Annotated in this window: 49 protein-coding genes and 2 tRNA genes (1 of these 51 running past the window's edge); 29 read left to right on the forward strand and 22 right to left on the reverse strand. The window is 69.8% G+C overall.

All coding sequences use genetic code 11. The annotated features are described in order from the left end of the window. Together ACF08F_RS01000 and dnaB are read right to left on the reverse strand one after the other, a co-directional pair. Positions 1-749, reverse strand: partial view of a serine hydrolase domain-containing protein gene (locus tag ACF08F_RS01000; RefSeq protein WP_392296390.1) — the 5' portion only. Its footprint begins 634 nt before the window's first position; 749 of the gene's 1,383 nt are visible here — the first part of the coding sequence; it begins with the start codon at positions 747-749; its stop codon lies off the left edge, out of view. A 32-nt stretch (positions 750-781) separates the two neighbouring features. Then, positions 782-2,263: a replicative DNA helicase gene (dnaB, locus tag ACF08F_RS01005; RefSeq protein ID WP_392296391.1), complete on the reverse strand. Its 1,482-nt coding sequence runs from the start codon at positions 2,261-2,263 to the stop codon at positions 782-784. Between the two features lie 424 nt (positions 2,264-2,687). Between dnaB and ACF08F_RS01010 the strand changes: the two genes are divergently transcribed. After that, positions 2,688-4,025 (forward strand): MATE family efflux transporter, encoded by a 1,338-nt coding sequence (locus ACF08F_RS01010; protein ID WP_392296392.1) that lies wholly within the window; start codon positions 2,688-2,690, stop codon positions 4,023-4,025. 85 nt (positions 4,026-4,110) lie between these two features. On the opposite strand, the gene rplI is transcribed toward ACF08F_RS01010, so the two are convergent. The 4 genes from rplI to rpsF all read right to left on the reverse strand — a co-directional run bounded on the left by rplI (position 4,111) and on the right by rpsF (position 5,829). Next, positions 4,111-4,557 (reverse strand): 50S ribosomal protein L9, encoded by a 447-nt coding sequence (gene rplI / locus ACF08F_RS01015; protein ID WP_056565090.1) that lies wholly within the window; start codon positions 4,555-4,557, stop codon positions 4,111-4,113. 18 nt (positions 4,558-4,575) lie between these two features. Next, entirely contained in the window at positions 4,576-4,812 is a 237-nt protein-coding gene (gene rpsR, locus ACF08F_RS01020; RefSeq protein ID WP_005315025.1) for a 30S ribosomal protein S18, read from the reverse strand. A 58-nt stretch (positions 4,813-4,870) separates the two neighbouring features. After that, complete coding sequence (locus ACF08F_RS01025) at positions 4,871-5,464, reverse strand: single-stranded DNA-binding protein (protein WP_392296393.1); 594 nt, start codon at positions 5,462-5,464, stop codon at positions 4,871-4,873. Positions 5,465-5,538: 74 nt separating this feature from the next. Next, a complete protein-coding gene (gene rpsF / locus ACF08F_RS01030; RefSeq protein ID WP_005482942.1) occupies positions 5,539-5,829 on the reverse strand; it encodes a 30S ribosomal protein S6 in 291 nt (96 codons plus the stop codon). Positions 5,830-6,113: 284 nt separating this feature from the next. Between rpsF and ACF08F_RS01035 the strand changes: the two genes are divergently transcribed. From ACF08F_RS01035 to ACF08F_RS01045, 3 genes are all read left to right on the forward strand, one after another. Next, on the forward strand, positions 6,114-6,428 hold the full coding sequence (locus tag ACF08F_RS01035) for a hypothetical protein (protein ID WP_150268224.1): 315 nt from the start codon (positions 6,114-6,116) through the stop codon (positions 6,426-6,428). Between the two features lie 141 nt (positions 6,429-6,569). Beyond that, positions 6,570-7,688 (forward strand): peptidoglycan bridge formation glycyltransferase FemA/FemB family protein, encoded by a 1,119-nt coding sequence (locus tag ACF08F_RS01040; protein ID WP_055642437.1) that lies wholly within the window; start codon positions 6,570-6,572, stop codon positions 7,686-7,688. Between the two features lie 82 nt (positions 7,689-7,770). Further along, positions 7,771-8,802, forward strand: a complete 1,032-nt coding sequence (locus tag ACF08F_RS01045; protein WP_317597222.1) for an alanine racemase — start codon at positions 7,771-7,773, stop codon at positions 8,800-8,802. A gap of 15 nt (positions 8,803-8,817) precedes the next feature. Here the strand turns inward: ACF08F_RS01045 and ACF08F_RS01050 are convergent, their stop codons facing one another. Together ACF08F_RS01050 and ACF08F_RS01055 are read right to left on the reverse strand one after the other, a co-directional pair. Then, entirely contained in the window at positions 8,818-10,332 is a 1,515-nt protein-coding gene (locus tag ACF08F_RS01050) for a glycosyltransferase family 87 protein (RefSeq protein WP_392296394.1), read from the reverse strand. Between the two features lie 147 nt (positions 10,333-10,479). Further along, positions 10,480-13,281, reverse strand: a complete 2,802-nt coding sequence (locus tag ACF08F_RS01055; RefSeq protein WP_392296395.1) for a transglycosylase domain-containing protein — start codon at positions 13,279-13,281, stop codon at positions 10,480-10,482. Between the two features lie 370 nt (positions 13,282-13,651). On the opposite strand from ACF08F_RS01055, the gene ACF08F_RS01060 reads away from it, so the two are divergent. From ACF08F_RS01060 to ACF08F_RS01070, 3 genes are all read left to right on the forward strand, one after another. Next, positions 13,652-14,332: a PadR family transcriptional regulator gene (locus ACF08F_RS01060; protein WP_024760413.1), complete on the forward strand. Its 681-nt coding sequence runs from the start codon at positions 13,652-13,654 to the stop codon at positions 14,330-14,332. Positions 14,333-14,382: 50 nt separating this feature from the next. Continuing rightward, positions 14,383-15,465, forward strand: coding sequence for an inositol-3-phosphate synthase (locus tag ACF08F_RS01065; RefSeq protein WP_392296396.1), 1,083 nt, complete (start codon positions 14,383-14,385; stop codon positions 15,463-15,465). 72 nt (positions 15,466-15,537) lie between these two features. Then, positions 15,538-16,797: an MFS transporter gene (locus ACF08F_RS01070; RefSeq protein ID WP_392296397.1), complete on the forward strand. Its 1,260-nt coding sequence runs from the start codon at positions 15,538-15,540 to the stop codon at positions 16,795-16,797. 124 nt (positions 16,798-16,921) lie between these two features. On the opposite strand, the gene ACF08F_RS01075 is transcribed toward ACF08F_RS01070, so the two are convergent. Beyond that, a complete protein-coding gene (locus ACF08F_RS01075; protein ID WP_392296398.1) occupies positions 16,922-18,364 on the reverse strand; it encodes a CCA tRNA nucleotidyltransferase in 1,443 nt (480 codons plus the stop codon). A gap of 190 nt (positions 18,365-18,554) precedes the next feature. Between ACF08F_RS01075 and ACF08F_RS01080 the strand changes: the two genes are divergently transcribed. The 7 genes from ACF08F_RS01080 (at position 18,555) to trxA (ending at position 28,156) form a co-directional block, all read left to right on the forward strand. Next, positions 18,555-20,906: a DUF6049 family protein gene (locus tag ACF08F_RS01080; protein WP_392296399.1), complete on the forward strand. Its 2,352-nt coding sequence runs from the start codon at positions 18,555-18,557 to the stop codon at positions 20,904-20,906. Between the two features lie 45 nt (positions 20,907-20,951). Beyond that, the gene (gene murJ, locus ACF08F_RS01085; protein ID WP_392296400.1) at positions 20,952-23,183 is read left to right on the forward strand and encodes a murein biosynthesis integral membrane protein MurJ; all 2,232 of its coding nucleotides are present in this window, start codon (positions 20,952-20,954) and stop codon (positions 23,181-23,183) included. Positions 23,184-23,299: 116 nt separating this feature from the next. Next, entirely contained in the window at positions 23,300-24,991 is a 1,692-nt protein-coding gene (locus ACF08F_RS01090) for a serine/threonine protein kinase (RefSeq protein ID WP_392296401.1), read from the forward strand. Positions 24,992-25,016: 25 nt separating this feature from the next. Further along, positions 25,017-25,721: an RNA polymerase sigma factor SigM gene (sigM, locus tag ACF08F_RS01095; protein WP_392296402.1), complete on the forward strand. Its 705-nt coding sequence runs from the start codon at positions 25,017-25,019 to the stop codon at positions 25,719-25,721. Beyond that, the gene (locus tag ACF08F_RS01100; protein WP_392296403.1) at positions 25,718-26,671 is read left to right on the forward strand and encodes a hypothetical protein; all 954 of its coding nucleotides are present in this window, start codon (positions 25,718-25,720) and stop codon (positions 26,669-26,671) included. Before sigM ends, ACF08F_RS01100 begins: the two co-directional genes overlap by 4 nt. 139 nt (positions 26,672-26,810) lie before the next feature. Further along, the gene (gene trxB, locus ACF08F_RS01105; protein ID WP_392296404.1) at positions 26,811-27,776 is read left to right on the forward strand and encodes a thioredoxin-disulfide reductase; all 966 of its coding nucleotides are present in this window, start codon (positions 26,811-26,813) and stop codon (positions 27,774-27,776) included. 47 nt (positions 27,777-27,823) lie between these two features. After that, positions 27,824-28,156 carry a thioredoxin gene (trxA, locus tag ACF08F_RS01110; RefSeq protein ID WP_306432408.1) on the forward strand — a complete coding sequence of 111 codons (333 nt, stop codon included), beginning with the start codon at positions 27,824-27,826 and terminating at the stop codon, positions 28,154-28,156. A 77-nt stretch (positions 28,157-28,233) separates the two neighbouring features. Here trxA and ACF08F_RS01115 read toward each other — a convergent pair whose 3' ends face one another. From ACF08F_RS01115 to rpmH, 9 genes are all read right to left on the reverse strand, one after another. After that, positions 28,234-28,851 (reverse strand): GNAT family N-acetyltransferase, encoded by a 618-nt coding sequence (locus ACF08F_RS01115; RefSeq protein WP_392296405.1) that lies wholly within the window; start codon positions 28,849-28,851, stop codon positions 28,234-28,236. A gap of 160 nt (positions 28,852-29,011) precedes the next feature. After that, positions 29,012-30,109, reverse strand: coding sequence for a ParB/RepB/Spo0J family partition protein (locus tag ACF08F_RS01120; RefSeq protein WP_392296406.1), 1,098 nt, complete (start codon positions 30,107-30,109; stop codon positions 29,012-29,014). Further along, the gene (locus ACF08F_RS01125) at positions 30,106-31,185 is read right to left on the reverse strand and encodes a ParA family protein (RefSeq protein ID WP_392296407.1); all 1,080 of its coding nucleotides are present in this window, start codon (positions 31,183-31,185) and stop codon (positions 30,106-30,108) included. Before ACF08F_RS01125 ends, ACF08F_RS01120 begins: the two co-directional genes overlap by 4 nt. A 236-nt stretch (positions 31,186-31,421) precedes the next feature. Beyond that, positions 31,422-32,138: a 16S rRNA (guanine(527)-N(7))-methyltransferase RsmG gene (gene rsmG / locus ACF08F_RS01130; protein ID WP_358472049.1), complete on the reverse strand. Its 717-nt coding sequence runs from the start codon at positions 32,136-32,138 to the stop codon at positions 31,422-31,424. A 117-nt stretch (positions 32,139-32,255) separates the two neighbouring features. After that, entirely contained in the window at positions 32,256-32,768 is a 513-nt protein-coding gene (locus ACF08F_RS01135) for a protein jag (RefSeq protein WP_392296408.1), read from the reverse strand. Positions 32,769-32,782: 14 nt separating this feature from the next. Further along, positions 32,783-34,114: a membrane protein insertase YidC gene (yidC, locus tag ACF08F_RS01140; protein ID WP_392296409.1), complete on the reverse strand. Its 1,332-nt coding sequence runs from the start codon at positions 34,112-34,114 to the stop codon at positions 32,783-32,785. A gap of 3 nt (positions 34,115-34,117) precedes the next feature. Continuing rightward, on the reverse strand, positions 34,118-34,444 hold the full coding sequence (yidD, locus tag ACF08F_RS01145; protein ID WP_189508749.1) for a membrane protein insertion efficiency factor YidD: 327 nt from the start codon (positions 34,442-34,444) through the stop codon (positions 34,118-34,120). After that, positions 34,441-34,812 (reverse strand): ribonuclease P protein component, encoded by a 372-nt coding sequence (gene rnpA / locus ACF08F_RS01150; protein WP_079037505.1) that lies wholly within the window; start codon positions 34,810-34,812, stop codon positions 34,441-34,443. Before rnpA ends, yidD begins: the two co-directional genes overlap by 4 nt. A gap of 21 nt (positions 34,813-34,833) precedes the next feature. Then, positions 34,834-34,971 carry a 50S ribosomal protein L34 gene (rpmH, locus tag ACF08F_RS01155; protein ID WP_006381191.1) on the reverse strand — a complete coding sequence of 46 codons (138 nt, stop codon included), beginning with the start codon at positions 34,969-34,971 and terminating at the stop codon, positions 34,834-34,836. 340 nt (positions 34,972-35,311) lie between these two features. Here rpmH and dnaA point away from each other — a divergent pair, with 340 nt between their 5' ends. The 11 genes from dnaA (at position 35,312) to ACF08F_RS01210 (ending at position 49,677) form a co-directional block, all read left to right on the forward strand. Further along, the gene (dnaA, locus tag ACF08F_RS01160; RefSeq protein ID WP_392296410.1) at positions 35,312-37,069 is read left to right on the forward strand and encodes a chromosomal replication initiator protein DnaA; all 1,758 of its coding nucleotides are present in this window, start codon (positions 35,312-35,314) and stop codon (positions 37,067-37,069) included. A gap of 887 nt (positions 37,070-37,956) precedes the next feature. Further along, positions 37,957-39,087 (forward strand): DNA polymerase III subunit beta, encoded by a 1,131-nt coding sequence (dnaN, locus tag ACF08F_RS01165; protein WP_015034855.1) that lies wholly within the window; start codon positions 37,957-37,959, stop codon positions 39,085-39,087. Between the two features lie 144 nt (positions 39,088-39,231). Beyond that, entirely contained in the window at positions 39,232-40,110 is an 879-nt protein-coding gene (gnd, locus tag ACF08F_RS01170) for a phosphogluconate dehydrogenase (NAD(+)-dependent, decarboxylating) (RefSeq protein WP_392296411.1), read from the forward strand. Between the two features lie 59 nt (positions 40,111-40,169). After that, the gene (gene recF / locus ACF08F_RS01175; RefSeq protein WP_392296412.1) at positions 40,170-41,291 is read left to right on the forward strand and encodes a DNA replication/repair protein RecF; all 1,122 of its coding nucleotides are present in this window, start codon (positions 40,170-40,172) and stop codon (positions 41,289-41,291) included. Further along, positions 41,288-41,851, forward strand: coding sequence for a DUF721 domain-containing protein (locus ACF08F_RS01180; protein ID WP_392296413.1), 564 nt, complete (start codon positions 41,288-41,290; stop codon positions 41,849-41,851). Before recF ends, ACF08F_RS01180 begins: the two co-directional genes overlap by 4 nt. 467 nt (positions 41,852-42,318) lie before the next feature. Continuing rightward, positions 42,319-44,349, forward strand: a complete 2,031-nt coding sequence (gyrB, locus tag ACF08F_RS01185; RefSeq protein WP_392296414.1) for a DNA topoisomerase (ATP-hydrolyzing) subunit B — start codon at positions 42,319-42,321, stop codon at positions 44,347-44,349. Between the two features lie 41 nt (positions 44,350-44,390). Next, complete coding sequence (gene gyrA / locus ACF08F_RS01190) at positions 44,391-47,036, forward strand: DNA gyrase subunit A (protein ID WP_392296415.1); 2,646 nt, start codon at positions 44,391-44,393, stop codon at positions 47,034-47,036. Positions 47,037-47,142: 106 nt separating this feature from the next. Beyond that, complete coding sequence (locus ACF08F_RS01195) at positions 47,143-47,739, forward strand: DUF3566 domain-containing protein (RefSeq protein ID WP_392296416.1); 597 nt, start codon at positions 47,143-47,145, stop codon at positions 47,737-47,739. Between the two features lie 155 nt (positions 47,740-47,894). Then, positions 47,895-47,968 (forward strand) — tRNA-Ile (locus tag ACF08F_RS01200). Positions 47,969-48,136: 168 nt separating this feature from the next. Further along, a complete protein-coding gene (locus ACF08F_RS01205; protein WP_003958712.1) occupies positions 48,137-48,271 on the forward strand; it encodes a DLW-39 family protein in 135 nt (44 codons plus the stop codon). A 104-nt stretch (positions 48,272-48,375) separates the two neighbouring features. Next, on the forward strand, positions 48,376-49,677 hold the full coding sequence (locus tag ACF08F_RS01210; protein WP_392296417.1) for a hypothetical protein: 1,302 nt from the start codon (positions 48,376-48,378) through the stop codon (positions 49,675-49,677). A gap of 170 nt (positions 49,678-49,847) precedes the next feature. Here ACF08F_RS01210 and ACF08F_RS01215 read toward each other — a convergent pair whose 3' ends face one another. After that, positions 49,848-51,218 (reverse strand): protein kinase, encoded by a 1,371-nt coding sequence (locus tag ACF08F_RS01215; RefSeq protein WP_392296792.1) that lies wholly within the window; start codon positions 51,216-51,218, stop codon positions 49,848-49,850. Positions 51,219-51,281: 63 nt separating this feature from the next. Then, positions 51,282-51,830 carry a DNA-binding protein gene (locus ACF08F_RS01220; protein ID WP_055642465.1) on the reverse strand — a complete coding sequence of 183 codons (549 nt, stop codon included), beginning with the start codon at positions 51,828-51,830 and terminating at the stop codon, positions 51,282-51,284. Positions 51,831-51,959: 129 nt separating this feature from the next. Here ACF08F_RS01220 and ACF08F_RS01225 point away from each other — a divergent pair. Beyond that, a tRNA-Ala gene (locus tag ACF08F_RS01225) sits at positions 51,960-52,032 on the forward strand. A gap of 96 nt (positions 52,033-52,128) precedes the next feature. Here the strand turns inward: ACF08F_RS01225 and ACF08F_RS01230 are convergent. After that, on the reverse strand, positions 52,129-54,639 hold the full coding sequence (locus ACF08F_RS01230) for an ATP-binding protein (protein ID WP_392296418.1): 2,511 nt from the start codon (positions 54,637-54,639) through the stop codon (positions 52,129-52,131). A 258-nt stretch (positions 54,640-54,897) separates the two neighbouring features. Here ACF08F_RS01230 and ACF08F_RS01235 point away from each other — a divergent pair, with 258 nt between their 5' ends. The 3 genes from ACF08F_RS01235 (at position 54,898) to ACF08F_RS01245 (ending at position 56,482) form a co-directional block, all read left to right on the forward strand. Next, positions 54,898-55,341, forward strand: a complete 444-nt coding sequence (locus tag ACF08F_RS01235; RefSeq protein WP_392296793.1) for a carboxymuconolactone decarboxylase family protein — start codon at positions 54,898-54,900, stop codon at positions 55,339-55,341. A 183-nt stretch (positions 55,342-55,524) separates the two neighbouring features. Further along, on the forward strand, positions 55,525-55,920 hold the full coding sequence (locus ACF08F_RS01240) for an iron chaperone (protein WP_392296794.1): 396 nt from the start codon (positions 55,525-55,527) through the stop codon (positions 55,918-55,920). A gap of 178 nt (positions 55,921-56,098) precedes the next feature. Beyond that, on the forward strand, positions 56,099-56,482 hold the full coding sequence (locus ACF08F_RS01245) for a DUF6344 domain-containing protein (protein ID WP_392296419.1): 384 nt from the start codon (positions 56,099-56,101) through the stop codon (positions 56,480-56,482). Positions 56,483-56,803: 321 nt separating this feature from the next. Here the strand turns inward: ACF08F_RS01245 and ACF08F_RS01250 are convergent, their stop codons facing one another. After that, positions 56,804-57,556: a DUF5324 family protein gene (locus ACF08F_RS01250; protein WP_392296420.1), complete on the reverse strand. Its 753-nt coding sequence runs from the start codon at positions 57,554-57,556 to the stop codon at positions 56,804-56,806. Between the last annotated feature and the right edge of the window lie 115 nt (positions 57,557-57,671).

Genomic DNA, 57,671 nt, shown 5'->3' on the forward strand with positions numbered 1-57,671 from the left:
ACCCGCTCGTCGCCTGCCGCGAGGAACACGGCGAACCGGGCGAGGTCCGCCGCCGTCGACCACAGTTGACCGGCCGGCGCCATCAGCCCCAGGTCCTCGGACGGTTCGGGAAGCATCACGTCGGCCCAGGGGTGCACCGCCCAGCCGCCCGCGTGCGGGGCGACCGGGTCGAGCGTCGTACGGCCCATCCCCAGGGGCTCCAGGATCTCCGTCCGCAGCGCCTCCGCCCACGAGACCCCCCGCACCTCCTCGACGAGCGAACCGAGCAGCGTGTAGCCGGGGTTGGAGTAGTGGAAACCGCGCCCCGGGGTCCGGAGGGAAGGCCGCTCCCCCAGCACGTCGGAGAGCTCCGGCCGCAGCGCGGCGGAGGACCTCTCCCACCACTGTCCGGGCGTCTCCGCCGCGAGCCCCCCGCTGTGGCCGAGGAGCTGAGCGATCGTCACCTCGCCGACGCCCGTCCCCTTGAGGTGGCGCTCCAGCGGATCGTCGAGGTCGAGCAGCCCCTCATCCCTCAGGCGCACCACCAGCACCGCGGTGAACACCTTCGTGAGGGAGCCGATCCTGAACTGCGTGTCGGCGTCCGGCGCGTGCCCGTCCACACAGCTGCGCGAACCGCTCCACACCATCGCTCCGTCACGGACCACCGCCCCCACGAACGAGGGCGCGCGGCCCTCGGCCTGGGCGACCGCCACGCGGTGCAGCAGGGAACGCTCGGTACCGGGCAACAAGGCTTCGAAGGATGTCGTCATGGACTCCATCCAACGCGATGTCCCGCCTCGGGTCAGGTCTGGGCCATGTCCACGAAGCGCGAGTAGTGGCCCTGGAAGGCGACGGTGATCGTGGCCGTCGGACCGTTTCGGTGCTTGCCGACGATGATGTCCGCCTCGCCGGCCCGCGGGGACTCCTTCTCGTAGGCGTCCTCTCGGTGCAGCAGGATCACCATGTCGGCGTCCTGCTCGATCGAGCCGGACTCACGCAGGTCGGAGACCATCGGCTTCTTGTCGGTGCGCTGTTCGGGACCACGGTTCAGCTGGGAGAGCGCGATCACGGGCAGCTCCAGCTCCTTGGCGAGGAGCTTGAGGTTTCGCGACATGTCGGAGACCTCCTGCTGACGGCTCTCCTGCCGCTTGGAGCCGCCCGACTGCATCAGCTGGAGGTAGTCGATGATCACGAGCTTGAGGCCGTTGCGCTGCTTGAGCCGACGGCACTTGGCCCGGATCTCCATCATCGACAGGTTCGGGGAGTCGTCGATGTACAGCGGCGCCTGGGAGACGTCGGGCATACGGCGGGCGAGCCGCGTCCAGTCCTCGTCGGTCATCGTGCCGGAGCGCATGTGGTGGAGCGCGACCCGGGCCTCCGCCGAGAGCAGACGCATCGCGATCTCGTTGCGGCCCATTTCGAGGGAGAAGATGACGCTGGGCAGGTTGTGCTTGATGGAGGCCGCCCGGGCGAAGTCCAGGGCGAGGGTCGACTTACCCATGGCGGGACGGGCCGCGATGATGATCATCTGGCCGGGGTGCAGTCCGTTGGTGAGCGAGTCGAGGTCGGTGAAGCCGGTCGGCACACCCGTCATCTCGCCGCTGCGGGAGCCGATCGCCTCGATCTCGTCGAGGGCCCCCTCCATGATGTCGCCGAGCGGCAGGTAGTCCTCGGTGGTGCGCTGCTCGGTGACCGCGTAGATCTCGGCCTGGGCCGAGTTCACGATCTCGTCGACGTCCCCGTCGGCCGCGTAGCCCATCTGCGTGATCTTGGTGCCGGCCTCCACGAGGCGGCGCAGGACGGCACGCTCGTGGACGATCTCGGCGTAGTACGAGGCGTTGGCCGCGGTCGGGACCGACTGGACCAGGGTGTGGAGGTAGGAGGCGCCGCCGACGCGGGTGATCTCGCCACGCTTGGTGAGTTCGGCGCCGACCGTGATGGGGTCGGCCGGCTCACCCTTGGCGTAGAGGTCGAGGATCGCGGCGTAGACGGTCTCGTGGGCCGGCTTGTAGAAGTCGTGGCCCTTGATGATCTCCACGACGTCCGCGATGGCGTCCTTGGAGAGCAGCATGCCGCCGAGGACGGACTGCTCGGCGTCGAGGTCCTGCGGGGGGACGCGCTCGAAACCGGAGAGTCCGCCGTCCCACGGGCCGTCGTCGCCGCGCTCGTGCTGGTCGTCGCGCCCGCGGCCCCGGCCGCGTCCTTCTCCTCGAGTACGGGTGGGCAGCCGGTCGCTCGGTCCGCTGTCGGCCCAGGGGTCGTCCATGGGCTCGGGAACGCTCACCAAGCCACCTCCTCCCGTCCGCTCCGCGGACCTCGCCGTGCCACTCTTTCTTACGCCACGGCCTTGATCAACGAGTGGCTTTGCGACCGCTGCTGGCGCGTCGGGCGCCGGACCACGGTAGGCCCGCGAGGAGCGTCAGCCAATCTGGTTATCCACAGGGCCTGTGGGTGAACGGCCAGATGCTGTGGAGAACTCCCCGGATCCTGTGCACGGAGCGGGGGACAGCTATGTGGACAAACTCATAGCACCCCCATGCTCACCCATTTGACCTGCGGTTTTTCCATCCACGGCCTGTGGGGGAGAAAAAGTTCTCCACCTGGCCCAAGATCAGAACAAACGGCCCACACCCGAAGCCCCACACCATCAAAAAGTAATAGTCCCTAAGGCGTTGCATCACTTACCTGTGGAAGATTAGATTGACCGCATGATCCAGGCCCCCGCGACCTCCAAGGCCGTCCGCCGACAGCACGACCGCGAGATCGTCTCCCTCGCCCTGCCGGCCTTCGGTGCGCTCGTCGCCGAGCCGCTCTTCCTGATGGTCGACAGCGCCATCGTCGGCCACCTCGGTACCCCCCAGCTCGCGGGGCTCGCGATCGCCGCCGCCCTGCTCTCCACCGCCGTCAGCGTCTTCGTCTTCCTCGCCTACGCGACCACGGCGGCCGTCGCCCGACGCGTCGGCGCGGGCGACCTCCAGGCCGCCATCCGGCAGGGCATGGACGGCATCTGGCTCGCCCTTCTCCTCGGCGCCGCCGTCGTGGCCCTGACGCTGCCCACAGCCCCGTGGCTCGTCGACGTCTTCGGCGCCTCCGACACGGCCGCTCCCTACGCCGTGACCTACCTCCGGATCTCCAGCCTCGGCATCCCCGCCATGCTCGTCGTTTTGGCCGCCACCGGCGTGCTGCGCGGCCTCCAGGACACCCGTACCCCGCTCTACGTGGCCATCGGGGGCTTCGCAGTGAACGGGGCGCTCAACGTCGGACTGGTCTACGGCGCGGGTCTGGGGATCGCAGGCTCGGCCTGGGGCACGGTCATCGCCCAGTGCGGAATGGCCGTCGCCTACCTCGTCGTGGTCGTACGGGGCGCCCGGCGCCACGGCGCCTCCCTCCGCCCCGACGCCGCCGGCATCCGCGCCTCCGCCCAGGCCGGCGTCCCCCTCCTGGTCCGTACGCTGTCGCTCCGTGCCGTCCTGATGATCGCCACCGCCGTCGCGGCCCGGATGGGTGACGCCGAGGTCGCCGCCCACCAGATCATCCTGTCCCTGTGGAGCCTGATGGCCTTCGCCCTCGACGCGATCGCCATCGCGGGCCAAGCCATCATCGGCCGCTATCTCGGCGCGAACGACGCCGAGGGCGCACGTCAGGTCTGCCGCCGCATGGTCCAGTGGGGCGTGGCCTCCGGAGTGGTGCTCGGCGCGCTCCTCATCGTCGCCCGTCCCCTGTTCATCCCGCTCTTCACCAGTGACACCACCGTCCAGGACACTCTGCTCCCCGCCCTGCTGGTGGTCGCGCTGTCCCAGCCGATCTCCGGTGTCGTCTTCGTCCTCGACGGAGTCCTCATGGGCGCGGGCGACGGACCCTACCTGGCCTGGGCCATGCTGCTGACCCTCGCGGTCTTCGCCCCGGTCGCCCTGCTCGTTCCGGTGCTCGGTGGCGGGCTGACCGCCCTCTGGTGGGCGATGACCCTGATGATGACCGTCCGGATGGTGACGCTCTGGCTGCGCTCGCGCTCCGGCCGCTGGATCGTCACGGGCGCCACACGCTGACCGTTTCACGTGAAACGGCGGAAGGGCCGCACCCCGAGGGGTGCGGCCCTTCCTCACTGCTGAGCGCAGAGCGCCAGCGGCAGCGTTACGCGGCGACGATCTCGACGCCGAGCTTCGCGGCAACGTCGGCGTGCAGACGCACGGACACCTGGTGCGAGCCCAGGGTCTTGATCGGCGAACCGAGCTCGACGCGACGCTTGTCGACGTCGGGGCCACCCGCGGACTTGATCGCCGAGGCGATGTCGGCCGGGGTCACGGAGCCGAAGAGACGGCCGGCGTCGCCGGAGCGAACGGCCAGGCGCACCTTCGTGCCCTCGAGCTGGGCCTTGATCTCGTTGGCCTGCTCGATGGTCGCGATCTCGTGGATCTTGCGGGCGCGGCGGATCTGCGCCACGTCCTTCTCGCCACCCTTGGTCCAGCGGATCGCGAAACCACGCGGGACCAGGTAGTTGCGAGCGTAGCCGTCCTTGACGTCGACGACGTCGCCAGCGGCGCCGAGGCCGGAAACCTCGTGGGTCAGGATGATCTTCATTTTTCGGTCACCCTTTCCTTATCGCGCGGTGGACGTGTAGGGCAGCAGCGCCATCTCACGGCTGTTCTTGACGGCCGTGGCGACGTCACGCTGGTGCTGCGTGCAGTTGCCGGTGACGCGGCGGGCACGGATCTTGCCGCGGTCGGAAATGAACTTCCGCAGCATGTTCGTGTCCTTGTAGTCCACGTACGCGGTCTTGTCCTTGCAGAACGCGCAGACCTTCTTCTTAGGCTTGCGCACAGGCGGCTTCGCCATGGTGTTTCTCCTGTGTGATCAAGAAGTGGGGATACGAGCTGCTTCGAGGGCGCGTGCCCTAGAAGGGAGGCTCGTCCGAGTAGCCGCCGCCGGAGTTCCCACCCCAGCCGCCGCCTCCGCCGCCCTGCTGGCCGCCGGAACCGCCGGAAGGAGCACCGGTCGCCCACGGGTCGTCGGCGGGAGCACCGCCGCCACCCTGCTGCTGGCCACCGCCGCCGGAGTTTCCACCCCAAGCGCCGCCACCCTGCTGCTGGCCACCGCCGCCGTAGCCGCCCTGACCACCGCGACCGGTGGTCTTGGTGACCTTGGCCGTGGCGTTCTTGAGGCTGGGGCCGACTTCCTCGACATCCAGCTCGTAGACCGTGCGCTTGACGCCCTCACGGTCCTCGTAGGACCGCTGCTTCAGCCGGCCCTGCACGACGACGCGCATGCCTCGCTGAAGCGACTCGGCGACGTTCTCCGCCGCCTGACGCCAGACCGAGCACGTGAGGAAGAGGCTCTCGCCGTCCTTCCACTCGTTGGTCTGACGGTCGAAGGTGCGGGGGGTGGACGCGATACGGAACTTCGCGACCGCCGCACCGGACGGGGTGAAGCGCAGCTCGGGGTCGTCGACAAGATTGCCGACGACCGTGATGACGGTCTCGCCTGCCATGGGGGAACCTCTCGGCGGGATTGCTTCTGGCTGCTTTGTAGCTACTCGAACCCGATGACCTCTGAGCTAGAAGCTCAGTGGGTCTCGGGGCGGAGGACCTTGGTCCGGAGGACCGACTCGTTCAGGTTCATCTGGCGGTCGAGCTCCTTGACGACCGCAGGCTCGGCCTGCAGGTCGATGACCGAGTAGATGCCCTCGGGCTTCTTCTTGATCTCGTACGAGAGACGACGACGGCCCCAGGTGTCGACCTTCTCAACCTTTCCGTTGCCCTCACGGACGACGGAGAGGAAGTTCTCGATCAGGGGGGCGACAGCGCGCTCCTCCAGATCGGGGTCGAGGATGACCATCACCTCGTAGTGACGCATGTGGAACCCACCTCCTTTGGACTCAGCGGCCACGGTCGTTCCGTGGCAGGAGGGTCGTGATGCGTAAGCAACGGTATCCGCCACCACTGACAATCACCCTCGGTGAACGAGAGGACCGTCGGGGGTCCCGGAGGGACCTGGGCAGACACCGGCGCAGCTGTACAGAGTACCCGTACATCGGCCTGCGGTTGAAATTCCCCGGTGAGGGGACGCAATCTGTACACAACGGATGTCGGCGGCGCCTCGACGCGCCGCCCTCGCGCAGCAACGCCAGGAGGTGCCCCATGGCACAGGCAATGCGACCCGACCCCGGCCATTCCCTCTTCGCGACCGACGGCAAGCCCCACCCCCTCCAGGACACGCTGGTAGGCGTGACGCTGGTGCTGGGTGTCCTCGCCTTCGTCACCGCGCAGTTCGACAACCTGCACCTGCTGAGCTCCTGGTCGGGCCTGATCGGCATCCTGACCGGTGCCTACGGACAGTTCATCTCCGTGACGACCCGCGAACGCTTCCTGCTGATCCTCGGACTCGGCGCCTCGGCGTTCGGCTTCTACCTCGGCATGGCCCACGGAGGCCTCTTCGGCGGCGTCATCAGCTGAGCCGGCGGCACCTGGGCGGCGCGTCCGGCGGCACGTCGGGGCGCACACGCCCATTCGGGGCGCTCCCCGGTCACAGTAGGCTTCGGCGCGAGAGCCGGAGCCCCTGACCGATGGGGACACACCTGCCGAGGAGCGCCCCGCATGAGCCTGACCCTGAGGACCATCAGCCGTGAGCAGCATCTGGGATTCATCCAGAGCCAGCCCGCGGCGAGCCACTGCCAGGTCCCGGCGTGGGCTGATGTGAAGACCGAGTGGCGCTCGGAGAACCTCGGTTGGTTCGACAAGAACGGCGAGCTCGTCGGCGTCGGCCTGGTGCTCTACCGCCAGCTCCCGAAGATCAAGCGCTACCTGGCCTACCTGCCCGAGGGCCCGGTCATCAACTGGCACGCGCCCAACCTCGACGACTGGCTGCAGCCGATGCTGGCGCACCTCAAGCAGCAGGGCGCGTTCTCGGTGAAGATGGGCCCGCCGGTCGTCATCCGCCGCTGGGACGCCGCCGCGATCAAGTCCGGCATCCAGGACCCGGACGTGAAGCGCCTCAAGGACGTCGAGGCCACCCACATCGAGCCGCGCGCCTTCGAGGTCGCCGACCGGCTGCGGAAGATGGGCTGGCAGCAGGCCGAGGACGGCGGCGCCGGCTTCGGCGACGTCCAGCCCCGCTACGTCTTCCAGGTCCCGCTCGCCAACCGCTCGCTCGACGACGTCCTCAAGGGCTTCAACCAGCTGTGGCGCCGCAACATCAAGAAGGCCGAGAAGGCCGGCGTCGAGGTCGTCCAGGGCGGCTACGAGGACCTGGCCGAGTGGCAGCGCCTCTACGAGATCACGGCCGTCCGCGACCACTTCCGGCCGCGCCCGCTCTCGTACTTCCAGCGCATGTGGACCGTCCTCAACAACGAGGACCCCAACCGCATGCGGCTCTACTTCGCGCGTCACAACGGCGTGAACCTGTCGGCCGCGACCATGCTCGTCGTCGGCGGCCACGTCTGGTACTCCTACGGCGCCTCCGACAACATCGGCCGCGAGGTCCGGCCCTCGAACGCGATGCAGTGGCGGATGCTGCGCGACGCCTACGCGATGGGCGCGACCGTCTACGACCTGCGGGGCATCTCCGACTCGCTCGACGAGACCGACCACCTCTTCGGGCTCATCCAGTTCAAGGTGGGCACCGGCGGCGAGGCCGTCGAGTACGTCGGCGAGTGGGACTTCCCGCTGAACAAGCTGCTGCACAAGGCGCTCGACATCTACATGTCCCGCCGCTGAGCCGCGTCGCTTCGGCGACGGTTCCGTAGTCTCGTACATATCTTTGATACACCGCTGCCACCAGAAAGGTTCCGGGCCGGCCATGGCGCTCTCCCTCTACGTCGACACCGCTCGCTGGCGCGCGCACCAGAAGACGGTCATCGACCAGTTCCCCGGTCTGATCCCGGTCTGCAAGGGCAACGGCTACGGCTTCGGGCACGAGCGCCTCGCCGACGAGGCCGCCCGCTTCGGTGCCGACATGCTCGCGGTCGGCACCACCTACGAAGCCGCGCGGATCAAGGACTGGTTCAGCGGCGACCTGCTGGTCCTCACCCCCTTCCGACGGGGTGAGGAACCGGTTCCGCTGCCCGACCGGGTCATCCGCTCCGTGTCCTCCGTGGACGGCGTCCACGCCCTGGTGGGCGCCCGGGTCGTGATCGAGTGCATGAGCTCGATGAAGCGCCACGGCGTCCACGAAGGGGAGCTCCAGCAGCTCCACGCCGCCATCGAGGACGTACGGCTGGAGGGCTTCGCCCTCCACCTCCCGCTGGACCGCCCGGACGGCACCGACGCGGTCGAGGAGGTCATCGCCTGGATGGACCGGCTGCGGGCCGCCCGCCTGCCGCTGCACACCATGTTCGTGAGCCACCTGCGGGCCGAGGAACAGGCCCGACTCCAGCAGCAGTTCCCGCAGACCCGCTTCCGCGCGCGGATCGGCACCCGGCTCTGGCTGGGCGACCACGAGGCCACCGAGTACCGGGGCGCCGTCCTCGACGTGACCCGGGTCGCCAAGGGGGACCGTTTCGGCTACCGCCAGCAGAAGGCCGCGTCGGACGGCTGGCTGGTCGTCGTCGCCGGCGGCACCTCGCACGGCGTCGGTCTGGAGGCCCCCAAGGCCATGCACGGCGTCATGCCGCGCGCCAAGGGCGTCGCACGGGCCGGGCTGGCCACGGTCAACCGGAACCTGTCGCCCTTCGTCTGGGCGGGCAAGCAGCGCTGGTTCGCCGAGCCGCCGCACATGCAGGTGTCGATCCTGTTCGTGCCCTCCGACGCCCAGGAGCCCCGCGTCGGCGACGAGCTGGTGGCGCACCTGCGCCACACCACGACGCAGTTCGACCGGCTCGTGGAGCGCTGAGCCGGTCGAACACGTTCACCCCCGGGAGTCCGGTTCCGTCTTCGGTTCCGGATCCCCGGGGGTGCCCCATTCCACCCTCGGCCCCTCCACCGCCGGCGCCGCGTGCCGGGCCGGATGGGCCGCCCTGCCCGTGACGAAGACGTCCTCCGCGCCGTCCAGAACGCCCCCGGAGGGGTCGTCCGAGCCGTCCTGCCGGACCGGGTCCTTCTCGGGCCGGAGGATGTCGCGTACGACCATGACGCACAGGTACAGCGTGCCGAGCAGGTGCAGGACGATCGCGAACTGGTAGCCGTCGACCGGCAGTCCCTGCTTGTTGCCGCTGTTCATGAAGGCCAGGTACATCCAGATGCTCAGGAAGTACATGACCTCGCACGCCTGCCAGATCAGGAAGTCGCGCCAGCGCGGCCTCGCGAGGGCCGCGAGCGGGACGAGCCACAGCACGTACTGCGGCGAGTAGACCTTGTTGGTCAGGACGAAGGCGGCGACGACCAGGAAGGCCAGCTGGACGAAGCGGGGCCTGCGCGGAGCGCTGAACGCCAGGAAGCCGAGCGCGGCCACCGCGACGACCATGAGCAGCAAGGCGTACATGTTGGCCTTGTCCGGCGTGATCGACGTGCCCGTCCGCTGGCTGACCAGCAGCCAGACCGAACCGAAGTCGACGTTCCGGTCACGGCTGAAGAGGTAGAACTGCTTCCACCCCTCGGGCGCCATCAGCATCACGGGCAGGTTCACGACCAGCCACGCACCGGCCGCGCCGAGCACGGCCGTCCCGTACTCGCGCCACTTCCCCGCGCGCCAGCAGAGCAGCAGCAGCGGGACCAGCAGCAGTATCGGGTAGAACTTCGCGGCGGTGGCGAGACCGAGCAGGATGCCGAAGCCGAGCGGCCGGCCGCGCGACCACAGGAGGACCGCCGCGGAGGTCAGCGCGACGGCCAGTATGTCCCAGTTGATCGTGGCGGTGAGCGCGACGGAGGGCGCCAGGGCGACCAGCAGGCCGTCCCAGGGGCGGTTCCGGTGCGTCCGCGAGACACAGACCGCGAGGACGGCCGCGCAGACCATCAGCATGCCCGCGTTGACCATCCAGAACGTCTGCTCGCGGTGGTCCATGGTGCCGCCGCCGGGCGTCAGCCAGGACGCGACCTCCATGAAGAGGCCCGTCAGGACCGGGTACTCCAGGAACGGTATGTCGCCGGTCAGCCGGTCGAAGTAGGGCACCAGGCCGTCGGCGAACCCACGCCCGGAGAAGAGGTGCGGGATGTCCGAGTAACAGGCGTGGGTGTACTGGGAGGTGGTCCCCCGGAACCACGCCCAGTTGTAGCAGGGCAGCTTCTGCACCATGCCGAGGGCGAACATCCCGATGGCCACGAGGGCGATCACCCGCACCGGTGTGAACTGACCGCGGCCGGTCAGTGCGCGGCGGCCGAGAGGACCGCCGATCAGCTCGCTGCCCGCGGCGGCCACCTCGTCCCGGTGGGTGGGGATGACCGTCCGCGGGGCCCGCGGCTCGCGCGTCTTCTGGAGGCTCGGCATGGGGGACATCCTGCCGTACGTCCCCGGCGAAACGGCGAGGGCCGCCGCGTCCGGTCCGTACGAGAGGTACGGACGGACGCGACGGCCCTCACTGCGTGCCCTGGACGGTGCGCCCCGGGAGGTCCGGCCCGGGGGGCTGGGTCCGGATCAGGGAGTCCAGACGCCTTCCTCGCCGCCGTTGCCGGGCTTGCCGGTCCCGTTGCCCGTGTCCTCCGTCGTCGGCGTATCGGTCGGTTCCGGCGCCTCCGTCGTGGTCGGCGGCGTGGTCGTCGGCTCACCGGTGTTGCCGCCCGGGTCACCGCCCGGGTTGTTGCAGTCCCAGTCCCAGACGTTGCAGGTCGTCTTGCCCGGCTTCGGCGACTTCGTCGGCCGCGTCGGGGGAGTCGTCGTCGGGGTGGCCGGGGGAGTCGTCGTCGGCGCCTCCGTCGTCGGCGTCGCCGTGGTCTCGGTGGGCGTCGGGGTGGCCGTCGGCGACGGGGTCGGGCTGGTGGCGCCTCCGCCGAAGACCGGCTTGGCGTCCTCCAGGTCCTCGGGCTCGGGGAACTTCACGTCCGGCATGCCCTCGACGGCATCCGTCATGTAGTCGTTCCAGATCTGCGACGGGAAGGACGAACCGTGGATCGTGTCCCGGTCACCCGTGCCGTACATCTCCTCGAACTCGCGGTTCTTCTTCGACTCGTCGTCGTCGAAGCGGTACATGTCGATGGCGGTCGACAGCTGCGGGGTGTAGCCCACGAACCAGGCCGACTTGTTGCCGTCGGTCGTACCGGTCTTGCCGGCCACGGCGCGACCCGGGATGGCCGCGTTGTTACCCGTGCCCTCCGGGTCCTCCACGACGTCCCGGAGGACGTCGGTGACGTTGCTGGCGATGGCCGTCGTGAAGGCCTGCTGGGTCTTGACCTCGTGCTTGTAGATGGTCTTGCCGCCCTTGACCACCTTGGTCACCGAGAACGGGTCCTTCTGCTGGCCGTTGTCCGCGAAGGTCGCGTAGGCGCCGGCCATCCGGATCGCGCTCGGGCTGGAGATACCGAGGGAGAAGGAGGGCACCTCGCCCTTGACGAGCGAGTCCTCGCGCAGACCGGCCTTGACCGCGGCCGCTCGGACCTTGTCGATGCCGACGTCCATGCCGAGCTGCACGTACGGGGAGTTGGCCGACTTGATCATGGCCCGGCGCAGGGTCATCGGCCCGTAGCTCGCGTCACCGTCGTTGGTCTGGAACCACTCCTCCCCCTTCTCGTTCTCCCAGATCTCGCCGTTGTACTTCCGGATCTTCAGCTTGTTCTTGCCGGAGTAACGGCTCTTGTCCGGGTCCACGATCGTGCGGGAGGACGCGTCCTGTACCTCACCGAGCTCCTTGTCCCGGACGCCGTCCTGCATCGCGGCGGCCAGCACGAAGGGCTTGAAGGTCGATCCGACCTGGGCACCGGTCGTGTCGGCGTTGTTGGTGAAGTGCTTGGTGGCGTCGGTACCGCCGTAGAGCGCGACCAGCGCGCCGGTCTGCACGTTCACCGAGGCGCCGCCGAACTGGACGTGGGTGTCCGTCTTCGGCCGCTTCTTCGGGTCGATGTGCTCGTCGTAGACCTTCTTGACCGACTTCTCGAGCGCATTCACCTTCTTCTTCTCGAAGGTGGTGTAGATCTCGTAGCCGCCGCGCTCCAGCTCCTTGGCGCCGATGCCCTCGGTGTTGTTGTTGATGAAGTTCGCCTTGGCCGTGCTCACGAGGTAGCCGATCTGGCCGGTCAGCTGCGCGTCCTGCTTGCGCTTCTGGACCTTGGGGAACGACGTGTACTTCGCCCGCTCCTCGGCCGTGATCTTCTTGTCCTTGACCATCTCGTCGAGGATCCAGCTCCACCGCTTGGTGGCGCGGTCGAGGTTCTTCTCGGGCGTGGCCTCGGCGTCGATCTCCGGGTAGCCGGCGGGGTCGTAGTACGTCGCGCCCTTCAGCACCGCGGTGAGCAGCGCCGACTCACTGGCGTTGAGGTGCTTCGCGTCCTTGTTGAAGTACGCGCGGGAAGCCGCCTGGATGCCGTAGGCACCGCGCCCGTAGTACGAGGTGTTCAGGTAGCCGGCCATGATCGCGGGCTTGCCCAGCTCGTTGCCGACCTTCATGGAGATGAAGAGTTCCTTCACCTTCCGGCTGAGGGTCTGCGACTGGTCGTTGAGCCGGTTGTTCTTCACGTACTGCTGGGTGATGGTCGAACCACCCTGGGTGTCGCCACCCTTGGCCATGTTCCACACGGCGCGGCCCATGCCCATCGGGTCGACACCCGAGTCCGTCCAGAAGGTCTTGTTCTCGGCCGAGACCACGGCCTCCTGCATGACCCTCGGGATCTGCTCGATCCCGACGATCTGACGGTTCGTACCACTGCCGGTCGCGACCATGCGCGAGCCGTCGGCCCAGTAGTAGATGTTGTTCTGCGAGACCGCGGTCTCGTCCGTCTCGGGGATGGTGACCTGCGAGTACGCGAAGACCGCGCCGCCCATCGCCATGCCCAGGAACACCAGGAACGTGCCCGTCACGAGCCTCCACGACGGCAGCCAGCGACGCCAGCCGTACTTGTCGTGGCGCGGGTAGTCGATGAACCGCTTCTTGCCCGGCGGACGACCACCGGAGCCACGCCCCGGACCGCTGCCGTGACCGCCACCGCCGCCACCGCGTCGGCCGCCACCGGGACCGGCCGGTCCACCAGGGCCACCGGGGCCGGCTTCGGCACCCCTGCGACGCCCGCCGCGCTGAGCGGCCCGGCGGGCCTCCGCGCGCCCGCCGTAGGGACGCGGCTCCTCCTCATGGGAAGCATGCGGTCCGTACGAGGCCGATGGGCCCCCCCTACCGACATCCTGGGCCGGGGCCGACCTGCGGCCCACCGGCTGCTGGGCAGCGCGCCGTGTCGCCGCGCGGCCACCTGTCGGCGGCTCCTGCGGTGACATTTTGCGACGGTGCTCGCTCATCGAACGACTACTCCTCGGGCAGGCGCATACGCCTGGAAGCGGCAGTTGAGTTCCGGTCCCCCCGAAATGCGCACGGGCGGAACCCCATCGGAGGCCCCTCCGTAACGCAGCCGGTCACCCGCAGCACTGACGCCCCGCGGCATCGCTTGGTTCCCGGTGGTCTGCATGCCGCACAGACTACGCAGGGCCAAAACCCACGTAGAGCCGGAGTTCACCCCAAATCAGGCAAGTCGATCGCTGTGAATTGACGATGTGACGCCGGTCACGGCGGTCCCACTTGTCGAGACAGGGGGGCCGTTCTATCGTGCTGATGTATCGAGTCGATACATCAGCACGGCATAAGGGTCCCGAGAAGCGGAGGAGGCGACGGATGAGCAGGCGCTCAGGCATCCTCGAGTTCGCCGTTCTCGGCCTGCTCCGCGAGGCCCCGATGCACGGGTACGAGCTGCGGAAGCGCCTCAACACCTCGCTGGGGGTCTTCCGGGCCTTCAGCTACGGGACGCTGTATCCCTGCCTCAAGACGCTGGTCGCCAACGGCTGGTTGATCGAGGAACCGGGCAGCGCCCCCGAGGAGGCCCTCGCCGCTTCACTCGCAGGACGCCGGGCCAAGATCGTCTACCGGTTGACACCGGAAGGTAAGGAGCACTTCGAGGAGCTCCTGACCCACACGGGTCCCGACGCCTGGGAGGACGAGCACTTCGCCGCCCGCTTCGCCTTCTTCGGCCAGACCGAGCGCGAAGTACGGATGCGGGTGCTCGAAGGCCGCCGCAGCCGGCTGGAGGAGCGTCTGGAGAAGATGCGCGCCTCCCTGGCCCGGACCCGCGAGCGACTCGACGACTACACGCTTGAGCTGCAGCGCCACGGTATGGAGTCCGTGGAGCGCGAAGTGCGCTGGCTGAACGAGCTCATCGAGAGCGAGCGGGCGGGACGGGATCAGCGATCCGGTCCGGACGCCCCCGCTCTGCACGACAACGATTCTGGAGAAACGGGCGGCCTGCCCCGGCACGGGGGCAGTACCCGGCCGGATCCGTCCGACGACACCGCCAAGTGAAACCCTGCGCACAGCAGGGCTTCCACGATCACAACAGGGAGCAACCGGAAATGGGTTCGGTTCGCGTAGCCATCGTCGGCGTGGGCAACTGCGCCGCCTCGCTGGTCCAGGGCGTCGAGTACTACAAGGACGCCGACCCGGCGACCAAGGTGCCCGGCCTGATGCACGTCCAGTTCGGCGACTACCACGTCGGTGACGTCGAGTTCGTCGCCGCGTTCGACGTCGACGCGAAGAAGGTCGGCCTCGACCTCTCGGACGCCATCGGCGCCAGCGAGAACAACACCATCAAGATCTGCGACGTCCCGAACGCGGGCGTCACGGTCCAGCGTGGTCACACCCTCGACGGTCTCGGTAAGTACTACCGCATGACCATCGAGGAGTCCGCCGAGGAGCCGGTCGACGTCGTCCAGGTCCTCAAGGACCGCCAGGTCGACGTTCTCGTCTGCTACCTGCCCGTGGGTTCCGAGGACGCCGCGAAGTTCTACGCGCAGTGCGCCATCGACGCCAAGGTCGCGTTCGTCAACGCTCTCCCGGTCTTCATCGCCGGCACCAAGGAGTGGGCGGACAAGTTCACCGAGGCGGGCGTCCCGATCGTCGGCGACGACATCAAGTCGCAGGTCGGCGCGACCATCACGCACCGCGTGATGGCGAAGCTGTTCGAGGACCGCGGTGTCCGTCTTGAGCGCACCATGCAGCTCAACGTCGGCGGCAACATGGACTTCAAGAACATGCTCGAGCGCGACCGCCTCGAGTCCAAGAAGATCTCCAAGACGCAGGCCGTCACCTCGCAGATCCCGGACCGCGAGCTGGGCGAGAAGAACGTCCACATCGGCCCGTCGGACTACGTGGCCTGGCTGGACGACCGCAAGTGGGCGTACGTCCGCCTCGAGGGCCGTGCCTTCGGTGACGTTCCGCTGAACCTCGAGTACAAGCTCGAGGTGTGGGACTCCCCGAACTCCGCGGGTGTCATCATCGACGCCCTGCGCGCCGCGAAGATCGCCAAGGACCGCGGCATCGGCGGCCCCATCCTCTCCGCGTCGAGCTACTTCATGAAGAGCCCGCCGGTCCAGTACTTCGACGACGAGGCCCTGGCCAACGTCGAGAAGTTCATCAAGGGCGAGGTCGAGCGCTAAGCGTCACACGCTTGTCGAAGAGGGTCCCCGGGTGCTGCCCGGGGGCCCTCTTCGTATGTGAGTCTTGCTGCCATGTCCGTCGTACGTGATCTGCGCGTACTCCTGCGCCTGACGAACTTCCGCCGCCTGCTCACCGTCCGGCTGCTCTCCCAGGGCGCCGACGGTGTCTACCAGGTGGCCCTGGCCACGTACGTCGTCTTCTCCCCCGAGAAGCAGACCTCAGCCGCCGCCATCGCCTCTGCCATGGCCGTGCTCCTGCTCCCGTACTCGCTCGTCGGGCCCTTCGCCGGCGTCTTCCTCGACCGCTGGCAGCGCAGGCAGGTCTTTCTCTACGGGAACCTCCTGCGGGCCCTGCTCGCCTGCGGGACCGCCGTGCTCATCGTCGCCTCCGTGCCCGACTGGCTCTTCTACGCCTCCGCGCTCTCCGTCACGGCGGTCAACCGCTTCGTCCTCGCCGGACTCTCGGCCGCGCTTCCCCGCGTCGTCGACGAGGAACGACTGGTCGTGGCGAACTCGCTCTCCCCCACGGCCGGCACCCTCGCCGCGACACTCGGGGGAGGTCTGGCCTTCGGTGTCCGGCTGCTGACCGACGGGTCCGACGCCGCGGTGGTGGCCTTCGGTGCCGCCCTCTACCTCGTGTCCGCCCTCGCCTCCCTGCGCATCCCCCGGGAACTCCTCGGACCCGATCAGGAGCTCCCCCCTCGACGACTCGCTTCGGCCCTGGCCTCCACGGCCCGGGGTCTGGCCGAGGGGCTACGGCACCTGGCCGAACGACGGCCCGCCGCCAGGGCGCTGGCCGCGGTGGCCCTGATGCGCTTCTGCTACGGCGCCCTGCTCGTCACCGTGCTGATGCTCAGCCGCTATTCCTGGAGCACCACGGAGTCCGACGGACTCGGCCTCCTCGGGATCGCCGTCGCGGCCTCGGGCGCCGGGTTCTTCGCGGCGGCCGTCCTCTCCCCATGGGCGGTGGGAAGGCTGGGGCCCTTCGGCTGGATGACCCTGTGCGCCGGGATCGCCGCCGTTCTGGAGCCGACCCTCGGCCTGTTCTTCGACCCCGTCCCCTTCCTCGTCGCCGCCTTCGTCCTCGGGCTCATCACCCAGGGAGCCAAGATCGCGACGGACACGGTGGTGCAGACGGCCGTGGACGACGCCTACCGAGGCCGGGTCTTCGCCCTCTACGACGTGCTGTTCAACGTCGCCTTCGTCGCCGCGGCGGGCATCGCGGCGCTGATGCTGCCGCCGGACGGCCGCTCGCCCTTGCTGGTCGTCCTGGTGGCGGCGCTCTACGCGGTGATCGCGCTGGCCCTGCACAGGGAACGCGTGGAGGGGTGATGTTTCACGTGAAACACCACCCCTCCACGGCGTCACCGCCCCGGTCTCGACCGGGCGGATGTTTCACGTGAAACGCGGGTGTTTCACGTGAAACATCGACTCGATCAGCCCGGTTCTGCCTGCCTCAGCCGCGCGCGGCCCACCACTCCTTGAGTGCCGCGACGGCCTGCTCGTGCTCCATCGGCCCATTCTCCAGCCGGAGCTCCAGCAGGAACTTGTAGGCCTGACCGATGGCCGGGCCGGGCCCGATGGCGAGGATCTCCTGGATCTGGTTGCCGTCCAGGTCAGGACGGATCGCGTCCAGTTCCTCCTGCTCCTGGAGCTGGGCGATGCGCACCTCCAGGCCGTCATAGGTACGGGAGAGCGCCGCCGCCTTGCGCTTGTTGCGCGTGGTGCAGTCCGAACGGGTCAGCTTGTGCAGCCGCGAGAGCAGCGGTCCCCCGTCGCGGACATAGCGACGCACGGCCGAGTCGGTCCACTCGCCGTCCCCGTATCCGTGGAAACGGAGGTGCAGCTCGACCAGCCGCGAGACGTCCTTGATCATCTCGTTGGAGTACTTCAGCGCGGTCATGCGCTTCTTGGTCATCTTCGCGCCCACCACCTCGTGGTGGTGGAACGAGACCCGGCCGTCCTTCTCGAAGCGACGGGTGCGCGGCTTGCCGATGTCATGGAGCAGGGCCGCGAGGCGCAGCACCAGGTCGGGGCCGTCCTCCTCCAGGTCGATGGCCTGGTCGAGCACGGTCAGCGAGTGCTCGTAGACGTCCTTGTGCCGGTGGTGCTCGTCGCTCTCCAGGCGCAGCGCGGGCAGCTCGGGGATGACGTGGTCGGCGAGACCGGTGTCCACGAGCAGGCCGAGGCCCTTCCGGGGGTGCGCGGAGAGCAGCAGCTTGTTGAGCTCTTCCCGGACCCGCTCGGCGGAGACGATCTCGATCCGGCCGGACATCTCACGCATCGCCGTGACGACCTCGGGTGCCACCTCGAAGTCCAGCTGGGCGGCGAAGCGCGCGGCCCGCATCATCCGCAGCGGGTCGTCGGAGAAGGACTCCTCGGGCGTTCCCGGCGTACGCAGGACCCTGGCGGCAAGGTCTTCCAGACCGCCGTACGGGTCGATGAACTCCTTCTCGGGGAGGGCCACGGCCATGGCGTTGACGGTGAAGTCACGCCGGACGAGGTCCTGGTCGATGGAGTCGCCGTAGGAGACCTCGGGCTTCCGAGAGGTCCGGTCGTACGCCTCGGAGCGGTACGTCGTGACCTCGATCTGGTAGCCGTTCTTCTGCGAACCGACGGTCCCGAAGGCGATCCCGACCTCCCAGACGGAGTCGGCCCATGGACGGACGATCTTCAGGACGTCCTCGGGGCGGGCGTCGGTGGTGAAGTCCAGGTCGTTGCCGAGCCGGCCGAGCAGGGCATCCCGCACCGAGCCACCGACCAGCGCGAGGCTGAACCCGGCCTCCTGGAAGCGGCGGGCAAGGTCATCGGCGACAGGGGACACACGCAGCAGTTCGCTGACCGCGCGGCGTTGCACCTGGCTCAGTGCGGTCGGGGTGTCTTCGTTGGCGTTCGGCACAACAGAAAAGGGTACGTGCCCCGGTCCACCGCGGCGTCCCTGTTTCCCGCGGGCCAGGGACCCGGCCCCATCAGTCTGGAGCAGTCCCCGGCACTTGCCCCCGGCGTGCCTCGTTACCATGCCTGGACACAGCAACCGGGAACCATCGACACCACCGGCACCACAGACAACGACGAGGATGGGCGAACGCGTGGGCGAGGCGGCAGACATTCAGGGAACCGGTCCCCGACCTGCCCGCCGATGGCTGCGGCGCACCATCACGGTCGCCGTCGGCGCGCCGCTCCTCGCCGGGCTGCTCCAGGCACCGACCGCCCCGCCGGCGGACGCCGCCGAGGAAGCCGCCGTCTCCAAGACCGTCGATGTGTCCCTCGACACGCTGTCCCCGGTCGCACCCGTGGAAGGTGACACCGTCACCGTCTCGGGAACGGTCACCAACCGGGGAAAGAGGGCCATCACCGACGCGACCGTGGACCTCCGGGTCGGCCCGATGATGACGAGCCGCAGCGAGATCGACCAGGTGTCGGACCGCACCGGCTACCGCGGCGACAGCGACCCCGCTCCACTCGACGAGGGCCCCACGGTCAAGATCCCGCGCCTCGGTGCCGGGCTCAGCGCGGACTTCTCCCTCTCGGTCCCGGTCTCCGACCTCGGTCTCGACGAGTCGGGCGTCTACCAGCTGGGCGTCTCGCTCACCGGCCAGACCTCGACCCAGCGCTACGACCGGGTCCTCGGCATCGAGCGGACCTTCCTGCCGTACCAGCCGGAAGCCGCCGAGAAGAAGACCCAGCTCACCTACCTCTGGCCGCTGATCTCCTCGGCCCACGTCTCGGCGGAGACGGCCACGGACGATCAGCAGACCCCGGTCTTCGAGGACGACGCCCTGGCCGCCGAGCTGCGTCCGGGAGGCCGTCTCGAGCAGATGGTCTCGCTGGGCAAGGACCTGCCGGTGACCTGGGTGATCGACCCGGACCTGCTGGCCACGGTCGACGCCATGGCCAACGGCTACCGCGTCAAGGACGGCACCGCCCACGTCCCGGGCAAGAACAAGGCCGTGGCGGAGCAGTGGCTGAACGCGCTGGAGAAGGCGGTCCAGGGCCGCAAGATCGTCGCCCTGCCGTTCGCCGACCCCGACCTCGCGTCCCTGGCCCATCGCGGCAAGGACGTCCCGGGCTCGCTGGGACACCTCCAGTCGGCGACCTCCCTCGCGGCGACGACCGTCGAGACCGTCCTCCACGTCCAGCCGTCCACGGACTTCTCCTGGCCCGTGGAAGGGGCCGTCGACCCCTCGATCGTGGCCGTCGCCACCTCGGCCGGCGCCGACAAGGTCATCGCCCGCAGCGACAGCGTCCGCGACGACCTGTCCTACACGCCGACGGCGGCCCGCCCCCTCGGCAACGGCAGCACGACGGCCGTCGTCAGCGACAAGCTCCTCTCCACCGCCTTCGAGGGCGACATGGTCCGCTCGGAGAACTCGACCCTCGCGGTCCAGGAGTTCCTCGCGCAGTCGCTCGCGATCACCCTGGAGCAGCCGGAGCAGCAGCGCAGCGTCGTGGTCGCCCCACAGCGGGTGCCGAGCGCCTCCCAGGCACAGACGATGGCGACCGCCCTGCGCGGGCTGTCCGCCCAGCGCTGGTCCCATCCGATCGACCTCCTGACCGCGGCCGGGGCCAAGCCCGACCCTGACGCGTCCACCACGGTGCCCAGCGGCTCGCGGTACCCCAAGAAGCTGCGCGACCGGGAACTGCCCGTCCAGACCTTCCGCGACATGAAGACCACCCGTGACGAGCTGGACGACTTCAAGATCGTCCTAACGCTCCCGGACCGTGTCGTGACCCCGTTCGGCAACGCGATCAACCGCGAGATGTCCACCTCCTGGCGCGGTCAGGCCAGGGCGGCCGCCGTCTACCGGAACGATGTCCTGCAGTACCTCCAGGACCTCACCGAGGGCATCCAGCTCGTCGACAAGTCGGACCTCACCCTGTCCGGCCGCAGCGCAACGATCCCCGTGACCGTCCAGAACAAGCTGCTGCAGGGCGTGGACGACCTGGTGCTGCGCCTCACGTCGGGCAACGGAAACCGGCTGGAGCTGAACGGCCGGCGGTACGCCGAGCTCCCGGTGAAGATCAACGCCGGTCACAGCCAGTCGGTGAAGTTCGAGGCGTCGGCCAATGTCAACGGCCAGGTCCCGATGACGGCCCAGCTCTACACCGCGGACGGCACCCCGTACGGACAGCCGATGACCTTCAACGTCAAGGTCTCCGAGATCACCGCCACGGTGATGCTGGTGATCGCCGGCGGTGTGCTGCTCCTCGTCCTCGCCGGCGTCCGCATGTACAGCCAGCGCAAGCGGGTCGCGGCCAGGAAGGCCGAGACCGAAGCCGCGGAAACCGAGGCCGAGGAAGCCGGAACGGGCACGGAGACGGATCCCGAGGACGTCGGGGAGGTCGAGGCCGACGAACCCGAGCAGCCGAGTGACCCGACACCGGACACCGCGTCCGAAAGCGGCGACCCGTCGGGCCCGGGTGAGAAAGTGGACCGTTGAGCGATGTCGTGGCCGGTCGGCCGGGGACGATGAGGTGGGGTAACCATGAACGCGCCGTACGACGGTGACCGCGGCCAGGGCGCGGGCGGCACCGCGCCGTCCGGTGGGACGCCCGCGGCACCCCCCGGTTCCGGGTACCCGCCGGTGCCCCCCTCCCCTCAGCAGGGCGCTCCGGACCCGCACGGGCAGGACCCCTACGCGCAGAACCCGTACGCCCAGGACCCCTACGTCCAGGACGCCTTCACCCACGACCCGTACCGGGCCCAGGACCTCTCCGCGCAGGACCCGGTGACCGAGGCGCTCTACGACCGCGCCGCGCACCCGCCGCCCCCTCCGGGCACCTACCAGGAGCCCCAGCCGCTCTACCAGCAGCCCGCCGCGCCCCAGCACGCCCCGGACCCCCGCGTGTGGGCGCAGACCCCTGCGCCCGAGCCCGACGGCCCCTCGCGTCACCTTCCGTACGGCGACGACGCCCGCACGGTGCAGTTCACCGGAGTCGACGACCTGGTGACCCACGCCGGCGAGGAGCAGCCCGAGCCGGACGCGTTCGCGCACCTCTACCGGGACCAGCAGACGCCCGGCCAGGTGCCCCCGCCCGCCCCGGAGCCGGACCCCATGCCCGTTCCCGCCCCCGCGCCGAAGAAGTCCGGCCGTGCCTCCGGACTGCTCAAGTCGAGCGCCGTGATGGCGGCCGGCACCCTGGTGTCCCGGCTCACCGGTTTCGTCCGCAGCCTGGTGATCACCGGCGCGCTCGGCGCCGCCCTGCTCGGTGACACCTTCACCATCGCCTACACCCTGCCGACGATGATCTACATCCTCACCGTCGGCGGCGGCCTCAACTCGGTCTTCGTCCCCCAGCTCGTCCGCTCCATGAAGAACGACGAGGACGGCGGCGAGGCCTATGCCAACCGCCTGCTCACCCTCGTGATGGTGGCGCTCGGCCTGATCGTGGTGGCGGCGGTCTTCGCCGCACCGCTGCTGGTCCGGCTGATGTCGAACACCATCGCCGACGACGCCGCGGCCAACAGCGTGGCCGTGACTTTCGCCCGCTACTGCCTGCCCACGATCTTCTTCATGGGCGTGCACGTGGTGATGGGTCAGATCCTCAACGCACGCGGCAAGTTCGGCGCGATGATGTGGACGCCGGTCCTCAACAACATCGTCATGATCGTCACGTTCGGCCTGTTCATCTGGGTCTACGGCACCTCCGCCGAGTCCCACATGGGCGTCCAGACGATTCCCGACGAGGGCATCCGCCTGCTCGGCATCGGCACCCTGCTCGGGCTCGTCGTGCAGGCCCTGGCGATGATCCCGTACCTCCGCGAGACGGGTTTCCGCTTCCGGCCCCGCTTCGACTGGAAGGGCCACGGGCTCGGCAAGACCGTGAAGCTCGCCAAGTGGACCGTCCTGTTCGTCCTCGCCAACCAGGCGGGCGTCCTGGTCGTCACCCAGCTCGCCACGGCCGCCGGGCAGGAGTCGGGCAAGAACGGCGCCGGCTTCCTCGCCTACTCGAACGCCCAGCTGATCTGGGGCATGCCGCAGGCCATCATCACCGTCTCCGTCATGGCCGCGCTGCTCCCGCGGATCTCCCGCGCCGCCCACGACAACGACCCGGGCGCCGTCCGCGACGACATCTCGCAGGGCCTGCGCAACTCGGCCGTCGCGATCGTCCCGGTCTCCTTCGCCTTCCTGGCCCTCGGCGTCCCGATGTGCACCCTGCTCTACGCCTCCAGCGGCGTCGAGGCGGCCCAGGGCATGGGCTTCATCCTGATGGCCTTCGGACTCGGCCTGATCCCCTACTCCGTCCAGTACGTCGTGCTCCGTGGCTTCTACGCCTACGAGGACACCCGGACGCCCTTCTACAACACGGTCATCGTCGCCGCCGTGAACGCGGCGGCCTCCGCCCTCTGTTACGTCCTCCTGCCCGCACAGTGGGCCGTGGTCGGCATGGCGGGCGCCTACGGTCTCGCCTACGCCGTCGGCGTCGGCATCGCCTGGCGCCGCCTGAGCAAGCGCCTCGGCGGCGACCTGGACGGCACGCAGGTGCTGCGGACCTACGCGCGGCTCTGCATGGCCTCCGTGCCCGCGGCGATCGTGGCCGGCGCGGTCGGCTTTGGACTGCTGAAGCTGCTCGGTGAAGGCGCCCTGGGATCCCTCGTCGCCCTGCTCGTCGGCGGAGCCGTCCTCCTGGGGGTCTTCTTCCTCGCGGCCAAGCGCATGCGGATCACCGAGCTGAACACGCTGGTCGGCATGGTGCGGGGACGCCTGGGACGCTGATTCGACGTCCCCGCACAACCATCGGCGGGGACCGCGTGTCGTGCATAGCGTCGGACTGTGGGCACAATTGGCATGGCTGTTGGAAGTGGCGCAACGGATGGGGAGGCAGGACGACGGTGGCGGAACGTAGCACGGCTGCCGTCGACGTGGCCGACAGCGGTGACGACCCGCTGACCGCCAAGGCGGACAAGGCCGCGACCGACGGGGTGGCGACAACGCAGAAGACGGCGGACAAGACCGCCGAGGCTTCGGGGAGCAAGGCGGTCGAACGACAGAGCGGCGAACAGCCTTCCATCACGGCGCCGGAACTGCACAGCGGCCACAAGCTGGCCAGGCGGTACCGGCTGGAGGAGTGCGTCACTCGTCTGGACGGCTTCAGCAGTTGGCGTGCCGTCGACGAGAAACTCCGCCGCGCCGTCGGGGTCCACCTCCTGCCGGCCGACCACCCCAGGGCCCGCTCCGTCCTGGCCGCGGCCCGCTCCGCGGCGCTGCTCGGCGACCCCCGGTTCGTCCAAGTCCTCGACGCCGTCGAGGAGAACGACCTCGTGTACGTCGTGCACGAGTGGCTTCCCGACTCCACCGAACTGACCGCGCTGCTCGCGACCGGCCCGATGGAAGCGCACGACGCCTACCAGCTCGTGAGCCAGGTCTCGCAGGCCATGGCCGCCGCCCACCGCGAGGGCCTCGCGCACCTCCGGCTCACCCCGAGCGCCGTCCTGCGCAGCTCCACCGGCCAGTACCGGATCCGTGGCCTCGCCGTGAACGCCGCCCTGCGCGGCATCACCGCCGAGCGCCCGCAGCGCACCGACACCGAGGCCATCGGCGCCCTGCTGTACGCCGCGCTCACCCAGCGCTGGCCGTACGACAGCGACGCCTACGGGCTCTCCGGCCTCCCCAAGGGCGTGGGGCTCCTCTCGCCCGACCAGGTCAGGGCCGGGGTCCACCGCGGCCTCGCCGAGATCGCCATGCGCGCCCTCGCCAACGACGGCGCCACCGCCTCCCGCCAGGACCGGCCCTGCACCACCCCGGACGAGCTCGCCAAGGCGGTCGCGGCGATGCCCCGCGTCAAGCCGCCGGAGCCGACGTTCGCCGCACCGCCCGACTACCAGCGCACGACGTACCAGCAGGGCACGTACGGCCGCCCGCAGGCACGCCCCGTCACCGTCACCCAGCCGGTCGCCCCGCCTCCGCCCCCGCTCCAGAGCCGCACCGGCACCGCGCTGAAGTGGGCCGTCTCGGCCCTTCTGATCGCCGCGCTGGGCCTCGGCAGCTGGCAGATCGCCGACCGTCTCCTCGCCCCGGAGTCGACCACCAAGACACCGGTCCCGTCCCCCACGGTCGACGAGAAGCCCGAGCCGCCCAAGCCGGTCTCCATCGTGTCCGCCCAGGACTTCGACCCTGCCCCGCAGGGCAACGGCACGGAGAATCCCCAGGCCATACAGCTCGCCTACGACGGCGACCCCAACACCTACTGGCACACCGTGAACTACTACGGTTCCGACTTCGCCAACCTGAAGCCGGGGGTCGGCATCGTCCTCGACCTGGGCACGGCGAAGGAGATCAGCTCGGTCGAGTTGTCGTTCGTGGGCCAGACCTCGGTGGAGCTCCGCACCGCACCGTCCGACGCTTCGTCGGCGCCGGCCCTGGCCGACGGGTTCACGACGCAGGCGGAAGGCTCGGGCAGCAACGTGACACTGAAGCCCACCAAGCCGGTCACGACCCGCTACGTTCTCGTCTGGCTGACGGAACTCCCTGCCAACGACGGGGGCTTCCGGGGCAAGCTGTCCGAGATCAAGATCTTGGGCTGACCACAGCACGGGGAGGGGCTCACCGTTGGACGCTCCGATAGACGAGTCCACAGGCGACCAGGAGCTCTTGGCGCGCCATGTCGCCGGGGACCCGGACGCCTTCAGTGAGCTTGTGCGGCGTCATCGCGACCGGCTGTGGGCGGTGGCCCTCCGCACCCTGGGGGACCGCGAGGAGGCCGCAGACGCCCTCCAGGACGCCCTGCTGTCCGCCTTCCGGGCCGCCCATACCTTCCGGGGCCAGTCGGCCGTCACGACCTGGCTCCACCGCATCACGGTGAACGCCTGTCTCGACCGGGCCCGGAAGGCCGCCTCCCGCCGAACCTCGCCCGTCGACGACACCGACCGGTTCGAGCAGCTCCTAGACCCCCACGAGTCGGCCGAGGCCCCCGCGGAGCGTCAGGACCTCCACCGGCAGGTCCTCGCGGCTCTCGCGCTGATCCCCGAGGACCAGCGCGCCGCACTCGTCCTCGTCGACATGCAGGGATACCCGGTCGCGGAGGCTGCACGTATCCTCGGCGTTCCCACCGGAACGGTGAAAAGCCGCTGTGCGCGGGGGCGCTCACGACTGCTGCCGATGGTCACTCATCTGCGCGCCGACACAGTGGGTAACGAGCCCGCCGAAGGGGGAAGGAACCGGACGCCGGGGACATCCGTCCCACCGGTGCCGGGGCCGACGAATACCGGACCGACAGATCCAGCTGCTGTGAAGGGCGGAGGTGGGCGCGCGTGACTTCCACGACCGGCAAGGCCGACACGACACAGCACCCGGACGTCTCGGAGATCTCCGATCTGACCGAGGGGATCCTCTCACCGAGCCGCTCCGCGGCCGTACGCCGCCATCTGGACGGCTGTCCCCTCTGTGCCGATGTCAGGACCTCCCTGGAGGAGATCCGGGGCCTCCTGGGCACGCTGCCGGGGCCGCCCCGTATGCCCGCCGAGATCGCCGGCCGGATCGATGCCGCACTCGCCGCCGAAGCCCTCCTCCAGGCCACCGCCCCGGAGAACGGCAGCCCTGTTTCACGTGAAACATCGCACCCCCGCACCGAGCCGCTTCCCTCCGGCACGCCTTCCCCTGCCGCGGAGCGCCCCGCGGGCCGGCCGAACGCGGCCACCGGCCCCGGCCGCAGCCGTGCCGGAAAGCCTCGTCGCCGCCGGATCGCCCTGGTCTCCACGATCGGCGCCGCCTTCACCGCCGCACTCCTCGGTACGACTCTCCTCCTGACCCAGGGCGGTGGCCCGACTGCCGACATCGCGGACGGCTCCAAGAAGGTGGACGCCGGCGCGGTGGCCGTGAACTCCTTCTCCGGGACCCCGGTCCAGGCACGCGTCCACGCGCTTCTGGGCGAGGGGGCAAGCACGGCCAAGACTCCTCAGGGAGTCGGCCCCGAGTCGATGTCCGCGGAAGGTGCCTCCGAGAGCACCGCCTCCACCCCCCAACGGAACAGGGACGGCGCCGTTCCCGGCTGCGTCCTGGCAGGAACGGGCCGAAGCGACGCCCCGCTCGCGCACGAGAAGGGCGAGTACCAGGGCACACCGGCTTATCTGCTCGTCCTGGCGGACCCGGCCGACAGCACCCGGGTCCAGGCATTCGTCCTCGACGCCTCCTGCGCCGACAGCCCCACGAGCACCCAGAGCCCCACGGCCGATCTACTGCTCACCGAGACGTACCCACGCTCCTGATCTCACCGGGCGTCTCAGCCACGCGCCGCGCGGCAATCTCGGGAATGCATCCCCCGTAGGATCCGTTGGGTGGGGTGAGAGTGACCGAGACAACCGCCCCCGTAGGCAGTGGCAGTCTGCAGAGACGAGGAAGAAACCCGTGAGCGACGTCCGTAACGTGATCATCATCGGCTCCGGGCCCGCGGGATACACCGCTGCGCTCTACACGGCCCGAGCGTCGCTGAACCCTCTGGTCTTCGAGGGTGCCGTCACCGCCGGTGGCGCACTGATGAACACGACCGAGGTCGAGAACTTCCCCGGCTTCCGTGACGGCATCATGGGCCCGGACCTCATGGACAACATGCGGGCCCAGGCGGAGCGCTTCGGCGCCGAGCTCGTCCCCGACGACATCATCTCCGTGGACCTGACCGGTGACATCAAGACCGTCACCGACACCGCCGGCACCGTCCACCGCGCCAAGGCCGTCATCGTCACCACGGGATCCCAGCACCGCAAGCTCGGCCTCCCCAACGAGGACACGCTCTCGGGACGCGGTGTCTCCTGGTGCGCCACCTGCGACGGGTTCTTCTTCAAGGACCAGGACATCGCCGTCGTCGGCGGCGGCGACACCGCGATCGAGGAGGCCACCTTCCTCTCGCGCTTCGCCAAGACCGTCACCATCGTCCACCGTCGCGACACCCTGCGTGCCTCCAAGGCCATGCAGGAGCGCGCCTTCGCCGACCCGAAGATCTCGTTCGCCTGGGACAGCGAGGTCACCGCGATCCACGGCGAGCAGAAGCTCAGCGGCGTGACCCTGCGCGACACCAAGACCGGCGCGACCCGTGAGCTGCCCGTCACCGGCCTCTTCATCGCCGTCGGCCACGACCCGCGGACCGAGCTCTTCAAGGGCCAGCTGGAGCTGGACGAGGAGGGCTACCTGAAGGTGGCCGCGCCGTCGACGCGCACCAACCTCTCGGGCGTCTTCGGTGCGGGCGACGTCGTCGACCACACCTACCGTCAGGCCATCACGGCCGCCGGTACCGGCTGCTCCGCCGCGCTCGACGCCGAGCGCTTCCTGGCCGCCCTCGCCGACAGCGAGAAGCTGGCCGAGACCCCCGCGGTCTGACCCTCGTCCTTCCTGACCCCACACCCCGCGAAAACAAGGAGGCCGCCGTGGCCCTGAAGACTGTGACCGATGCTTCCTTCGAGGCGGACGTCCTGAAGAGCGACAAGCCCGTCCTGGTGGACTTCTGGGCGGCTTGGTGCGGCCCGTGCCGCCAGATCGCCCCGTCGCTGGAGGCCATCGCCGCCGAGCACGGCGAGATCGAGGTCGTGAAGCTCAACATCGACGAGAACCCGGCCACGGCCGCCAAGTACGGCGTCATGTCCATCCCGACGCTGAACGTCTACCAGAACGGCGAGGTCGTGAAGACGATCGTCGGCGCCAAGCCGAAGGCCGCCATCCTGCGCGACCTGGAAGGCTTCGTCGAGCCCGCGAACGGCTGACACGCCTCTGTTTCACGTGAAACGTGAAACACGAAAGGCCCGCCCCTGGAGGGGCGGGCCTTTCTCGTGTCCTGACATCAGAGCGGTCGCAGGACGGGCTCCTTCTGCACGGCGCCGAGCAGCCGGTCCAGTGCCATCTCGACGTCCTCCTTCCAGGAAAGCGTCGTCCGGAGCTCCAGCCTCAGTCGGGGAAACGCATGGTGCGGCCGGACGGTCTTGAAGCCCACGGCCAGAAGGTGGTCGGCCGGCAGCACACAGGCCGGCTCCTTCCAGCGGGCATCGCCGAAGGCCTCGATCGCCTTGAAGCCCCGCCGCATCACGTCCTTGGCCACGGTCTGCACGACCATCCGGCCCAGCCCCTGGCCCTGGTAACCCGGCATGATCCAGGCGGTCATCAGCTGGACGGCGTCGGCCGCCACCGGACTGGTCGGGAAGGCCGTCGACCTCGGGACGTACGCCGGGGGAGCGTAGAGGACGTAGCCGACGGGCACCTCGTCCACGTAGACCACCCGGCCGCAGGAGCCCCATTCCAGGAGAACGGCGGAGATCCAGGCCTCCTTCTCCGTCTCCGGACGCCCCGTCTTCACCGCGGCCTCTCCGCTCACCGGGTCGAGCTCCCAGAAGACGCAGGAGCGACATCGCCGGGGAAGGTCAGGAAGGTTGTCCAGCGTGAGCGGTACCAGCCGACGCCCCACGGCTTCCCCTCGCTTCCCTCACCCTCGAGCACGGATACGCCTCTCAGAATCGTATCGAGCGGACGATCAAGGGGACACCGCTCCAAGGCAAAGGGCGGGTCGGGCTCCGGTGAAGACCGGAGCCCGACCCGCCCTCGGCGGCGTCAGTGGGGCAGGAACCTCAGCCCTGCTCGCCCTGCTGGGCGTTCTGCTGGTCCATGACCTTCCCCTCGCCCGGGGCCAGGGTCGAAAGGATCCGGTCCAGATCCTCCATCGAGGCGAACTCGACGACGATCTTGCCCTTCTTCTGCCCCAGGTCGACCTTCACCCGGGTCTCGAAGCGGTCCGAAAGCCGGGAAGCGAGATCGCTCAGAGCGGGCGAGACGCGTCCCCCGGCACGGGGGCCCTTCGGCTTGACCGCGGCGGGCTCCTCGGAGCCCATAAGGCTCACGATCTCCTCGACGGTGCGCACGGAGAGGCCCTCAGCGACGATCCGGTAGGCCAGCTGGTCCTGGGCCTCAGCGTCCTCCACACCGAGCAGGGCCCGCGCGTGGCCGGCGGAGAGCACACCGGCGGCGACCCTCCGCTGGACCGGCGGAGAGAGCCGCAGCAGGCGCAGCGTGTTGGAGATCTGCGGGCGGGAACGCCCGATCCGCTCCGCGAGCTGGTCATGGGTGCAGCCGAAGTCCTTGAGCAGCTGCTCGTAGGCGTGGGCCTCTTCGATCGCGTTCAGCTGGGCCCGGTGGAGGTTCTCCAGGAGGGCGTCCAGAAGCATCTTCTCGTCGTCGGTGTCCCGGACGATCGCCGGGATCCGCTCCAGACCGGCGGTCGTCGATGCCCGCAGACGACGCTCACCCATGACGAGCTCGTAGCGCTCGTCACCGAGCTTCCGCACGACCACGGGCTGGAGGAGGCCGACCTCCTTGATGGAGACGACGAGCTCCGCCAGGGCGTCCTCGTCGAAGACCTCACGCGGCTGGTGCCGGTTGGGAACGATCGCGCCGATCGGAAGCTCGGTGAAGTAGGCACCGCCCTGAATCTCCGGGACGGCCACGTCCGCGGCTTCGCTCCACGGCGCGTCCGCGTCGGGGGACGGGCTGCTGTGCGGAAGCGTCGCCAGCTTCGCGGCGGCCACGCCCCGCTCCGAGGGCAGTCCGGGAACCGAGCCGGTGGAGGTCGCGCCCACCCCGATGCCGACCGCCGGAACCTTCTGCTCCTGCGGGGCGGCGGGGATCAGCGCACCGAGCCCACGTCCCAATCCCCTAGGTCGCTTGCTCACTGGTGGATCCCCTCCGACATGCTGCGCTGGTTGTTCTGGTGCCCTGCGTGGGCGTGCTGCGGGTCGTAGTGCAGGGCAGCACCCCGCAGCGCGATCTCCCGGGCGGCCTCCAGGTACGAGAGGGCGCCGCTGGATCCCGGGTCGTACGTGAGAACCGTCTGGCCGTAGCTCGGTGCCTCCGAGATGCGGACGGACCTCGGAATGCTGGTCCGCAGCACCTCTTCGGCGAAGTGCGTGCGCACCTCTTCGGCGACCTGGGAGGCGAGCCTCGTCCGGCCGTCGTACATGGTGAGCAGGATGGTCGAGACGTGGAGCCCGGGGTTCAGGTGTCCCCGGACCAGCTCGACGTTCCGCAGGAGCTGGCCGAGACCCTCCAGTGCGTAGTACTCGCACTGGATCGGGATCAGCACCTCGGCGCCCGCCACCATGGCGTTCACCGTGAGCAGGCCGAGCGAGGGCGGGCAGTCGATCAGGATGTAGTCGAGTGGCTGCTCGTAGGCCTGGATCGCCCGCTGGAGGCGGCTCTCACGCGCCACCAGCGACACCAGCTCGATCTCCGCACCGGCGAGATCGATGGTGGCGGGGGCACAGAAGAGGCCCTCCACGTCCAGGACGGGCTGCACCACTTCGGAGAGCGGTCGGCTGTCCACCAGCACGTCGTAGATCGAGGGGACCTCGGCGTGGTGGTCGATGCCGAGCGCCGTGGAAGCGTTGCCCTGCGGGTCCAGGTCGATGACCAGGACCCGGGCCCCGTGCAGTGCCAGGGAGGCGGCAAGGTTGACCGTCGTGGTCGTCTTGCCCACGCCGCCCTTCTGATTGGCGACCACCATCACGCGGGTCTCGGCCGGCCGGGGAAGTCCCTCACCGGCACGACCCAGGGCCTCTACTGCCAGTTGGGCAGCACGACCAATGGGGGTGTCGTCCATCGGGGGCAATGTTTCACGTGAAACATCGTCCCCCACCGATTCGGTTCGGGGACCGGGGACCGGGTCGGTCATCGGTCCCGCGATGTTGGCGTCGGACCGCAAGGATTCACTCTCCTCGGCTTCAGGCTCGCGATGAGCAGAGCCTGCCATGCTTTCGGGGTCGTGAACCAGCGAGGTCGGCGGTTCTGTGGGTGAATCCACCTCTGTGGACAACTCCGTAACCCTCGCGAGTGGCTTCACACGAGGCTTACGGTCCCGGGGCGTGGCGGCCGCGCGACCGCGGCCGATGATCCCCTGCAGCAGGGAGCGACGTTTCACGTGAAACACCATGCCCCTGCTGCACGGTCGGAGCCGTTCGACACTCCGAAATAGTACGTATGCGACGCTCAGCGGCGCCGACGGGTCTTGCTCGTCCGGGCAGCCTTGGCGCGCTTGGCCGCGAACCGCACACCACCGGGGCTCTCGCCGACCTCGACCCGGACGACCGTGGACAGCGGATCGACGATCCCCTCACCCACGTGCAGCACCGAGGTCTCCACCACACCGAGCTTGGAGAGCGCGGCGCGGGCGCCGTTGAGCTCCTCCTCCGCGGTGTCGCCCTTGAGGGCCAGCATCTCGCCGTACGGGCGGAGCAGCGGAACGCCCCAGCCGGCCAGCCGGTCCAGCGGGGCCACCGCGCGCGCGGTCACCACATGGACGGGCGTGATCTTGCCGAGCATCTCCTCCGCGCGACCACGGACCACGGTCACGTGGTCGAGGCCCAGCAGCTCGACGACTTCCTGGAGGAAGTTCGTCCGGCGCAGCAGCGGCTCCAGAAGAGTGATCTTGAGGTCGGGCCGCACCAGGGCCAGCGGGATGCCGGGAAGACCGGCCCCCGAGCCCACGTCGCAGACCGTGACGCCCTCGGGAACGACCTCCGAGAGGACGGCACAGTTCAGCATGTGCCGCTCCCACAGCCGCGGGACCTCGCGCGGGCCGATCAGGCCTCGCTTCACACCCGCGTCCGCGAGAAGCTCCGCGTACCGCACGGCCTCCGGGAAGTACTCACCGAAGACTGTCCGCGCCTGCTCCGGCGCCTCGGGGAGCTCCGCTGCCTCCGTCACGGGAACCGTCCTTCCGTACCGCACGCAATCCCTGCGAGCGCACTGTGGTGGCTGACTATCAGGCTGACAAAGATCGGCCCCGCCTGCGAACAGACGGGGCCGATACTACGAGAGGGTTCAGGCGGGAAGTACGACGACGAAGCGCTGCGGCTCCTCGCCCTCGGACTCGCTGCGCAGACCGGCGGCGGCGATCGCGTCGTGCACGACCTTGCGCTCGAACGGGGTCATCGGGTCCAGCTTGACCGGCTGCCCGTTGGCCTTCACCTCGGCCGCGGCCTTGGCGCCCAGCTCGGCGAGCTCGGTGCGCTTCTGGGCACGGAAACCGGCGATGTCGAGCATGAGCCGGCTGCGGTCGCCGGTCTCACGGTGCACGGCCAGGCGGGTCAGCTCCTGGAGGGCCTCCAGGACCTCGCCGTCGCGGCCCACGAGCTTCTGCAGGTCGCGGCTGCTGGAGTCGCTGACGATCGAGACCGCGGCGCGGTCCGCCTCGACGTCCATGTCGATGTCGCCGTCGAGGTCGGCGATGTCGAGCAGACCCTCGAGGTAGTCGGCCGCGATCTCACCCTCCTGCTCCAGGCGAGTCAGGGTGTCGCCACCCTCGGCGGCGGCGGAGGTGATGCCTTCCGTCACGGATGGTCTCCTTCTTACTTCTTGGACGACGGGTGCTTGGGCCGCTGCTGGCCCTTGCGCTGACCGGACTTGCCCTGGCGGGAGCCTCCGGAGTTGGCACGGGGGCGCGCGGGCTTGTCGCCCTGCGCCTTGTCCTGCGCCTCGTCCTTCGTCCCGGCCTCAGCGTCGGCCTTCGCCGAACCCTGGGGCTTCTTCTCCAGCGAGGTGGTCGCCTGCTCGGCGGCCGGCTCGGAGCCTTCCTCGGCGTCCTTCGTCACGGCCTGCTGAGCTGCGGCGGCCTGGCGCTGGGCCTTGGTCTGGCGCTTGGGCTGCTGCCGCTTGGCGGCGGCGCCGCTCTCGGCCTCGGCCACGATCGTGTCGCTCTTGATCACGGTGCCGTCGGCCTGGGCCGCGAAGCCGGCCTTGCCCAGACCCGCGAAGAAGCGACGCTCGTTCTCGTTGCGGTCGCCGCCCTTGGCGACGACGACCTTGACGACGGCCTTGCGGCGGCGGCCACGGACCTCACCGTGCTGCGTGACGCTCTTCAGCAGTCGCTGGAGGTAGGCGTCCTGCGCCTTGCTGCCCGGGGTCGGGTTCTGGTTGATCACGTACATCTGCTGGCCCATGGTCCACACGTTGGTGGTCAGCCAGTAGACGAGGACACCGACGGGGAAGTTGATACCCATGACGGCGAAGATCACCGGGAAGATGTACATGAGCATCTTCTGCTGCTGCATGTACGGGGTCTTCACCGAGAGGTCGACGTTCTTCATCATCAGCTGGCGCTGGGTGAAGAACTGCGAGGCCGACATCAGGACGATCATGATCGCGGTGACGATGCGGACATCGGTCAGGGAGGCGCTGAGGGCCTCGACCTTCTCCGGGCTGTCCGTGAACTTGGCCGCGATCGGGGCACCGAAGATCTGGGCCTGCCGGGCACTGTCCACCAGCGTCTGGTTCATGACGCCGATTTCCTTGCCCGACGCGATGTTGGACAGCACGTGGTAAAGGGCGAAGAAGAACGGCGACTGCGCCAGGATGGGAAGGCACGAGGAGAGCGGGTTGGTACCCGTCTCCTTGTACAGCTTCATCATCTCTTCGGACTGACGCTGCTTGTCGCTCTTGTAGCGCTCCTGGATCGCCTTCATCTTCGGCTGGAGCGCCTGCATGTTCCGGGTCGACTTGATCTGCTTGACGAACAGCGGGATCAGGCAGATACGGATCAGCACCACGAGGGACACGATGGACAGGCCCCAGGCCCAGCCCGTGTCAGGGCCGAAGATCGCCCCGTACACCTTGTGGAACTGGACGATCACCCATGAGACAGGTGTGGTGATGAAGCTGAACAGACTGGCAATCGTGTCCACTAATCAGGCTCCTTGAGCATTGGGCGAGGTCTCGGCGGCCGGGCTCGGCTCGGCGGTGGACCCGCCCTTGTCGCCGCTCAGCGCGTTCCTCAGCATTTCGTGCCAGCGAGGACGCTTCCGCGGGGGGACATGGTCCACACCGCCGGGCGACCACGGGTTGCACCGCAGGATGCGCCAGGCGGTCAGGGCCGTGCCCTTGATCGCGCCATGCCGGTCGATGGCCGTGAATCCGTAGTGGGAACACGACGGGTAGTACCTGCAGACAGGGCCCAGAAGAGGGCTGATCGTCCACTGGTACAGCTTGATGAGAGCCAGCAGCGGGTACTTCATCGCGCGCCCCCTCCCAGCAACCGCTGAAAAGCGGCGTCCAGGTCTCGGGCCAGCTGTGCGTGGTCGGCGTCACCGGCTCCGGGCAACGCCCGTACGACCACCAGGCTACCGGGGGGCAGCTCGATGAGTCGGTCCCGGAGGAGATGGCGCAGGCGACGCTTCACCTGGTTGCGTACGACCGCACCGCCTACGGCCTTGCTCACGACGAAACCCGCACGCGTCGGGGGAGCGCTCTCCCCAGGCGCGTGCGGGTCCGTGGCACCGCTACGTAGGTGGACGACGAGGAGCGGGCGACCGGCCCGGCGACCTCGGCGTACCGCGGTTGCGAAGTCCTCGCGCCGCCTCAGCCGATTCTCGGTAGGCAGCACGTCATGACCTGTTTAAGTGGATCAGGCGGACAGGCTCGCGCGACCCTTGCCACGGCGGTTCGCCAGGATGGCGCGGCCGGCACGGGTACGCATGCGCAGGCGGAAGCCGTGGGTCTTCGCGCGACGACGGTTGTTCGGCTGGAAGGTGCGCTTGCTCACTCGGGGGCTCCAGAAATGATTCGGGTGGTGGCGGGACATCGCCTGGCTGTCACCGTGCGCCCACGAGTAGCTCGTAACGCCCGATAGCACCGCTTCGCGACCACAGAACGTGATCTTTGCCCATCGGAGGCAGGCGGCAGCAGCCATCGACAACTCGACCTGGTCACGGTACGCGCGGCTACGCCATCCGGTCAAACCGACCTGTCGCCATGGTCCATTATGCACAGGCTGTGGACAACAACTTGAACCACGTCAGCCGCCCCGACTACCGTGGTGAGACTCCACAGTCTTTTCCGTTCTGTCCTGCCCTGTCCTCACGGACCCGTAGAAAGCGTGCCCCGTGGCTGACGTACCTGCCGATCTTGCCGCAGTGTGGCCACGCGTCCTCGAGCAGCTCCTCGGCGAGGGACAGCAGGGGATCGAGGCCAAGGACAAGCAGTGGATCGAGCGCTGCCAGCCGCTGGCCCTCGTCGCGGACACCGCTCTGCTCGCGGTGCCCAACGAATGGGGCAAGCGCGTCCTCGAAGGCCGGCTCGCCCCGCTGATCAGCGAGACGCTGAGCCGCGAGTGCGGCCGCCCGATCCGGATCGCGATCACCGTCGACGACTCCGTCGGCGAGCCGACCCCGCCCGCGCCTCCCACGCAGCAGCCCCGCTACGACGAGCGCCCGCAGCCCGAGCCGTACGAGAAGTACGAAGGCTACGGTCACCGTCCGATGCCCGACGACGGGCTGCCCACCGCGCGCCCGGCCTATCCGGACTACCAGCAGCCGCAGCGGCCCGACCCCGGCGCGTGGCCGCGCACGCAGGAGGACCTGTCCTGGCAGCAGCCGCGGCTCGGCGGCTACCAGGAGCGCGCGCCGTACACCGGCCCGGAGCAGCCCCGGCAGTCCCACTACGACGAACCCCCGCGGGGTTACGAGCAGCCGCAGCGACCCGAGCGCGCCGAGCTGCCCGACCCGCAGGGCCCCGGCGCCCGCCCCGGCCCGCGGCCGGGCGGCGGTCCGGTGCACGGTGGTCCCGGTTCCTCCTCCACGGGGCAGGGCGCCGGCGCGCCGGGTGAGCAGCACGCGCGGCTGAACCCCAAGTACCTCTTCGACACCTTCGTCATCGGTTCCTCGAACCGCTTCGCGCACGCCGCCGCCGTCGCGGTGGCCGAGGCGCCGGCGAAGGCGTACAACCCGCTCTTCATCTACGGGGAGTCGGGGCTCGGCAAGACCCACCTGCTGCACGCCATCGGCCACTACGCGCGGAGCCTCTACCCGGGCACCCGCGTGCGGTACGTGAGCTCCGAGGAGTTCACCAACGAGTTCATCAACTCGATCCGCGACGGCAAGGGCGACGCGTTCCGCAAGCGCTACCGCGATGTGGACATCCTGCTCGTCGACGACATCCAGTTCCTCGCGAGCAAGGAGTCGACGCAGGAGGAGTTCTTCCACACCTTCAATACGCTGCACAACGCGAACAAGCAGATCGTGCTCTCCTCGGACCGGCCGCCCAAGCAGCTGGTGACGCTGGAGGACCGGCTGCGCAACCGCTTCGAGTGGGGCCTCACCACCGACGTGCAGCCGCCGGAGCTGGAGACGCGGATCGCGATCCTCCGCAAGAAGGCCGTGCAGGAGCAGCTCAACGCCCCGCCGGAGGTACTGGAGTTCATCGCCTCCCGGATCTCGCGGAACATCCGCGAGCTGGAGGGGGCGCTGATCCGGGTGACGGCCTTCGCGAGCCTCAACCGGCAGCCGGTGGACCTGGGGCTCACCGAGATCGTCCTCAAGGACCTGATCCCCGGTGGCGAGGACAGCTCGCCCGAGATCACCGCTCCCGCGATCATGGCGGCCACGGCCGACTACTTCGGGCTGACGGTGGAGGACCTCTGCGGATCGTCGCGCAGTCGCGTCCTGGTGACGGCGCGGCAGATCGCCATGTACCTGTGCCGCGAGCTGACGGACCTGTCTCTGCCGAAGATCGGCGCGCAGTTCGGCGGTCGCGACCATACGACGGTGATGCACGCGGACCGGAAGATCCGTGCCCTGATGGCGGAGCGGCGCTCCATCTACAACCAGGTCACCGAGCTCACGAACCGCATCAAGAACGGCTGACGCACCGCCGCGACAGCAGTGCCGAAGGGCGCCCCCGGACACCACCAGGGGCGCCCTTCGCCGTTCCCGAACCCTGTCCCGAACCCGCCCCCGGGGCGCCCTTCGCCGTTCCCGAACCCGCTCCGGGGGCGCCTCTGTTCGCTGTGCACAGCTGTGTACGAGCGCGGGGTGTTCGATTACTCCGTTCCGGTGGCGGGTTCTCCACAGATTGGGGGATGATCTCCCGTCCACAGGGTGGGGACTGTTGAGTTATCCGGATCGTGTCCACAGGTCGGGCTGTTGACAGGTCATCACCCCAGGTCAAGCCCTTGTGGATTTGTTGGCAACCACTCTCCACAGCCTGTGGATGAAATCTTCGTCCACAGGGGGCCCGGAAAGTTGTCCACTGGCTGCCCACAGGGCGCCGATGGTTGCCCACAGCTTCTCCACACCCCTGTCCACTGTTCGGCAACGAATCACCCCCGCTCACCGGGCCGAGTGAAAGCGGTCACACCAAGGGAGACGTTTGGGCTGTGGGGAACCTGGGGAAAGCTGGGGACAGCGCTGGGGAGAACTCCCCATGGCCTGTGTACCGGGTGTGCAGAACTTTTGGGTGTCCACAGATACCCCCGGTTGTCCACGGGTTCCACCCACAGGGTCGGTGGACAAAAAAACGGGTCTGACCTGGGAAAACGACGTTATCCACCGTTTCCACAGGCCCTACTACTACTCCCACATAGAGTTAGCCCGGAATTCGCTTCGAAGTGGGACCTGTGCACAACTCGCCGCCGGAGCTCCGGCGAGCTCTCGTCGCGACTTGACCCCGAGCAGCACCGAGTGCCCTCGGCGTACGTCAGACTGGTTCCCGCAGTCGACGAAGAGCCAGCAACAAGCAGGAGGCGGTTCCGGTGAAGATCCGGGTGGAGCGCGACGTACTCGCCGAGGCGGTGGCCTGGGTGGCCCGCAGCCTCCCGGCCCGTCCGCCGGCGCCCGTTCTCGCGGGCCTTCTGCTGAAGGCCGAGGACGGCGCGCTGAGCTTCTCGAGCTTCGACTACGAGGTCTCGGCCCGTGTCTCCGTCGAGGCCGAGGTCGAGGAGGACGGCACCGTCCTCGTCTCCGGCCGGCTGCTCGCCGACATCTGCCGCGCCCTCCCCAACCGTCCGGTGGAGATCTCCACAGACGGTGTACGGGCGACCGTGGTCTGCGGCTCCTCCCGCTTCACCCTCCACACCCTGCCTGTGGAGGAGTACCCGGCCCTGCCGGAGATGCCCACCGCGACCGGCACCGTCCCCGGTGAGGTCTTCGCCTCCGCCGCCGCGCAGGTGGCCATCGCCGCCGGCCGTGACGACACGCTGCCCGTCCTCACCGGTGTGCGCATCGAGATCGAGGGCGACACGGTCACCCTGGCCTCCACCGACCGCTACCGCTTCGCGGTCCGCGAGTTCCTGTGGAAGCCGGAGTCCCCGGACGCCTCTGCGGTCGCCCTGGTGCCCGCCAAGACCCTCCTGGACACCGCGAAGGCGCTCACGAGCGGCGACACGGTCACCCTGGCGCTCTCGGGCTCCGGCAAGGGCGAGGGCCTGATCGGCTTCGAGGGCGCGGGCCGCCGCACCACGACCCGTCTGCTCGAAGGCGACCTGCCGAAGTACCGCACGCTCTTCCCCACCGAGTTCAACTCGGTCGCGGTGATCGAGACGGCGCCCTTCGTCGAGGCCGTCAAGCGCGTGGCCCTGGTCGCCGAGCGCAACACCCCGGTCCGCCTGAGCTTCGAGCAGGGCGTGCTGATCCTGGAGGCCGGCTCCAGCGACGATGCACAGGCTGTGGAGCGTGTGGACGCGCAGCTGGAGGGCGACGACATCTCGATCGCCTTCAACCCGACCTTCCTGCTCGACGGCCTGAGCGCCATCGACTCCCCGGTCGCCCAGCTCTCCTTCACGACCTCCACCAAGCCGGCCCTGCTGAGCGGCAAGCCGGCCCTCGACGCCGAGGCGGACGAGGCGTACAAGTACCTGATCATGCCGGTTCGTCTGTCCGGTTGATCCTGGTTCGGGGGGTCCGGGGGTCGCCCTCCGGGAGGACACAGCCGGGGCATCGCCTGAGCGGCTGACCCCACAGGTGTGCACCCGGGTCCGGGCGTAGGCTCGGACCCGGGTAAACCGCACACGACGCTTAAGGAATCTCTGATGGAGCTCGGTCTCGTCGGTCTCGGCAAGATGGGCGGCAACATGCGCGAGCGCATCCGCCGCGCAGGCCACACCGTCATCGGATACGACCGCAACCCGGACCTCGCCGATGTCCACAGCCTCGAAGAGCTTGTGAACAAGCTCAAGGGCCCGCGCGTCGTGTGGGTCATGGTTCCGGCCGGTGCCGCGACCCAGTCCACGATCGACGAGCTGGCCGACCTGCTCTCCCCCGGCGACATCGTCGTGGACGGCGGGAACTCCCGCTGGACCGACGACGAGAAGCACGCCGAGGAGCTCGCCGCCAAGGGCATCGGGTTCGTCGACTGCGGCGTCTCCGGCGGCGTCTGGGGCCTGGAGAACGGCTACGCGCTGATGTACGGCGGCTCCGCCGAGGACGTGGCGCGGGTCCAGCCGATCTTCGACGCGCTCAAGCCCGAGGGCGAGTTCGGCTCGGTCCACGCGGGCAAGGTCGGCGCCGGCCACTTCGCGAAGATGGTCCACAACGGCATCGAGTACGCGATGATGCAGGCCTACGCCGAGGGCTGGGAGCTCCTGGAGAAGGTCGACTCCGTCACCGACGTGCGCGAGGTCTTCCGCTCCTGGCAGGAGGGCACGGTCATCCGTTCCTGGCTGCTGGACCTCGCGGTGAACGCGCTGGACGAGGACGAGCACCTGGACAAGCTGCGCGGCTACGCGTCGGACTCCGGCGAGGGCCGGTGGACCGTCGAGGCCGCCATCGACAACGCCGTACCGCTGCCGGCGATCACCGCGTCGCTGTTCGCGCGGTTCGCCTCGCGGCAGGACGACTCCCCGCAGATGAAGATGATCGCCGCGCTGCGCAACCAGTTCGGTGGCCACGCGGTCGAGACGAAGAAGTAATCCACAGGCTGTGCACCCCGCGGTGCACAGCCGCCGGGGGAAGAAGGTCGGCGCCCACCATGCACGTCACGCATCTGTCGCTGGCCGACTTCCGCTCGTACGCCCGGGTCGAGGTTCCGCTCGACCCGGGCGTCACCGCGTTCGTGGGCGCGAACGGCCAGGGCAAGACCAATCTCGTCGAGGCCGTCGGCTATCTCGCGACCCTCGGCAGCCACCGTGTCGCCTCGGACGCCCCGCTGGTGCGGATGGGCGCGGAGCGCGCGGTCATCCGGGCCGCCGTCACCCAGGGCGAGCGTTCCCAGCTGGTCGAGCTGGAGCTCAACCCCGGCCGGGCCAACCGCGCCCGTATCAACAGGTCCTCGCAGGTCAGACCGCGTGACGTGCTGGGGATCGTACGGACCGTGCTGTTCGCGCCGGAGGACCTCGCCCTCGTCAAGGGCGATCCCGGCGAGCGGCGGCGCTTCCTCGACGAGCTGATCACGGCCCGCGCTCCGCGCATGGCGGGCGTGCGCTCCGACTACGAGCGCGTGCTCAAGCAGCGCAACACGCTCCTCAAGTCCGCCGCGATGGCCCGGCGGCACGGCGGCCGCGGCATGGACCTGTCCACACTCGACGTCTGGGACCAGCACCTGGCGCGCGCCGGCGCCGAGCTGCTCGCCCAGCGGCTCGACCTGATCGCCGTGCTCCAGCCGCTCGCCGACAAGGCGTACGAGCAGCTCGCGCCCGGCGGTGGACCGATTCTGCTGGAGTACCGGCCCTCCGCGCCGGGCCCCGGGCACACCCGCGAGGAGCTGTACGAGCAGCTGACGGCCGCGCTCGCCGAGGTCCGCAAGCAGGAGATCGAGCGGGGCGTCACGCTCGTCGGGCCGCACCGGGACGAGCTGCTCCTCAAGCTCGGGGACCTGCCGGCGAAGGGGTACGCGAGCCACGGCGAGTCCTGGTCGTACGCGCTGGCGCTGCGGCTCGCCTCGTACGACCTGCTCCGCTCCGAGGGCAACGAGCCGGTCCTCGTCCTCGACGACGTCTTCGCCGAGCTGGACGCGCGCCGGCGCGAGCGGCTCGCGGAGCTGGTGGCCGGCGGCGAGCAGGTGCTGGTGACGGCCGCGGTGGACGACGACGTGCCGGGGGTCCTCGCGGGGACGCGGTACGAGGTGGCCGGCGGGACGGTGCAGCGGGTATGAGCGAGCAGCCGTCACTCGGGGCGCCGGAGCAGCCGGATGCGCCCAGGGTTCCCGAGGCCTCGGGCGTCGACCTGGCGCGGGTCGCGCTGCGCGCGGCCAAGGAGCAGGCGAAGGCGCGGGGCGCCGCGGCCCAGCAGAAGAAGCAGGCCCGGCGCGGGGGCGGGCTGCGCTCCGGCGCGCGTGCCGACGGGCGCGACCCGATGGCGCTCGGCGCGGCGATCAACCGGCTGATCACCGAGCGCGGGTGGGAGACCCCCGCGGCGGTCGGCGGGGTCATGGGGCGCTGGCCGCAGATCGTCGGCGAGGACCTGGCGAAGCACTGCGTACCGCTGAAGTTCGACGACGAGCCGGACGCGCGGGTGCTGACCGTGCAGTGCGACTCGACGGCCTGGGCGACGCAACTGCGGCTGCTGGCGCCGACGCTGGTGGCCCGGCTCAACGAGGACCTCGGACACGGGACGGTCCGGCTGATCAAGGTGCTCGGTCCCGGTGGGCCCCGGCGCGGCTACGGGCCGCTTCGGGCGCCGGGATCCGTGGGGCCCGGCGACACGTACGGGTAGGAGGCGGCGGCTCTCGGGGCGAGGCGCCGGGCGAAGGGCGACGAGGTGCCCGCGGCGCGGGTAGGACGCATGCCCGATGCGAGAACGCGGTGCACGCCGGATCCGAGGGCGCGGTGCATGCCTGGTCCGTGGTCGGAACGCATGCCCGGTACGTGAGTGGAACACCTGCCCGATTCGAGGGCGGAGCACAGGCCTGATGCGAGGGCGGAACGGGTGCCCGGTACCGGGGCGGAACGCGTGCCCACGGGCCGTCACCTCTCGAAGCGCTAGGTGGCCGTCAGGGGCGTCTGGGGACCCTGTCTGGATATGGGGAGTCGTCTTGGGTCCGCTCAGGGCGGCACATGCGGACTCAGGGACCGGCAAACCCCCATGAGTGTCGGCGCTACCGGTAGACTGGGAGACAATCCCGCCACCCTGCGGAACATGTCGAACGACGCAGCCGCTCCCGTATGCCCGGAGAACGGCCTGTGCTGTGCCAGAAAGGGCGCTTCGTGGCCGATTCCGGCAACCCCAACGAGAACAACCAGTACACCGCCAGCAACATCCAGGTCCTTGAGGGCCTGGATGCGGTGCGCAAGCGCCCTGGCATGTACATCGGCTCGACCGGCGAGCGCGGTCTGCACCACATGGTGCAGGAGGTCGTCGACAACTCGGTCGACGAAGCCCTGGCCGGCCACGCCGACACCATCGACGTGACGATCCTGCCCGACGGCGGCGTCCGCGTCGTCGACAACGGCCGTGGCATCCCGGTGGGCATCGTGGCCTCCGAGGGCAAGCCGGCCGTCGAGGTCGTGCTGACCGTGCTGCACGCGGGCGGCAAGTTCGGTGGCGGCGGCTACGCCGTCTCCGGCGGTCTGCACGGTGTCGGTGTGTCGGTCGTGAACGCCCTGTCCACCAAGGTCGCCGTCGAGATCCGGACGGACGGTCACCGCTGGACGCAGGACTACAAGATGGGCGCCCCGACCGCCCCGCTCGCCCAGCACGAGGAGACCTCGGAGACCGGCACGTCGGTGACCTTCTGGGCCGACCCGGACATCTTCGAGACCACCGAGTACTCCTTCGAGACGCTCTCGCGGCGCTTCCAGGAGATGGCCTTCCTCAACAAGGGCCTGACGATCTCGCTCACCGACGAGCGCGAGTCCGCCAAGGCCACGGTCGGCGCCGACGACCCGGACGCCGAGGCGGCCGCCGAGCCGGCCGCGCGCACGGTGAAGTACCACTACGAGGGCGGCATCGTCGACTTCGTGAAGTACCTCAACTCGCGCAAGGGCGAGCTGATCCACCCCACCGTGATCGACCTCGAGGCGGAGGACAAGGAGAAGAGCCTCTCCCTCGAAGTCGCGATGCAGTGGAACAGCGGCTACAGCGAGGGCGTGTACTCCTTCGCCAACATCATCCACACCCACGAGGGCGGCACCCACGAGGAGGGCTTCCGGGCGGCGCTGACCTCGCTGATCAACAAGTACGCGCGCGACAAGAAGCTGCTCCGCGAGAAGGACGACAACCTCACGGGCGACGACATCCGCGAGGGTCTGACCGCGATCATCTCGGTCAAGCTGAGCGAGCCGCAGTTCGAGGGCCAGACCAAGACCAAGCTGGGCAACACCGAGGTGAAGACCTTCGTCCAGCGTGCGGTCTACGAGCACCTCAACGACTGGCTCGACCGCAACCCGGTCGAGGCCGCGGACATCATCCGCAAGTCGATCCAGGCCGCCACCGCGCGCGTGGCCGCCCGCAAGGCGCGCGACCTGACCCGCCGCAAGGGCCTCCTGGAGTCGGCTTCGCTGCCGGGCAAGCTCTCCGACTGCCAGTCGAACGACCCCTCCAAGTGCGAGATCTTCATCGTCGAGGGTGACTCCGCCGGCGGCTCGGCCAAGTCCGGCCGCAACCCGATGTACCAGGCCATCCTGCCGATCCGCGGCAAGATCCTGAACGTCGAGAAGGCCCGGATCGACAAGATCCTGCAGAACACCGAGGTCCAGGCGCTGATCTCGGCCTTCGGCACCGGAGTCCACGAGGACTTCGACATCGAGAAGCTCCGCTATCACAAGATCATTCTGATGGCGGACGCCGACGTCGACGGTCAGCACATCAACACCCTGCTGCTGACCTTCCTCTTCCGCTTCATGCGCCCGCTGGTCGAGGCCGGCCACGTCTACCTCTCGCGCCCGCCGCTCTACAAGATCAAGTGGGGTCGGGACGACTTCGAGTACGCGTACTCGGACCGCGAGCGGGACGCGCTCGTCGCGCTCGGCAAGCAGAACGGCAAGCGGATCAAGGAAGACTCGATCCAGCGCTTCAAGGGTCTCGGCGAGATGAACGCCGAGGAGCTGCGCGTCACCACCATGGACGTCGAGCACCGTGTCCTCGGCCAGGTCACCCTGGACGACGCCGCGCAGGCCGACGACCTGTTCTCGGTGCTGATGGGCGAGGACGTCGAGGCACGCCGCTCGTTCATCCAGCGGAACGCCAAGGACGTTCGCTTCCTCGACATCTGAGTCGGTCTCAGCTGACCGTACGAAAGGACTGACGACCAGCAATGGCCGACGAAAACACTCCCGGCACCACCGAAGAGCAGGAACCCGTGCTGCGGATCGAGCCCGTCGGGCTCGAGACCGAGATGCAGCGCTCGTACCTCGACTACGCGATGTCCGTCATCGTGTCCCGCGCGCTGCCCGACGTACGGGACGGCCTCAAGCCCGTCCACCGGCGCGTGCTGTACGCGATGTACGACGGCGGCTACCGGCCCGAGAAGGGCTTCTACAAGTGCGCGCGCGTCGTCGGTGACGTCATGGGTACGTACCACCCGCACGGCGACTCCTCGATCTACGACGCGCTCGTCCGTCTCGCCCAGCCCTGGTCGATGCGGATGCCGCTCGTCGACTCCAACGGCAACTTCGGTTCCCCGGGCAACGACCCGGCCGCCGCCATGCGGTACACCGAGTGCAAGATGATGCCGCTGGCCATGGAGATGCTCCGGGACATCGACGAGGAGACCGTCGACTTCCAGGACAACTACGACGGCCGCAACCAGGAGCCGACGGTCCTGCCGGCCCGGTTCCCGAACCTGCTGGTCAACGGCTCGGCCGGTATCGCCGTCGGCATGGCCACCAACATCCCGCCGCACAACCTGCGCGAGGTCGCGGCCGGCGCCCAGTGGGCGCTGGAGCACCCCGAGGCCACCCACGAGGAGCTCCTCGACGCGCTGATCGAGCGGATCAAGGGCCCGGACTTCCCGACCGGCGCGCTCGTCGTCGGCCGCAAGGGCATTGAGGAGGCGTACCGCACAGGCCGTGGCTCGATCACGATGCGCGCGGTCGTCGAGGTCGAGGAGATCCAGAACCGCCAGTGCCTGGTGGTCACGGAGCTGCCGTACCAGACCAACCCGGACAACCTCGCGCAGAAGATCGCCGACCTGGTGAAGGACGGCAAGGTCGGCGGCATCGCCGACGTCCGCGACGAGACCTCGTCCCGCACCGGCCAGCGCCTCGTCATCGTGCTCAAGCGCGACGCCGTCGCCAAGGTCGTGCTGAACAACCTCTACAAGCACACCGACCTGCAGACGAACTTCGGCGCGAACATGCTGGCGCTCGTCGACGGCGTCCCCCGCACCCTCTCGCTCGACGCGTTCATCCGCCACTGGGTGACGCACCAGATCGAGGTCATCGTCCGCCGGACGAAGTTCCGGCTGCGGAAGGCCGAGGAGCGCGCCCACATCCTGCGCGGTCTCCTCAAGGCGCTCGACGCGATCGACGAGGTCATCGCGCTCATCCGCCGCAGCGACACGGTCGAGGTCGCGCGCGCGGGCCTGATGGACCTCCTCCAGATCGACGAGATCCAGGCCAACGCGATCCTGGAGATGCAGCTCCGCCGGCTCGCCGCCCTGGAGCGCCAGAAGATCGTCGCCGAGCACGACGAGCTCCAGGCCAAGATCAACGAGTACAACGCGATCCTGGCCTCGCCGGAGCGCCAGCGCGCGATCGTCAGTGAGGAACTCGCGGCGCTCGTCGAGCGGTTCGGCGACGACCGCCGGTCCAAGCTCGTGCCCTTCGACGGTGACATGTCCATCGAGGACCTGATCGCCGAGGAGGACATCGTCGTCACGATCTCCCGCGGCGGCTACGTCAAGCGGACGAAGACCGAGGACTACCGCTCGCAGAAGCGCGGCGGCAAGGGCGTGCGCGGGACGAAGCTGAAGCAGGACGACATCGTCGACCACTTCTTCGTCTCCACCACCCACCACTGGCTGCTCTTCTTCACCAACAAGGGCCGGGTCTACCGGGCCAAGGCGTACGAGCTGCCGGACGCCGGCCGGGACGCGCGCGGCCAGCACGTGGCCAACCTGCTGGCCTTCCAGCCGGACGAGCAGATCGCGCAGATCCTGGCGATCCGCGACTACGACGCCGCGCCCTACCTGGTGCTCGCCACCAAGGCCGGCCTGGTGAAGAAGACCGCGCTGAAGGACTACGACTCGCCCCGCTCGGGCGGTGTCATCGCCATCAACCTGCGCGAGCGCGAGGACGGCAGCGACGACGAGCTGATCGGCGCCGAGCTGGTCTCCTCCGAGGACGACCTGCTCCTCGTCAGCAAGAAGGCGCAGTCGATCCGCTTCACGGCCACGGACGACGCTCTGCGCCCGATGGGACGCGCCACTTCGGGCGTCAAGGGCATGAGTTTCCGCGCGGACGACGAACTGCTCTCGATGAATGTCGTCCGGCCGGGTACGTTCGTCTTCACCGCGACCGACGGCGGGTACGCGAAGCGCACCCCCGTCGACGAGTACCGCGTCCAGGGCCGCGGCGGCCTCGGCATCAAGGCCGCCAAGATCGTGGAGGACCGTGGCTCGCTCGTGGGCGCGCTGGTGGTCGAGGAGACCGACGAGATCCTCGCCATCACGCTGTCCGGCGGTGTGATTCGTACGCGAGTCAACGAAGTCAGGGAGACCGGCCGTGACACCATGGGCGTCCAGCTGATCAACCTGGGCAAGCGCGACGCCGTCGTCGGCATCGCGCGGAACGCCGAGGCCGGCAGCGACGACGAGGACGTCGACGCGGACGACGTGGACGGCGTGGACGTTGCCGAGGGCGCCATCGAGGCGACCGAGGCCGCAGTGGTCGAGACCGCAGTGGTCGAGGCCGAGGCAGTCGAGGGCACGGAGCCCTCGGCCGGGGAGCACGAGGAGTAAGAGCGTGAGTGGAGCCACGGGCGCCGGATCGGCGGCCGCCGGAGCTTCTGCTGGTGCTGGAGCGAACGGCGCCCGTGGCTCCGCCACGGACTCCCAGGGGGTTGCGGTGACGGATACCCGGGGGCAGCAGCCCTCGTACGAGACCTACAGCGGGCCGCTGCCCGGCGAGCGCGCGGGCGCGCAGCAGCAGGGCGGCCCGTACCACCCGCCACAGGCGTACGGCGCTCCTGCGCCGGGCGCCCAGGCGGGCGGTCAGGGCGGCGGGACGCGGGGCGGCCAGACGGGCGCCGGAGCGGTCCGACGGCCGCGTACGGGGGCGAGCACCACGCCTCGTACGCGCAAGGCGCGGCTGCGGGTGGCGAAGGCCGATCCGTGGTCGGTGATGAAGGTGAGCTTCCTGCTCTCCATCGCGCTGGGCATCTGCACGGTCGTCGCCGCGGCCGTGCTGTGGATGGTCATGGACGCCATGGGCGTCTTCTCGACGGTCGGCGGCACGATCAGCGAGGCCACGGGCTCGAACGAGTCCAACGGCTTCGACCTGCAGTCGTTCCTGTCGCTGCCGCGGGTGCTGATGTTCACCTCGGTGATCGCCGTGATCGACGTGGTCCTGATGACCGCTCTGGCGACGCTGGGCGCGTTCATCTACAACCTGTCGGCGGGCTTCGTCGGTGGCGTGGAGCTCACGCTCGCCGAGGACGAGTGACCTCCTGATTCGCGTCCGGCCGGCCGCCCGATCGATCTTCGGGTGGCCGCCGGACGACCGGCGAGGGGGCCCGGCCGGAACCGATTTTGGGACTGGCCCCCACGTGCGCTAATCTTCAGGAGTCAGCGCGCGGGACACACACCGCAAAGCGCGGCGGGGCTATAGCTCAGTTGGTTAGAGCGCATCCCTGATAAGGATGAGGCCACAGGTTCAAATCCTGTTAGCCCCACAGTGAAGATCGACCCGGACGGTTCCTCCGTCCGGGTCGATTTGCTTTCCGGGGGAAGACGGCGGCGCGTCGGAGGTTTGAAACTCGTACAGGTCACCGATCGGTATCGGTCGATGTGTAGAGTGGGCGTCAGAAGTCTCCTACGTCAACGAAAGACGAGGTCGCGCGGTGAAGAAGCTTCTCCTGGTCGCACTGGCCGCCATCGGCGGGCTCCTCGTGTACCGCCAGATCCAGGCGGATCGCGCCGAGCAGGATCTGTGGACGGAGGCGACCGACTCCGTGCCCGCAGGTTCCGGTGTCTGAGACCAAAACCGTTTGTGGGTGAAGCCCCGGCCGCGCGTGAGCGGGCCGGGGCTTCGCTTTGCCTGAGCGAACAAAATGCTTGCTTGAGTAAAGGGGAGAAGCGCGTGAAGACGCAGGCCGGCATCGGACGCATGGGCCGGGGGGCCGGGGCACTGGTCGTGGCGGTCGCCGCAGTCGGCGCGGTGACGGCGCTGCCGGGCCAGGCACGGGCGGCCGACGGGGGCACTCTCCCGCCGTACGCCTTCGACAGCGCGGCCCCGCGCGTCAAGGGCGCCGCGTCGAGCTCGGACGCGGCACAGCTGAAGCCCGGGCAGACGTACCGGGACACGCTGAAGAAGGACGGCAAGGTCTACTACCGCGTCGACCTCGACGACAAGGTCAACAGCTACGTCTCCGTCGTCGCCGTGCCGAAGCCCGGCGGCAAGGTCGAGTACGGCGACGGCTTCAAGGTCAGCATGCAGGACGGCTCCGGCGTCGACTGCGGCTACCAGCAGGTGTCGTTCTCCTCGGCCGAGTACGCCCGTCCGCTCGCCGGGTACGCCCGCCGCCTCGTCGACCCGGACAGCTCCTCCTGCCAGAAGGCGGGCGCCTTCTACGTGCTCGTCGAGCGCACCTCGAAGCCGACCTCGGCCCCGGACGACTGGGAGCTGGAGCTCCGGCACCTGTCCGAGCCGGGCCTGAAGAAGGCCGGCCCGACCGAGCTCCCCGAGGCCTGGTCCTCCGCCACGCCCCCGCCGCCGACGGGCGGCCCGCAGAAGCGCCAGGGCGGCGCGGGCTTCCACGACGCCGTCTCGCTCACGCAGGGCGAGTGGCGGTCCGACATCCGGCCCGGTCAGACGCTGTTCTACCGGGTGCCGGTCGACTGGGGGCAGCAGCTCTTCGCCACCGCCGAACTCGGCAGCAGCGCGGCCGGCGACGAGTCCGTCGGCAACGCGCTGGTGCTCTCCCTCGACAATCCGGCGCTCGGTCACGTCGACGAGAGCTCCGGCAGCTACGACGGGAAGCAGACGACGCTGGCGCTCGACCCCCTGCGGCCGGTGGCCCACGAGAACCGCACCTCGTACAACGACGCCACGAGCGGCATGCGGTTCGCCGGCTGGTACTACCTGTCGGCCACGCTCAACCCCGAGATCGCCGAGCACTACGGGGACAAGCCGGTGCCGCTGACGCTCCGGGTGAACGTCACGAGGAACGCGAAGCCCGGGCCCGGGTACGACGGGGACCCCGGGCCGTTCGCGGTGACCGCCGACGACAAGGAGGCGGCGGCGAGCGGCGCGAGCGGCGCGCAGGCGGCGGAGAGCGACGGCGCCATGCGGCTCGTCGCGGTGGCCGGGATCGGCACGGGGACCGCGTTGCTCCTCGGGCTCGGCGGGTGGACCCTCGTGGCGCGGCGGCGGGCGGCTTAGGGGCACCGTCGCAGCCTTGCGGCATTGCCTACGGACGGGCGGACGGGCGGACGGACGGGCGGACGGGCGGACGGGCGGACGGGCGGGCGGCTCAGCGGCTCAGTGGCTGTGCGGCTTTGTGGCTTCGTGGCCGGTGGCTTTGTGGCGGCGCGGTTGTGGCCCGCTTCGGGTCAGGTCTGGGCGAGGGCCCAGAAGCCGACCGCGAGGCAGACCAGGGCCAGCAGCAGGACCGGGACCGTCACCTTCGGGGGCGGTCCCGGTCGGCGTACGGGGGCCGGGGACGCGGGCCCGGCGTTGTGCGACGGCGCCGTGTGCTGACCGGGAACCTGAACGGGTCGAGCGGTGTATGGATGAGTAGGGGCCTGTCCGTACGGCGCCCCGGCCGTGGGGGCCTGGTCGAAGGAGGGGGTGGGGCCCGGATGCGTGACCGGCGGGGACAGATGGAAGCTGCCCGTCTCGGACGGGTTCGGCACCGGCGCGTGGGCCGGAGCGGCAGCGGGTACGGGCTGCTGGTGCTGCGGCTGGTACGGGGGCTGTGCGGGCTGCTGCTGGGGCGGTACGGGCGTGCTGGGCTGCGCCGGTACGGCGTCGGTGACGGTGGGGGCGCCGAGCGGGCCCGGGACGGCGCCGTGTGCGCCGGGGGTTCCCGTTCCGGCGGGCGCGACCGGTCCGGCGGGGCCGAAGCCGGCGGGCAGGGGACCGATCTGGTCGAAGATCTCGACCGGCGGCTCGTCGGGCCGCGCCTCGGGCAGCATCTCGGCGGCGGCGTCCAGCGCCTTGCGCGCGCCCGTGGCCGACCGGAAGCGGGCCTGAGGGTCGGGCTGGAGCAGCCCGGCGAGCACCTGCCACAGCGGCTCCGGAATGCCCTCGGGGGCGCTCGGCGTGCCGTACGTGAGGAAGTGCGAGACAAGGGCCTGGGAGTCCGGGCTGCGCCCCTGGAGCAGATAGAGCGCGACCAGGCCGACGGCGAACAGGTCGGCGGTGAAGTCGGGCTCCGCGCCGAGGAGTTGCTCGGGAGCGAAGTAACCGGGCGTGCCGATCACGTAGTTGGAATCGGTGAGCCGGGGCTCACCCTTGCGCATGGAGATGCCGAAATCGGACAGCCGCAGGTGCGGCCGCCCGGTTCCGGTGACGTCCAGAAGGATGTTGGCGGGCTTGATGTCCCGGTGGACGACACCCTCCGCGTGCACCGTGGCCAGGCCCGAGAGCAGCTGGTCGAGCAGGGTGCACACGAAGCGGGGCGGCAGCGGGCCGTAGTCCCCCACGACGTGCGCCAGCGAGCCGCCGGCGACCAGGTCCATCGTGAAGAGGACCTTGTCGTCGTCGGCGGCCCAGCTGGCCGGGGCCAGGACGTGCGGATGGTCGATCCGCATCGCCTGCTCGCGGACGAAGCGGAGCAGCGTGTGGGCATCGCTCTGCTGGAGCACCTTGGCCGCCACGTACCGGCGCCGCCGGTGGTCCCAGGCGCGCCACACCGCGCCCGCCCCGCCCCGTCCGATCGGGTCGATCAGCTCGTACCGACCAGCGAAGACCTCACCCATCGCGCTGCGCACGCTCCCCGTCGTGTCGTGTCCCCGTGGTACCGGCCGAGCGCCGGTCCCGCGTCAGTTCTGGTGCGACTCGTAGTGCGCGACCGCGTCCGCGGTGCGCCCCGCGCCGTACACCCGGAGGAACTCTGCCAGTTCCGGGTGCGCCGGGGCGAGGGAGTCCGCCGCGTCGATGATGTCGCCCGCGGCCGCGACGGACCGCAGCAGGGACTGGATCTCGCGGACCACGCGGCGCACGGTCGGCGCACCGGAGCCGGTGGTGGTCTGGGCCGTGCTGGTGAGGACGGAGCCGCCCTGGGACTTCTTGACCTCGTCCATCCGGTCGGTGGCCTCGGCGGCGCTGACGCTGCCGTCGGCGACCTGGACGGCGAGCTCCTGGAGGGCCTGGACGCGCTGGACGACGGCCGGGTTGCCGATCTTGGCCCGCTGGCCGCTCATCAACTGGGACAGCATGGGCGCCGAGAGCCCGAGCACGGCCGCGAGCCTGGCCTGATTGAGCCCGAGATCGTCGATCAGTCGACGGAAGAGCGCCCCCAACGGCTCCCCGTACCAACTGCGCTGAAGCTCTCTGGCTCTTGCCGTGGCTTCCTGCTGCGCTGCGTCCATTACTTCTCCCCATCCCTTAGGTTCGCCACTGCGAACCTCGATCAGCATCTTACGGAGAGTGGTCGTTGACCGGGAGTCCCTATCCTTTTGCCGGACATGGGGGGAGACCCGGTACGCTGTTCTCGTTCCGGGGCCTTAGCTCAGTTGGTAGAGCGCTGTCTTTGCATGGCAGATGTCAGGGGTTCGACTCCCCTAGGCTCCACATGAATGCACCCTCCCGATCGCGGCAGCGCGATCGGGAGGGTGTTTTTCGTGCCCCGCGGGCCCGCAGGGCCGAGGTCCGGCCGCCGCCCGGCGATCAGTGCGGGGCGGGGGTGAGCTCCCGCCGGACCGCTGCGGCCGCCGCCCGGTGCTCGGATGCCCCGGCCGGGTCCGTGGCGTCGAGCACGCCCGCGATCCCCTCGTGGGCCAGCGCCTCCGCGTGCCGGTTGCCCAGCCTCGGGGCCAGCTCCAGGGCCTGCCGGTGCAGCCGCAGGGCCTCGTCCGGGCGGCCCGCGAGCCGGCAGGTCTCGGCGTACCCGTCCAGGAAGTGGATCTTCCAGTGCTCCTCGAAGACCTCGTCGAGCAGCGCGAACGCCTCCCGGTGACTTTCCAGGGCCTCCTCGTACCGGCCCATGTGGCGCAGCGCGACCCCCCGGCAGTTCAGGCACCACGCCTGGTTGTGCAGGTGCCCGTCCTCACGGGCCACCGCGAGCGCCCGCCCCAGGTGCTCCACCGCCTCCTCGGGCCGCTCGGGCGCCACGGCCACGCCGAGGGTGATCCGGGCGGTCAGCGCGGGCGGCCACGCGGGGTCCGTGTGGGGGGTGCCCAGCACCTCCCGGGCCCGCAGCGCCGCCTCCTCCCGCCGGCCCAGCTGGAGCATCGCCCAGGCCTCCGACGCGGCCGCGTGGGCCGCACCCGTCGGGCTGCCGGCCTGCTCGTAGAGCTTCCCCGCGAGCCGGAAGAGGTCGAGGGGCTCCTCGACGTGGCCCGCGTCCCAGCTCAAGTAGCCGCGGCGCAGTGCCAGTTCGGCCTCCGCCCGGGTGTCCCCCGCGCGGACGGCCTCCCGCCCGGCCGCCTCGTAGGAGGCGGTGGCCTCCGCCATCCGGCCCGCGTTGTAGCGGGCGAAGCCCAGGTCGCTGTGCGCCTCGGCCAGCTGCAGCGGGTCCCCCAGGCGCTCGGCGGCGGCCAGCGAACGCTCGAAGAGGTAGTTGAGGTGGGACGTGCCGCAGCGGCGGGCGAAGTAGGCCCGCAGGAAGCGCGGCAGCTCGCACACGTGGGTGTCGGCGCCGACGGCGGCGGCCGTCTCGAAGGCGGCCAGGATGTTCCCGTACTCGATCACGAGCCAGGCCAAGGCGGCGTTCTTGTCCGCGAACCGGGGCAGGGCGGCCGGCGCCGCGCCGGCGGAGGCAGGGCGGCCGGGCGCCAGGTACGGCATCGTGGCGTCCGCCGCCGCCGTCGCGTGGACGTAGTAGTCCAGTACGCGGTGGAGGGCCCGCTCCCGCTCGGGCGCCGCGTCCTGCTCCGCCACGGCCCGGCGCGCGTGCTGGTGCACCAGGTCGTGCAGCCGGTAGCGGCCCGGCGTCGGCTCCTGGACGAGGTGCGCGTCCAGGAGGTCCTCCAGGGACGCCCGGGCCTCGCGCAGCGGCAGGTCCGCGAGCGCCGCCACCGTGTACGCGTCGAAGGACTCCCCCGGCAGCAGGCCGAGCTGCCGGAACAGCCGGGCCCTGGCACGGTCGAGCTGCCGTACCGACATGGCGAACGCCGCACCGAACTCGGCGTCGACCTCGCTCGCTCCCTCGCTCGCTCCCTCGGCCATCCGCTCGACGAGGATCCCCAGGGTCCAGCCCGGCCGGTGCCGCAGCCGCGCCGCGGCCAGGCGCAGGGCCAGCGGCAGCCGGCCGCACAGCCGCAGCACCTCGGCGGCGGACTCGGGATCGCGCGCGATCCTGCTCCCGGGCCCGCCCGCGTCGCCGCTGGCCCGGGCCAGCAGCTCGGCGCTCTCCTCCGGGCTGAGCACGTCGAGGGAGACCGGCGGCACCTCGTCCAGGCCGAGGAGGCGGTTGCGGCTCGTGATCAGGGCGACGGAGGCACCCGCACCGGGCAGCAGCGGGCGGACCTGCTCGGCGTCGGCGGCGTTGTCGAGGACCACGACGACGCGGCGGCTCGCCAGCTCGGACCGCCAGCAGGCGGCCAGCTCCTCGACGCCCTCGCGCGGGACCTTCTCGCTGGGGACGTCGAGCGCGGCGAGCAGCATCCGCAGTGCGGAGTCGGGGTCGAGCGGCGGCCGGCCCTCGGTGAAGCCGTGCAGGTCCACGTAGAGCCGGCCGTCCGGGAAATCGGGGGCGAGTCGGTGCGCGGCGTGCACCGCGAGGCAGGACTTGCCCACACCCGCCATCCCGTCGACCGAGACCGCCCGGTGGCTCGCGACGGCCGCGAACACGGCGGCGAGCCGCTCCTCGCGCCCGGTGAAGTCGGGGACGTCGCGGGGGAGGTCGTTGCGGGGCACCGGCCGGATCTGGCGGCTGCTCTTCGGGGGCGCGGGCAGCGGGTTCGAGCTCCGCTCCCACAGGGGCCGCAGGGGTCGGGGGTCCCGCTTCACCAGGCGGCACAGGGCGACCACGGCGGGCCACGGCGGCACGGTCAGGCCGTTCAGGTAGCGCGAGAGGGACGAGGAGCTGAGGCCGGTGTCCCGGGCGAGGGCCCGTACGCCGAGCCCGGACAGCTCGTGGAGCAGGCGCAGCCGGGCGGCCAGCTCCTCCTGCGGGTCGGAGCCTCCCGCGGCTCCTCCCGAGCCTCTGCCCTGCGAGTCGGCCGGTCGTGCGTCCATGGTTCCCCCGTCGTCGCGTCCTGCTGCGGTGCTGCGGTGGTGCCGTGTTGCGGTGGTCCGTGCTGCCGTGTTGCCGTCCCGTCCGGGGCGAAGTCTTCCGAGCCAACTCGCCGCAGGTCAAGGCTGCTTCACCTGTCCCACGGTGTCCCACGGCGATGGTCGCGACGGGCGGAACGGGCTGTCATGGAGTCACGCCCCGAGGGAACGGGGCACCGACCCGAAAGAGGTTCAGAGATGCAGAGCGAACTCCGGTCCCGTATGCAGAACCCCGTCGCCGTCCTGCCCGCCGCGCAGCAGCCCATCCAGGAGCTCTTCAAGGCCGTCCACTCCGGGGGAGTGGACGCGGAGACGCTGGAGCTGGTCCACCTGCGGGTCAGCCAGATCAACGGCTGCGCCGCCTGCGTCGACGCCGGCTCCAAGACGGCCCGTAAGGCCGGCGTGAGCGACGAGCGGCTGGCCACGGTCGTCGCCTGGCGCGAGGCCCCGTACTTCACGCCGGAGGAGCGGGCCGCCCTTGAGCTCGCCGAGGCCGCGACGCGGCTGGCCGACCGGCCCGACGCGGTGAGCGACGAAGTCTGGGACACGGCCGCCACCTACTACGACGAGAAGCAGCTCGCCGCGATCATCCTCATGGTCGGTGTCACGAACCTGTTCAACCGGCTCAACGCCACGACCCGGCAGATCGCCGGCGCCTGGGGCTGACGCTCCCTCACCTCCGTACCCGGTAGCCCTCATTCGTAGCTGCAAGCAGAGAAGGAACTCGCCATGACGAACACGCCGAAGTCCAGCAGGACGACCGCCAAGACGACTGCCGGGACGACCGCCGGGACGACCGCCGAGGCGAAGACGAAGGCCGAGGGATTCACGGCGGAGGAGCGCAGTGCGATGAAGGAGCGCGCCAAGGAGGTCAAGGCGTCCGCGCGCCGGGGCTCGCGCGCCGACAAGGCGGCGGAGGAGGAGGCGGCCGTGGTCGCGAAGATCGCCGAGATGCAGGACTCGGACCGGGTCATGGCCGAGCGCATCCACGCCGTGGTCAAGGAGCACGCCCCCGAGCTCGCGCCGAAGCTCTGGTACGGCATGCCCGCGTACGCCAAGGAAGGCAAGGTCGTCTGCTTCTTCCAGAGCGCGCAGAAGTTCAACGCTCGGTACGCGACCTTCGGCTTCAACGACGTGGCGAACCTCGACGAGGGCACGATGTGGCCGGCCGCCTTCGCCCTGAAGGAGCTGACCGCGGCCGACGAGGCGCGGATCGCCGAGCTGGTGAAGAAGGCCGTGAGCTGAGGAGATCGGGCCAGGTCGGCGGGGGCCACTGATCCGTCCGGGTGGTGTTCATCGGAAGAACTGCGCGGCGACGGCGTCGCTCCGCGGGAATCCCGGGTCGCATCCACATCATGTGGAAAGTACGTAAAGCGCGCAACCCGAAATGAACCATCCGAGAACGTCACGAAAGTGAGGGGTCATGGCTACCGCCAAGGTCAAGCAGTTCTGGACCGCCTTCATCTCCGTCCTCTTCGCCCTGCTCGCCTCCGTCGGCCTGGCGAGCACCGCCGCCGCGGCCCAGCAGCCCGCCGTGCAGCAGCCCGAGGAGCCGGCCGGCTCCGCCGCCACCACGGCGGCCTCCGCCACCGGTCAGCGTGCCCTCGCCTCCGTACCGGCACAGCGGACGCACCGGTGGCCCCTCGTCGGTGACCGGTCCCTGCCGCCCACCATCAAGCAGCGCATCGGTGCCGAGGCCCACGGCTCCTCCCCCTCGGTACGCCACCGCCACGCGGGCGGCGCGGCCGAGAGCGACCCGGCCGCGCTGACGGAGACGGCGCTCGCGTCGACGTCGCAGGGCGCGTAGGACGCGGGGAGCCGCCGTACGCGTACTCCCCGCGCCCTGTGGAACCGCGAGACCTGCACCACCTGCACCTCTGTGAGACCGCGAGACCTGCACCACCTGCAACCTCTGTGAGACCGCAAGACCCGCGAGGCCTACAAGCCCCGCAAGACCCGCAAGACCCGCGAGGCCTACAAGCCCCGCAAGACCCGCAAGCCCGCGAGGCCTACAAGCCCCGCGAGCCCCGCAAGACCTCCGGAGCAGGATGCTCCACCGTCAACACACGCTCAAGAAGCTTCAGCCGCGGAACACGAAGCTCGTGTTCCTCCGACCGGACCGCTGCGGTCAGCGACGCTCGTCGCGCTCCGCGGACCCGGCATCGGCTTCCGCTTCGGCCTCGATCTCGGCTTCAGCCTCTGCCTCGGCCTGCTGGATCTCGGCCTCGCTCTCCTTGAACTCCACCTCGGGATCGAGGAACCCCCCATTGCCGTCGACGGACGACACCGTGGAACCCTCGCCCACCTCGGTGGGAGCCGGCGGCTCGACGAGCCAGTCGGGATTGGCCTGCTTGTCCCACCACTTCCAAGCGGCGAAAGCGCCGCCGACCACCAAGCCGAGGACCACGAGTCCCTTGGCGAGGCGACCGGCCTTGGCCCGCCGCTCATGCTTCTTCACGATCCTCTGGATTTCCTTCGGCGTCACCTGCCCGCGCAGCGCGGCCCAGGCGGCGGTGGAACGCGACCCGGCCTCCTCCAGGACGGGACCGGTCGCGGCGACCGCGTGCTCGACACGCGGAACGGTGTAGTCGGCCGCCTGACGGGCGGCTGAGCGGGTCACGTCCGCCGCGCGGTGCGCGGCCGCGTCGACCCGCGGCGGTACGTGCGGTGCGACATACGAGGCGTACTGCGCCCGCGCCTGTACTCGGGCCGCCGATGCGGCCTTGGAGACCTTGGGCGCGATACGCACCTTCGCCTCGTGCGCGTAGTGGGTGGCCTGGTCCCTCGCTGTCTCGGCGTACGGCGCCACCACTTCCGCGGCGTGCAGGACGCTCTCCTTCGCCGAATCTGACGCGGCGCGCACGCTGTCCATGCGGGTCACGGGATTCCTCCTCCTCGGGTGGCGACGATGTCGGTTTTTCACCTTTCCATCCTTTTCGGAATCATGCCCCTCGGATCGGAGTCCGGCATGCGGGGCGGGCATCCGGGGCATGCGA

It is taken from the genome of Streptomyces sp. NPDC015130 (assembly GCF_043080005.1).
Taxonomy (GTDB): domain Bacteria; phylum Actinomycetota; class Actinomycetes; order Streptomycetales; family Streptomycetaceae; genus Streptomyces.

Excerpts from the sequence above, each read along its gene's own strand:
- ACF08F_RS01010 (WP_392296392.1), top strand. The coding sequence starts at position 2,688 with ATGATCCAGGCCCCCGCGACCTCCAAGGCCGTCCGCCGACAGCACGAC.
- rplI (WP_056565090.1), bottom strand. The coding sequence starts at position 4,557 with ATGAAGATCATCCTGACCCACGAGGTTTCCGGCCTCGGCGCCGCTGGC.
- rpsR (WP_005315025.1), bottom strand. The coding sequence starts at position 4,812 with ATGGCGAAGCCGCCTGTGCGCAAGCCTAAGAAGAAGGTCTGCGCGTTC.
- ACF08F_RS01025 (WP_392296393.1), bottom strand. The coding sequence starts at position 5,464 with ATGGCAGGCGAGACCGTCATCACGGTCGTCGGCAATCTTGTCGACGAC.
- rpsF (WP_005482942.1), bottom strand. The coding sequence starts at position 5,829 with ATGCGTCACTACGAGGTGATGGTCATCCTCGACCCCGATCTGGAGGAG.
- ACF08F_RS01035 (WP_150268224.1), top strand. The coding sequence starts at position 6,114 with ATGGCACAGGCAATGCGACCCGACCCCGGCCATTCCCTCTTCGCGACC.
- ACF08F_RS01040 (WP_055642437.1), top strand. The coding sequence starts at position 6,570 with ATGAGCCTGACCCTGAGGACCATCAGCCGTGAGCAGCATCTGGGATTC.
- ACF08F_RS01045 (WP_317597222.1), top strand. The coding sequence starts at position 7,771 with ATGGCGCTCTCCCTCTACGTCGACACCGCTCGCTGGCGCGCGCACCAG.
- ACF08F_RS01050 (WP_392296394.1), bottom strand. The coding sequence starts at position 10,332 with ATGCCGAGCCTCCAGAAGACGCGCGAGCCGCGGGCCCCGCGGACGGTC.
- ACF08F_RS01055 (WP_392296395.1), bottom strand. The coding sequence starts at position 13,281 with ATGAGCGAGCACCGTCGCAAAATGTCACCGCAGGAGCCGCCGACAGGT.
- ACF08F_RS01060 (WP_024760413.1), top strand. The coding sequence starts at position 13,652 with ATGAGCAGGCGCTCAGGCATCCTCGAGTTCGCCGTTCTCGGCCTGCTC.
- ACF08F_RS01065 (WP_392296396.1), top strand. The coding sequence starts at position 14,383 with ATGGGTTCGGTTCGCGTAGCCATCGTCGGCGTGGGCAACTGCGCCGCC.
- ACF08F_RS01070 (WP_392296397.1), top strand. The coding sequence starts at position 15,538 with ATGTCCGTCGTACGTGATCTGCGCGTACTCCTGCGCCTGACGAACTTC.
- murJ (WP_392296400.1), top strand. The coding sequence starts at position 20,952 with ATGAACGCGCCGTACGACGGTGACCGCGGCCAGGGCGCGGGCGGCACC.
- ACF08F_RS01125 (WP_392296407.1), bottom strand. The coding sequence starts at position 31,185 with ATGGCAGGCTCTGCTCATCGCGAGCCTGAAGCCGAGGAGAGTGAATCC.
- yidD (WP_189508749.1), bottom strand. The coding sequence starts at position 34,444 with ATGAAGTACCCGCTGCTGGCTCTCATCAAGCTGTACCAGTGGACGATC.
- gnd (WP_392296411.1), top strand. The coding sequence starts at position 39,232 with ATGGAGCTCGGTCTCGTCGGTCTCGGCAAGATGGGCGGCAACATGCGC.
- recF (WP_392296412.1), top strand. The coding sequence starts at position 40,170 with ATGCACGTCACGCATCTGTCGCTGGCCGACTTCCGCTCGTACGCCCGG.
- ACF08F_RS01180 (WP_392296413.1), top strand. The coding sequence starts at position 41,288 with ATGAGCGAGCAGCCGTCACTCGGGGCGCCGGAGCAGCCGGATGCGCCC.
- gyrA (WP_392296415.1), top strand. The coding sequence starts at position 44,391 with ATGGCCGACGAAAACACTCCCGGCACCACCGAAGAGCAGGAACCCGTG.
- ACF08F_RS01215 (WP_392296792.1), bottom strand. The coding sequence starts at position 51,218 with ATGGGTGAGGTCTTCGCTGGTCGGTACGAGCTGATCGACCCGATCGGA.
- ACF08F_RS01220 (WP_055642465.1), bottom strand. The coding sequence starts at position 51,830 with ATGGACGCAGCGCAGCAGGAAGCCACGGCAAGAGCCAGAGAGCTTCAG.
- ACF08F_RS01230 (WP_392296418.1), bottom strand. The coding sequence starts at position 54,639 with ATGGACGCACGACCGGCCGACTCGCAGGGCAGAGGCTCGGGAGGAGCC.
- ACF08F_RS01235 (WP_392296793.1), top strand. The coding sequence starts at position 54,898 with ATGCAGAACCCCGTCGCCGTCCTGCCCGCCGCGCAGCAGCCCATCCAG.
- ACF08F_RS01240 (WP_392296794.1), top strand. The coding sequence starts at position 55,525 with ATGAAGGAGCGCGCCAAGGAGGTCAAGGCGTCCGCGCGCCGGGGCTCG.
- ACF08F_RS01245 (WP_392296419.1), top strand. The coding sequence starts at position 56,099 with ATGGCTACCGCCAAGGTCAAGCAGTTCTGGACCGCCTTCATCTCCGTC.